This window comes from Bernardetia sp. (genome assembly GCF_020630935.1).
In the GTDB taxonomy this organism is placed as follows: Bacteria; Bacteroidota; Bacteroidia; order Cytophagales; family Bernardetiaceae; genus Bernardetia.
In genome coordinates, this window is sequence record NZ_JAHDIG010000022.1 from 1 (window position 1) to 57,671 (window position 57,671).

The 57,671-nt window shown below is 34.0% G+C and carries 49 protein-coding genes and 1 tRNA gene (1 of these 50 running past the window's edge); 26 read left to right on the top strand and 24 right to left on the bottom strand.

What is annotated here, in order from left to right; translation table 11 throughout:
* Positions 1–153: 153 nt before the first annotated feature.
* Both QZ659_RS07935 and QZ659_RS07940 read right to left on the bottom strand, forming a co-directional pair.
* Complete coding sequence (locus tag QZ659_RS07935) at positions 154–1,185, bottom strand: tetratricopeptide repeat protein (RefSeq protein WP_291724572.1); 1,032 nt, start codon at positions 1,183–1,185, stop codon at positions 154–156.
* A 223-nt stretch (positions 1,186–1,408) separates the two neighbouring features.
* Positions 1,409–2,479, bottom strand: coding sequence for an alanine/ornithine racemase family PLP-dependent enzyme (locus tag QZ659_RS07940; RefSeq protein WP_291724575.1), 1,071 nt, complete (start codon positions 2,477–2,479; stop codon positions 1,409–1,411).
* Positions 2,480–2,734: 255 nt separating this feature from the next.
* Between QZ659_RS07940 and QZ659_RS07945 the strand changes: the two genes are divergently transcribed.
* The 5 genes from QZ659_RS07945 (at position 2,735) to QZ659_RS07965 (ending at position 7,706) form a co-directional block, all read left to right on the top strand.
* Positions 2,735–3,991, top strand: a complete 1,257-nt coding sequence (locus QZ659_RS07945) for a chromate transporter (protein WP_291724577.1) — start codon at positions 2,735–2,737, stop codon at positions 3,989–3,991.
* A 118-nt stretch (positions 3,992–4,109) separates the two neighbouring features.
* The gene (locus tag QZ659_RS07950) at positions 4,110–4,637 is read left to right on the top strand and encodes an acyl-CoA thioesterase (RefSeq protein ID WP_291724579.1); all 528 of its coding nucleotides are present in this window, start codon (positions 4,110–4,112) and stop codon (positions 4,635–4,637) included.
* A gap of 30 nt (positions 4,638–4,667) precedes the next feature.
* Complete coding sequence (locus QZ659_RS07955; protein ID WP_291724581.1) at positions 4,668–5,096, top strand: hypothetical protein; 429 nt, start codon at positions 4,668–4,670, stop codon at positions 5,094–5,096.
* A 244-nt stretch (positions 5,097–5,340) separates the two neighbouring features.
* The gene (locus tag QZ659_RS07960; protein WP_291724583.1) at positions 5,341–6,459 is read left to right on the top strand and encodes an SPOR domain-containing protein; all 1,119 of its coding nucleotides are present in this window, start codon (positions 5,341–5,343) and stop codon (positions 6,457–6,459) included.
* 128 nt (positions 6,460–6,587) lie between these two features.
* Positions 6,588–7,706 carry a hypothetical protein gene (locus QZ659_RS07965; protein WP_291724585.1) on the top strand — a complete coding sequence of 373 codons (1,119 nt, stop codon included), beginning with the start codon at positions 6,588–6,590 and terminating at the stop codon, positions 7,704–7,706.
* Between the two features lie 99 nt (positions 7,707–7,805).
* Here the strand turns inward: QZ659_RS07965 and QZ659_RS07970 are convergent, their stop codons facing one another.
* Complete coding sequence (locus QZ659_RS07970) at positions 7,806–8,267, bottom strand: PepSY-like domain-containing protein (RefSeq protein WP_291724587.1); 462 nt, start codon at positions 8,265–8,267, stop codon at positions 7,806–7,808.
* Positions 8,268–8,803: 536 nt separating this feature from the next.
* On the opposite strand from QZ659_RS07970, the gene QZ659_RS07975 reads away from it, so the two are divergent.
* The 12 genes from QZ659_RS07975 to QZ659_RS08030 all read left to right on the top strand — a co-directional run bounded on the left by QZ659_RS07975 (position 8,804) and on the right by QZ659_RS08030 (position 21,371).
* Complete coding sequence (locus QZ659_RS07975) at positions 8,804–10,396, top strand: NAD(P)/FAD-dependent oxidoreductase (RefSeq protein WP_291724591.1); 1,593 nt, start codon at positions 8,804–8,806, stop codon at positions 10,394–10,396.
* A gap of 534 nt (positions 10,397–10,930) precedes the next feature.
* Entirely contained in the window at positions 10,931–14,104 is a 3,174-nt protein-coding gene (locus tag QZ659_RS07980; protein WP_291724594.1) for a SusC/RagA family TonB-linked outer membrane protein, read from the top strand.
* Between the two features lie 36 nt (positions 14,105–14,140).
* Positions 14,141–15,652 (top strand): SusD/RagB family nutrient-binding outer membrane lipoprotein, encoded by a 1,512-nt coding sequence (locus QZ659_RS07985; RefSeq protein WP_291724597.1) that lies wholly within the window; start codon positions 14,141–14,143, stop codon positions 15,650–15,652.
* Positions 15,653–15,808: 156 nt separating this feature from the next.
* A tRNA-Trp gene (locus QZ659_RS07990) sits at positions 15,809–15,881 on the top strand.
* Positions 15,882–16,063: 182 nt separating this feature from the next.
* A complete protein-coding gene (secE, locus tag QZ659_RS07995) occupies positions 16,064–16,255 on the top strand; it encodes a preprotein translocase subunit SecE (RefSeq protein WP_291724600.1) in 192 nt (63 codons plus the stop codon).
* A gap of 58 nt (positions 16,256–16,313) precedes the next feature.
* Complete coding sequence (nusG, locus tag QZ659_RS08000; RefSeq protein WP_291724603.1) at positions 16,314–16,895, top strand: transcription termination/antitermination protein NusG; 582 nt, start codon at positions 16,314–16,316, stop codon at positions 16,893–16,895.
* A gap of 266 nt (positions 16,896–17,161) precedes the next feature.
* Complete coding sequence (gene rplK / locus QZ659_RS08005) at positions 17,162–17,611, top strand: 50S ribosomal protein L11 (RefSeq protein ID WP_291724607.1); 450 nt, start codon at positions 17,162–17,164, stop codon at positions 17,609–17,611.
* Positions 17,612–17,695: 84 nt separating this feature from the next.
* Positions 17,696–18,394, top strand: a complete 699-nt coding sequence (rplA, locus tag QZ659_RS08010; protein WP_291724611.1) for a 50S ribosomal protein L1 — start codon at positions 17,696–17,698, stop codon at positions 18,392–18,394.
* A 29-nt stretch (positions 18,395–18,423) separates the two neighbouring features.
* Entirely contained in the window at positions 18,424–18,960 is a 537-nt protein-coding gene (rplJ, locus tag QZ659_RS08015) for a 50S ribosomal protein L10 (RefSeq protein WP_291724614.1), read from the top strand.
* Between the two features lie 266 nt (positions 18,961–19,226).
* The gene (gene rplL, locus QZ659_RS08020) at positions 19,227–19,601 is read left to right on the top strand and encodes a 50S ribosomal protein L7/L12 (RefSeq protein WP_291724617.1); all 375 of its coding nucleotides are present in this window, start codon (positions 19,227–19,229) and stop codon (positions 19,599–19,601) included.
* Positions 19,602–19,759: 158 nt separating this feature from the next.
* Positions 19,760–20,482, top strand: a complete 723-nt coding sequence (locus QZ659_RS08025) for a lysoplasmalogenase (RefSeq protein ID WP_291724620.1) — start codon at positions 19,760–19,762, stop codon at positions 20,480–20,482.
* Between the two features lie 73 nt (positions 20,483–20,555).
* Positions 20,556–21,371, top strand: coding sequence for an enoyl-ACP reductase (locus QZ659_RS08030; RefSeq protein WP_291724623.1), 816 nt, complete (start codon positions 20,556–20,558; stop codon positions 21,369–21,371).
* A gap of 78 nt (positions 21,372–21,449) precedes the next feature.
* Here the strand turns inward: QZ659_RS08030 and QZ659_RS08035 are convergent, their stop codons facing one another.
* The 3 genes from QZ659_RS08035 to QZ659_RS08045 form a co-directional block, all read right to left on the bottom strand.
* Positions 21,450–22,133 carry a hypothetical protein gene (locus QZ659_RS08035; RefSeq protein ID WP_291724627.1) on the bottom strand — a complete coding sequence of 228 codons (684 nt, stop codon included), beginning with the start codon at positions 22,131–22,133 and terminating at the stop codon, positions 21,450–21,452.
* A gap of 40 nt (positions 22,134–22,173) precedes the next feature.
* Entirely contained in the window at positions 22,174–24,381 is a 2,208-nt protein-coding gene (locus QZ659_RS08040) for a M48 family metallopeptidase (RefSeq protein WP_291724629.1), read from the bottom strand.
* A 346-nt stretch (positions 24,382–24,727) separates the two neighbouring features.
* Complete coding sequence (locus QZ659_RS08045) at positions 24,728–25,501, bottom strand: ATP-grasp domain-containing protein (protein WP_291724632.1); 774 nt, start codon at positions 25,499–25,501, stop codon at positions 24,728–24,730.
* 182 nt (positions 25,502–25,683) lie between these two features.
* On the opposite strand from QZ659_RS08045, the gene QZ659_RS08050 reads away from it, so the two are divergent.
* Positions 25,684–26,277 carry a peptidylprolyl isomerase gene (locus QZ659_RS08050; protein WP_291724635.1) on the top strand — a complete coding sequence of 198 codons (594 nt, stop codon included), beginning with the start codon at positions 25,684–25,686 and terminating at the stop codon, positions 26,275–26,277.
* Positions 26,278–26,329: 52 nt separating this feature from the next.
* On the opposite strand, the gene QZ659_RS08055 is transcribed toward QZ659_RS08050, so the two are convergent.
* The 5 genes from QZ659_RS08055 to QZ659_RS08075 form a co-directional block, all read right to left on the bottom strand.
* On the bottom strand, positions 26,330–27,577 hold the full coding sequence (locus tag QZ659_RS08055; RefSeq protein ID WP_291724638.1) for a sulfate adenylyltransferase subunit 1: 1,248 nt from the start codon (positions 27,575–27,577) through the stop codon (positions 26,330–26,332).
* Between the two features lie 247 nt (positions 27,578–27,824).
* The gene (locus tag QZ659_RS08060; RefSeq protein WP_291724641.1) at positions 27,825–30,908 is read right to left on the bottom strand and encodes a WD40/YVTN/BNR-like repeat-containing protein; all 3,084 of its coding nucleotides are present in this window, start codon (positions 30,906–30,908) and stop codon (positions 27,825–27,827) included.
* Between the two features lie 102 nt (positions 30,909–31,010).
* Positions 31,011–31,736 (bottom strand): hypothetical protein, encoded by a 726-nt coding sequence (locus QZ659_RS08065; RefSeq protein WP_291724643.1) that lies wholly within the window; start codon positions 31,734–31,736, stop codon positions 31,011–31,013.
* A 123-nt stretch (positions 31,737–31,859) separates the two neighbouring features.
* The gene (locus QZ659_RS08070) at positions 31,860–33,188 is read right to left on the bottom strand and encodes a tetratricopeptide repeat protein (RefSeq protein ID WP_291724646.1); all 1,329 of its coding nucleotides are present in this window, start codon (positions 33,186–33,188) and stop codon (positions 31,860–31,862) included.
* A gap of 386 nt (positions 33,189–33,574) precedes the next feature.
* Positions 33,575–34,234 (bottom strand): hypothetical protein, encoded by a 660-nt coding sequence (locus QZ659_RS08075; RefSeq protein ID WP_291724649.1) that lies wholly within the window; start codon positions 34,232–34,234, stop codon positions 33,575–33,577.
* Between the two features lie 79 nt (positions 34,235–34,313).
* Here QZ659_RS08075 and QZ659_RS08080 point away from each other — a divergent pair, with 79 nt between their 5' ends.
* Complete coding sequence (locus tag QZ659_RS08080; RefSeq protein ID WP_291724652.1) at positions 34,314–35,453, top strand: DUF1573 domain-containing protein; 1,140 nt, start codon at positions 34,314–34,316, stop codon at positions 35,451–35,453.
* A 7-nt stretch (positions 35,454–35,460) separates the two neighbouring features.
* Here the strand turns inward: QZ659_RS08080 and QZ659_RS08085 are convergent, their stop codons facing one another.
* The 3 genes from QZ659_RS08085 to QZ659_RS08095 all read right to left on the bottom strand — a co-directional run bounded on the left by QZ659_RS08085 (position 35,461) and on the right by QZ659_RS08095 (position 36,777).
* Positions 35,461–36,021, bottom strand: coding sequence for an NUDIX hydrolase (locus QZ659_RS08085; protein ID WP_291724654.1), 561 nt, complete (start codon positions 36,019–36,021; stop codon positions 35,461–35,463).
* A gap of 20 nt (positions 36,022–36,041) precedes the next feature.
* The gene (gene smpB, locus QZ659_RS08090) at positions 36,042–36,503 is read right to left on the bottom strand and encodes an SsrA-binding protein SmpB (RefSeq protein ID WP_291724657.1); all 462 of its coding nucleotides are present in this window, start codon (positions 36,501–36,503) and stop codon (positions 36,042–36,044) included.
* Between the two features lie 127 nt (positions 36,504–36,630).
* A complete protein-coding gene (locus QZ659_RS08095; protein ID WP_291724660.1) occupies positions 36,631–36,777 on the bottom strand; it encodes a DUF2256 domain-containing protein in 147 nt (48 codons plus the stop codon).
* 115 nt (positions 36,778–36,892) lie between these two features.
* Between QZ659_RS08095 and QZ659_RS08100 the strand changes: the two genes are divergently transcribed.
* Positions 36,893–37,780, top strand: a complete 888-nt coding sequence (locus tag QZ659_RS08100) for a dienelactone hydrolase family protein (RefSeq protein ID WP_291724662.1) — start codon at positions 36,893–36,895, stop codon at positions 37,778–37,780.
* 76 nt (positions 37,781–37,856) lie between these two features.
* Here the strand turns inward: QZ659_RS08100 and QZ659_RS08105 are convergent, their stop codons facing one another.
* The 3 genes from QZ659_RS08105 to QZ659_RS08115 form a co-directional block, all read right to left on the bottom strand.
* Complete coding sequence (locus QZ659_RS08105; protein ID WP_291724665.1) at positions 37,857–39,287, bottom strand: outer membrane beta-barrel protein; 1,431 nt, start codon at positions 39,285–39,287, stop codon at positions 37,857–37,859.
* Positions 39,268–39,927 carry an RNA polymerase sigma factor gene (locus tag QZ659_RS08110; RefSeq protein WP_291724668.1) on the bottom strand — a complete coding sequence of 220 codons (660 nt, stop codon included), beginning with the start codon at positions 39,925–39,927 and terminating at the stop codon, positions 39,268–39,270. Before QZ659_RS08110 ends, QZ659_RS08105 begins: the two co-directional genes overlap by 20 nt.
* A 538-nt stretch (positions 39,928–40,465) precedes the next feature.
* A complete protein-coding gene (locus QZ659_RS08115) occupies positions 40,466–40,888 on the bottom strand; it encodes a hypothetical protein (protein ID WP_291724671.1) in 423 nt (140 codons plus the stop codon).
* 186 nt (positions 40,889–41,074) lie between these two features.
* On the opposite strand from QZ659_RS08115, the gene QZ659_RS08120 reads away from it, so the two are divergent.
* Together QZ659_RS08120 and QZ659_RS08125 are read left to right on the top strand one after the other, a co-directional pair.
* A complete protein-coding gene (locus QZ659_RS08120; protein WP_291724673.1) occupies positions 41,075–44,140 on the top strand; it encodes a PD-(D/E)XK nuclease family protein in 3,066 nt (1,021 codons plus the stop codon).
* A gap of 150 nt (positions 44,141–44,290) precedes the next feature.
* Positions 44,291–45,394 carry an acyltransferase family protein gene (locus QZ659_RS08125; RefSeq protein WP_291724676.1) on the top strand — a complete coding sequence of 368 codons (1,104 nt, stop codon included), beginning with the start codon at positions 44,291–44,293 and terminating at the stop codon, positions 45,392–45,394.
* A gap of 13 nt (positions 45,395–45,407) precedes the next feature.
* Here the strand turns inward: QZ659_RS08125 and QZ659_RS08130 are convergent, their stop codons facing one another.
* The 7 genes from QZ659_RS08130 to QZ659_RS08160 form a co-directional block, all read right to left on the bottom strand.
* Positions 45,408–46,310: a hypothetical protein gene (locus QZ659_RS08130; protein WP_291724678.1), complete on the bottom strand. Its 903-nt coding sequence runs from the start codon at positions 46,308–46,310 to the stop codon at positions 45,408–45,410.
* A gap of 66 nt (positions 46,311–46,376) precedes the next feature.
* Entirely contained in the window at positions 46,377–47,975 is a 1,599-nt protein-coding gene (locus tag QZ659_RS08135; protein WP_291724681.1) for an AAA family ATPase, read from the bottom strand.
* Positions 47,960–48,232, bottom strand: coding sequence for a hypothetical protein (locus tag QZ659_RS08140; protein WP_291724684.1), 273 nt, complete (start codon positions 48,230–48,232; stop codon positions 47,960–47,962). Before QZ659_RS08140 ends, QZ659_RS08135 begins: the two co-directional genes overlap by 16 nt.
* 55 nt (positions 48,233–48,287) lie before the next feature.
* Positions 48,288–49,367, bottom strand: a complete 1,080-nt coding sequence (locus QZ659_RS08145) for a PDDEXK nuclease domain-containing protein (RefSeq protein WP_291724687.1) — start codon at positions 49,365–49,367, stop codon at positions 48,288–48,290.
* A 496-nt stretch (positions 49,368–49,863) separates the two neighbouring features.
* Positions 49,864–51,096 (bottom strand): M14 family zinc carboxypeptidase, encoded by a 1,233-nt coding sequence (locus QZ659_RS08150; RefSeq protein WP_291724690.1) that lies wholly within the window; start codon positions 51,094–51,096, stop codon positions 49,864–49,866.
* Between the two features lie 73 nt (positions 51,097–51,169).
* Complete coding sequence (locus tag QZ659_RS08155; protein WP_291724692.1) at positions 51,170–51,967, bottom strand: hypothetical protein; 798 nt, start codon at positions 51,965–51,967, stop codon at positions 51,170–51,172.
* A 106-nt stretch (positions 51,968–52,073) separates the two neighbouring features.
* A complete protein-coding gene (locus QZ659_RS08160) occupies positions 52,074–53,948 on the bottom strand; it encodes a TrkH family potassium uptake protein (RefSeq protein ID WP_291724695.1) in 1,875 nt (624 codons plus the stop codon).
* A gap of 326 nt (positions 53,949–54,274) precedes the next feature.
* Between QZ659_RS08160 and asnS the strand changes: the two genes are divergently transcribed.
* From asnS to metG, 4 genes are all read left to right on the top strand, one after another.
* Positions 54,275–55,744 carry an asparagine--tRNA ligase gene (gene asnS / locus QZ659_RS08165; protein WP_291724698.1) on the top strand — a complete coding sequence of 490 codons (1,470 nt, stop codon included), beginning with the start codon at positions 54,275–54,277 and terminating at the stop codon, positions 55,742–55,744.
* 96 nt (positions 55,745–55,840) lie between these two features.
* Positions 55,841–56,269, top strand: a complete 429-nt coding sequence (locus QZ659_RS08170) for a hypothetical protein (RefSeq protein WP_291724701.1) — start codon at positions 55,841–55,843, stop codon at positions 56,267–56,269.
* A 98-nt stretch (positions 56,270–56,367) separates the two neighbouring features.
* Positions 56,368–57,219 (top strand): hypothetical protein, encoded by an 852-nt coding sequence (locus tag QZ659_RS08175; RefSeq protein WP_291724705.1) that lies wholly within the window; start codon positions 56,368–56,370, stop codon positions 57,217–57,219.
* 106 nt (positions 57,220–57,325) lie between these two features.
* Positions 57,326–57,671 carry the start of a methionine--tRNA ligase gene (gene metG / locus QZ659_RS08180; RefSeq protein ID WP_291724708.1) on the top strand. Its footprint extends 1,778 nt past the window's final position, so 346 of the gene's 2,124 nt are visible here — the first part of the coding sequence; the start codon lies at positions 57,326–57,328; its stop codon lies beyond the right edge, outside the window.

Genomic DNA, 57,671 nt, shown 5'->3' on the forward strand with positions numbered 1-57,671 from the left:
GGTATAGGAAACCTAGAACTTGTTTAAGAATGGTTTTCTAGCGCAAGATTCCATCTTGTGCTTACCGTTTCGTCAGCATATGCTGACAAAAAAGTGCGTCCAAGCAGAATGCTTGAACGAGAAATAATAAATAAAATTTACTCTACACTTCATTCAAGCTACTTTTTTCCATTGGCTTCGCCGACTTTCAGGTCTTAAACAACTTCCTAAATTGGCTGCTGTCATTGCATACGTAGGATGATTTTTTCCAAGCGTATTTTGATAGATTTGGAGAGCTTGCAGATAGAGTTTTTCAGCCTTTTCATTTTTTGATTGTATGGAATAAAAATTTCCTAAATTATTGAGGTCGTCTGCATAGATAGGATTTTTCTTACCAAAGATTTTCTTATCGATTTGCATAGCTCTTTTATAGTAAGGTTCTGCCTTTTCATACTTTCTCATATCCGTATAAAGGTTTCCTAAGTTATTACAAATAGAAGCATAACCTTCATCTTGCTGTCCAAACTCATTTTCATAAATACGCATAGCTTCAAAATATAATGTTTCAGCCTTTTCTAGCTCATCTATTTCTGAGTATAAGTTAGCTAAGTCTTCACAAGCCTCTCCATACCAATCGTGATTTTTACCTACACTGTTTTCTTGAATTGATTTTATCTCAACATAAATAGGTTCTGCTTTATCATACAAACTTTGTTCGTAGTACACATTGGCTAAACCTCTCAAAATGACTGCATAAAAGTTATCATTTTGTTTGTTTAGAGCTTCATAGATACTCTTTGCTTGTGCATAAAGAGATTCTGCTTTTGCATATTCGCCACTTTCCAAGTAGAAATAAGCCAGATAATAACAAGCACGAGCATGTTTTTTAGAGTTTTCTCCAGTGACTTTTTTGTAGGTTTCTTTTGCTTCTATAAGCAGAGGCTTGGCTTCTTCCAAGCGAAAATCATCTACATAAATGTATGCTAAATGTATTTGAACTTGTGCATAAAGTGTGTCTGTTTTCCCAAACTTGTTTTCAATCTTAGAAAGTGAAGCCTTAAAATGTTTTTCAGCTTTTTTATACTCTTCTTCATCTAAAAAATATAATCCTATGCTGTCTAACTCTTGATAGGTTAGTTTTTCTAAATTTTGAGCATACGAAACAGAAAAAAAGAACAGGAGTAAAGTAGTTAGTAAGAATTTCATAATTGCTAAATTTTATCAGATTAAACCTCAATGACAAAAGATAAGCAATTTTAATTAAAGATATTTTTAATGAGTGTACGACAAATTTCTCTGTTTGCAAAACATTCAATATTTTGTTGTGTTGCAACTTGTATTTTTATAAAGAAATATCAGCTACATTATATCTAAAAGCTAATAAAAACATAGACAAAGTTGCAGCGCAACGAAATGTAAAAGCTGTTTTTTATTCTACAATTTTCTCTACATAATTGGAGTTCATCAGCGAGAGCGCCCCCATATATTTTAGTTTGAAAGCTACTACATCACCAATTTTATAATTTTGGGGATTAGTTTTTAAATCTATCACAAGCATATCCGAACTTGCTCCTACCAATTCTATTGTCTCGTCTTTTGGAATCAAAAACTCTGGACGGATATCTAGTAAGCCTACATCTATAATACAACGGAAAGATGATTTTCCATAATCTTCTTCTTTAATTTGAAAAACTTCTCCACTAGGGTTTTCTGCCAAAACACCAGTTGGAATGAGTGGTTTTTCTGTGATTTCCACGATTTCAGCAAAAAACTCCAATACGTCTGTTTTCATGCCTTCGATATAGCCGTTGGTAAAAATATCGTTTCCCCAATAAAGAGCCTCTCCAATTCTGAAATGATTTACACCTTGAGGAAGTTGTTTTCTCAAGAGAAGTGGCATCGTAACTGTTGTTCCTGCCGAAACCCAAGGAATTTCTCTTCCAAAGGTAAGTTCAATGATTTTTTTATACAGCGAGAGTTGAATAAGTTTGTCTTCTGAAGGCAAGACACCATGCAAGCAGTTGAGATTTGTTCCTAAGCCAATTACACGAATATTGGGAAGTTTAAAAATTTGGGAATAAAAATCGACAACATCATCTGGCATTACGCCTTCACGAAGGTCTCCCATTTCTATCATAATAATAATTCCGTGGAGTTTATCTTGTCGTTGAGCTTCTTTGGAAAGCATTTCGATAGTGTCAAATTCAGTATTGAGGCTCACATCTGCATACGAAATTATATCTTTTATACTTCTTTTGGCAGCAGGCTTAATATAAACCGTCTGAATATCTGGCTTTATTTCCTTGAGTTTTTTGAGGTTACTAATCCTAGAATCGTGTACTTCCATTACACCCAAATCCACTATCTCTCTTAAATATTTTTCTGTTCCACAGAAAAGTTTTGTTACTACGCCCCACTCTATTTTTTCTTTTTTAAATAAATCGTCTAAAAATTTGTAGTTATGTTTTAATTTGTCTCTGTAAAGTTTTACGTAAGCCATAATGTAGTTTTTTCTCAATGTATGAGCTTAAAAAAAACTCATATTATTTCAATATTAAATACAAGATATGTATCCTTATTTATAAAGATAAGTAAAAAGTTAAACTAAAACGAGAGGCTAATGTTTTTTTGAATTCTGCCAAGTCCTTCTCAAATAAGGTTTGGCAGAGTGTGTAAAAGATTATAAACCAAAACATGTATTTTTGTAATAAGGCTAGATTATTTCTTGCTACTATATCTGCAAACGCAATCAGACGTGAAAAAACTACGCTATTATATTTTTTTGAAGGATATTTTACTTCTAGCCCTAACTGCTTTTGGAGGTCCACAGGCGCATATAGCTATGTTTTTAGATATTCTGGTAGTAAAAAGAGGATATCTGACAGAAGCCGAACTTATCGAACTCAATGCGTTGTGTCAGATTTTGCCTGGTCCCACTTCTACACAAACCTTAATGGCTGTGGGTTATAAGCGTGGAGGAACATACCTTGCTTTTTGGACGCTTCTTGTTTGGATTTTGCCAGCTACGCTACTTATGACTACGGCTGCCATCGGATTAGCTTACATTCAAAAACAACAAATCTCATTAGATTTTACTCGTTTTATTCAGCCTATGGCAATCGGATTTGTTTCTTTTGCAGCTCTTCGAATTTCTCGTAAAGTAGTCCAGACCAAAACAGCTTTCATAATAATGATGGTAGCAGGGATTGTTTCTTATTTTTATCGAACACCTTGGGTTTTTCCTCTAATTTTAATTTTTGGAGGAGTAGTAACTGCTATCAAATTTGATAAAGAAGAAAAAGAAGAGAAGCAAAAGTTTGATATTCAGTGGCGCTTCTTGATTTTGTATGGTCTTGTCTTTGTTGGTGTAGCAATTATAGGAAATGCCACAAAAGGAGTTTTGTTGCTTATTTTTGAAAATTTTTATAGAAATGGAAGTCTCATTTTTGGAGGAGGACAGGTCTTGATTCCAATACTTTACACCGAGTTTGTAACCTTTAAAAATTTCTTGACTGCTGATGAGTTTTTGTCTGGATACGCACTTGTGCAAGCTGTTCCTGGTCCTGTGTTTTCTTTTGCAGCCTTTGTAGGTGCGCTCACTATGTATAAACGACTTTCTTGGTTGCAGACTTCTTTTTTAGCTAGTTCAGGATATTTTGGTAGCTTTTTTAGTGGAGCTTTTGGCAGTGCAATTGGTGGAGTCTTAGGCGGTTTATTAGGTGGTTTTACAGCTTCAATAGCTGTTTTTCTTCCTGGGATGTTCTTAATTTTCTTCGTTATTCGATTTTGGGAACAACTAAAAAAATATCGTCCCATAAAAGCATCTTTAGAAGGAATCAATGGCGCAAGTGCAGGTCTTGTGATTGCTGGAGCATTTTTACTCTTAGAACCTATCGAAAAAACGCCTCTCAATATGCTAATTATGCTTGTTACCTTCCTAATTCTTCAATTTACGAAAGTTCCTGCACCTCTACTTATTTTACTCGGACTTTTGATAGGCTTTATTTTTTAGATTTTTTAAACACAACAGTTTGCTTGATTTTGGGTAATTTTGAATTTTATCATTCCTTTGTCAAAGACAAGTCTTTGCCCTACATTTATCATTTATAACTTATCATTCATCACTTTCTATGCAACTTCCTCAACCCAAACACGATATAAACCCACTTTCAAAAACAGAAATGTTAGTTCGTTTTCAAGATTGTGACCCTTACGGACATCTTAACAACGGACGATATATAGATTATTTTTTGGATGGCAGAGATAACCAAGTTACTTACGATTATGGTTGGAGATTGGTAGATTTTATAAATGAAGAAAAAAAAGGGTGGGTAGTTCAGAAACAAGAGCTAGGTTACTTTCGTCCAGCCATTTATGGAGAGGAAATTGTGATTAGAACAGCAACTGTATTCTTCGATGATTCTAATTTGATGATTGAGTGTAGAATGCTAAATAAAGACGAAACACAGCTTAAATCTCTTCTTTGGATGAAACTTGTATTTATAAATCTTGCTAATGGAAGGAGAACACAACATACTGAAAATATCAAAGAATTTTTTACAAAAGTTAGGCTAAATGAATTTGATGCTACAAAAATAACTTTTGATGAGCGTGCAAAGGAATTGATTGCTTTTTATAAAAGTCGCAGAAATAAGTAAATAAAATTATAAATCATAAATTCGAATATCATGAACACTAAGAATTATTTGCCTCTTTTTCTTTTTTCGTTTTGTTTATTATTCAGTTCATTTTCTACACCTCATCAAATAGATATTTGGGAAGACTTAGAAGTTTTCCACCAAGCGATTGCCCTTACATTTCATCCTGCTGAAGATGGCGATTTTAAGCCTATTAGAAATGACTCTGATGAGCTTTTGGAAGCAGCTAAACGTCTTTCAGAAACAAAGCTGCCAGCTTATTTTGAGAAAAAAGAAAATGCTGCACTCAAAGAAGAGGTATTGAAAAATATCAAGATGCTTCTTGAGCAAAGTGAAGAACTGCATAACTTAGCGCAAAATAAAAATACCACTGACACTACTCTTTTTACATCCTTAAAAAAGCTACACGATACCTACCATCATATTGAGGTACTAAATAAGAAGTCAAGGCAAAAATAAAAATGAATAGATTGCTACTCACTTGTAATCTTTTTTCTGTTTTTTATATTTTTAGCTAAATTTATAACCCTATAAAGAACCAAAAATACAATGATACGTATTTTTGGTTCGTATTTTGGAATATGTTTCTTGATTAGACAAGCTAATAACTGTTTTCTAATCCATTTTTTAGTATTTGATTTACTTTTGTTTTATAATTTTGGCTTTCATTTGATTTTATATATTGCCTTTTAGTACCTGTATTATGAAAAAATATACTCTATTCTTATTATTTTCTGCTTTTGTTTTTCTTGCTTTTACGCAAATAGCCTATTCACAAGCAATCTACAACTTTCCAATGCTTGTGCAAGAACAAGTAGAAGTAAAATCTCATCCTTTGCCTTCTGGTTTTGATGAAAAAGGAGATACTACTCTTACAGTTTATTCTGGAATGTATGGAGATTTTGCAGTTTATTTTGTCAATGGACCTCAATATCATCATATTCTGAATCCTAACCCAACAGGGCTTATTATCAATGGTAAAGCATATGATTTTTATTGTGATTCTGAAAGAGGAACAAAGAAAAATATTTCCAACTTTTTAGATATTTATGAATTTGAATATTTAGGTAGAAAATACATTTGCTTCTTTAGTTTTAGAGAAGACTGTCTCCATAAAGGCTGTCTCTATCGTTGTTATAACTTATTTGATGTAACAGATAGAAATAATGTAACAGCCAACTCATTTGCTAGTGTGTATGGCGAAACATTTACTTTTGGAGACTACAATAGCGATGGCGTAATGGATTTTATTCGTGTGGCATCACAGCTTCCTCCAAACATTGAAGAAGACAAAATCCCAACAGAAGATAAGTCGCTTTATGGTTTGGTAACTGTATTTTCATTTGATAAAGATGGCAAAGCAACAGATATTAAACACGATGGAAATAGCTACTATTTATTTATCAAAGGAACAGATGAAGAGTTTTCTGGCTTTGAAGTCGTTCAGAATGATTGGTTTATTCCTCTTAAAGACCAATCGGGTAAAATTGCTCCCATAACACCTTATTTTGCGCCTTATGTTTCCTTTGACCCTAAAGAACCTTTTCTCTATGATGCCAAAGGCTACCGAGTAGCACAAAATGTTTGGGCAATACAAGTTGCTGAGTTTGATGAGATTGAAGGTGCATTAGATTATTGTGAATATCTAAAAGAAGGAGGATTAGAAGAAGTTTTTGTATATATCGACCAATATAATAGAGATTTGCATTTTTTGGTATTGGCAGGTAATTATATGGATAAAGGAAAAATACAACAATTACAAACCGATTTAAGACAAGCTGGCATAAATGGTAAAGTAATAAACATGAGGACAGAATTTTGACAGATTGTTTCTTTTGTTGAAATAACTTTTAGTATATTCTAGCGTTCTAAATGAAAGAAGAAAATAGAAAAATATCCTCATCCTATATTGTATCTACTTTACATAACAGAAATGAAAAAATGTAGTTTATGAAAAATATAAAAATACTTATTTTATTTGTCAGTTCATTCTTACTGTTTAGCTCTTTGAGCTTGGCACAAGACTATCAAATAGCACAACTTAGTCAAGAGCTGATAAATATCACAACACGTCCAAATCCTTCGCTTCCTAGGGAGAAAAAAGATACAAGTTTTACAGATTATGAAGGCTCAAGTATTCCTATTTCACTGTATGTTTTGAATGGAGCACAATATCACCCTATCATTAACCCTGCTCCAACAGGCGTTTACATCAACGGACAACATTTTAGGTTCTATTGTAGTATTGAGCGTTCTTTGGTACAGTATCTAAGTATTTTCTTAGACGTTTATGAGTTTGATTTTCTAGGAAGAAAATATTTATGTTTTTATACACTAAGTGAAGAGTGTATGACAAAAGGGTGTCGTTTCAAATGTTACAATCTTTTTGATATTACAGACCCCAACAAAATAGTTGCTTATGCTTTCAATAGCATATTACCAGGGACAGAATCCTTTGGAGATTTTAATTTTGATGGAAAAATGGATGTGATTACAGCATTTCCAAAAGCTCCTGAAAGTTTTGTAGAGTCAGCAGAAGATGATAGAGCTTCTAACGTTTTGATAACAGTCTATACACCAACACCTAATGGCGACCTTGCCAGAATGGAAAAAGAGGAAGATGGAAACCCATATTATATTTATGTAAAACCAGTAGATGAAGACGTACAGTCTTTTGGAGTTTTGCAGTACGACTGGTTTATGCCTTTCAAGAAAGATAATCAAGTATTAGAAATCAAAACATTTTATCCTCCTTATCAGCCCTTTGACCCTAAAAATGATTTTATGTACGATTATAAAGGACATAGAATTGATAAAAGAAGATGGGTTATTCACCTAACAGATTTTCCAGAACAAGAAGGAGCGCAAGAATTTTGTGAAATGCTCATTGAAGAAGGATATAGAGAAGCCTATATAAAAGTCGACCATTATGGACCTGACTTTACCTTCAAAATACTTTATGGAAATTATTGGAGCAAGAAAAAAGCAGAGCAGATACAACACATGTTAGTTGAAAAAGGAGTGGTGGACAGACACCAACCAGGTAAAGTAATTCCTTTAGATAGATAAATACAAACAACTATAAAGACATAGAAAAAGCCATACATTATAAATTATTGTATGGCTTTTTATGGTTGTATAAAGTTTTGGAGAAAAAACTAAAACATATTATTTTATTGTACTTAGTGCAGCTTCATCAATAGAACTCACATCTTCTTCCTTAGTCATATTGCCGTCTTTATCAAAACGAATAGCTTTTGTTTCGCTAATAAAGGCTAAAAAAGTAGTACCCTGTGCGTTTTCGATTCTTCTGATATGTCCGTTTTTTCCTGCATGGTTTGAGGCAATATATTCTTCAATTTTGGAAGGGGCAGTTCCAGGGTTTAGAGAAATAATAGTATCAATCCATTTTCCACTAGCATCAAAACGAGCTGATTTTACTTCGTTTTCCTGTTGAAAGATAACGTTATGCTCTCCATTGATTTCGTGATAACTAATTACTTTAGCTCCTGTAAATTTTTGCTCAAATGTTGGCTGTACTGATGAAGGTAGGTCTTGAGCTACTGCAAAAGCATTAAGACTGCCAAGAAAAATGAAAACAAATGAGAGGGAAGAAATAAATTTTAACATAATTAGTATAAGATAAAAGGTATTAGGATTTATGGATAGTATTTTTTTGTTTTCCCATGATTGGGACAATTATCGTGCAAAATAGTCTAACTATTTTAATCTTTTAGGAATTGAAGCGTATTCTAATCTAAACTATGATGTAATGATAAAACCATATTAGAATAAAGTAAATGACTATTTCTTTTAAATCAAAGTATGCTCAAAATTTTCTTAAAAGAGAAAGATATTAGGATTCAGATGAGTTAAGACTAAATTTAAGTAAAATAAGTTACACAAAAACATTAAATATCACAACTTTTTTGTGATAAAAAATAGCGTAAGACTTTCTACTACTCTTTAGTTACTTTTAACTAAGCAAGGCTTATTCTAAATTTTAGAAATTACTCTATACTACAAAAATAACATAATTTATTGATAATCAAATAATTGCGAGTATGTTTTGATTGAAAATTAAGGAATAGAGAATTTTTTCAATATTAGTTTCTGTATTTTTGTAGAGATAAAAATTAAAAAGTAGTAGATAAATTAAATATCAAATGAAAAAAGAGCTTTCCTTAGTTTTGCCTCCAGAGATTGCTTTCGAAAAAGAAGCCTTTGAAAGGTTTATTTATAAGAAACTAAATATTTCGCAGAATACAGAAGATGTAACCATCCGACAAACTCGTCGCTCTTTAGATGCTCGTCAGAGAGACTTGAAAGTTAATGTATGGGCAGAAGTATTTATAGGAGAGAAAGCAACACCAGTTATTTCTTATAAAAGAGAATATCCAAATGTGAGAAATGCTCCACAAGCTGTTGTGGTGGGTGCTGGACCTGCAGGAATGTTTGCAGCACTTCGTTTGGTAGAGTTAGGAATCAAGCCTATTTTATTAGAAAGAGGTAAAGATGTGAAAAAACGAGTGTCAGATATTGCAGCTATTAGTCGTCGTCACATTGTCAATCCAGATTCAAATTATTGTTTCGGAGAAGGAGGTGCAGGCACATATTCCGATGGGAAACTTTATACAAGAGCCAAAAAAAGGGGCGATTGGCGAAGAATACTAGAAATTTTTGTAGCACATGGAGCAAATCAAGATATTCTTATAGATAACCATCCTCATATTGGAACTAATAAGTTACCTAGAATAGTAGCTGAAATGAGACAAAGTATTTTAGATGCAGGAGGAGAGGTTCTCTTTGAAACAAAAGTAACAGATTTTATCATCAAAAAAGGAAAAGAAGAGGAGCTAAAGGGTGTCGTTTTGGAAAATGGAGATAAAATAGAAGGCATAGGTGTTATTTTGGCAACAGGACACTCAGCTAGAGATATTTTTGAGCTTTTAGACAGAAAAAAAATACTCATTGAAGCCAAGCCTTTTGCTATTGGAGTGCGAGTAGAACACCAGCAAAAACTGATAGATAAAATTCAGTACAAGAGAGAAGAACGACAAAAATATTTACCTGCTGCCTCGTATTCATTGGTTCAGCAAGTTCCTTATGATAATTTAGAAAAAGGAGTTTTTTCATTTTGTATGTGTCCAGGAGGGTTTATTGTGCCTGCTGCTACTACAGAAGGTGAGGTAGTAGTAAATGGAATGTCCCCTTCTAAAAGAAACTCAAAATATGCTAACTCTGGAATTGTAGTAGCCATAGATGAACGAGAGTGGAATAAAAAATATTTTAAAAAGGGAGCTTTAGCTGGGCTTTATTACCAAGAAGAAATTGAAAAGAGAGCTTGTCAGGTTGCAGGTAATACACAAGTAGCTCCTGCTCAACGACTACAAGACTTTACACAAAAACGTATTTCTTCATCTCTTTTAGATACTTCATATCAACCAGGACTTATCTCTATTGAGATGGCAAAAGTATTGCCTCCAGAAATTGTGGAGCGTTTAAGGTTAGGTTTCCAAGCCTTTGATAAGAAAATGAAAGGGTTTCTTACTAATGAAGCTCAAATTGTAGGAGTAGAGAGTCGTACATCTTCTCCTGTAAGGATACCAAGAGAAAGAGAAACAAGAGAGCATCCTATTTTAAAACGCTTATTCCCTTGTGGAGAAGGTGCAGGCTATGCAGGAGGAATTGCCTCAGCTGCTATAGATGGAGAGCGTTGTGCTGAGAAACTGGCAGAGTTGTATGATAAAAAACGATGACTTTTTGATAATTAATACAAATTGTGACTAAATATTTTATCTCATTAAGATAGCTTATAAGTAAATTAGTATTATTGTGTTTTTTTTATGTAAAATGCGATTTTTTTTGTAAAAATAATTTAAAGGTGTTGCTCTTAGATACTCTTTTTAAACTCATTCTAAATTAGAAGGCGTGGTTACAAAAATATTAGTATTTGTTTTGGATTATTAACAGATATGATATACTTTTATGGCTAGATAAAAAATGGATTTTTGCTTTTTCATACTTCTTTATTTGGATTTTTATTCAAAAAACAAATAATTATTTTTAGAACAAGACAAAATCAATTATTTCTAAATGAAGAAATATCATATTTATCATCTCTTTTTTTACACAGATTAGAAAATATTTCAAACTTCAGATTTGAAAGTTTTTTAAGTAAATTAATGTATAAGCAAATTGTTTATGCTTAATTAACAGTCATGTAATAAAGAAACCTTTCCGAAAATCAAATTTTGACTAATTATTTATTCAATCTAACATCAATTAATCTCATGAAGAGAAAATTATTATTAAGTACGCTAATGGCGTTTATGCTGATAAGTTCAGCATGGGCGCAGCGAACAATTACAGGTACAGTCATAGATGACTTGCAACAGGGATTACCTGGAGCAACTGTACAAGTAAAAGGCACAACGACAGGTACAACAACAGATTTAGAAGGTAAATACTCTATCATAGTGCCAGATGGAAGCGATACACTCGTATTCCGTTTTGTAGGGTTTGCAACTCAAGAAATCAAAGTAGGCACTCGTACTTCTATTGATGTACAGCTTTCAGAAGACTCTGAGCTTTCAGAAGTAGTTGTTACAGCATTTGGTGTATCAAGAGAAAAGCAATCATTAGGATATGCAACTCAAGAAATCAAAGGTGATAACCTAGTTAAAGCTAGAGAAATGAACGTAGTAAACTCCTTGAACGGTAAAGTTGCTGGTGTTCAGATTACAGGCTCAAACTCTATCGGTGGTTCTTCTCGTGTAGTAATTAGAGGTAATAGCTCTATTACAGGTGAAAACCAACCATTATTTGTTGTAGATGGTGTGCCTATCGATAATTCAAACTTTACTACAGATAACCAACGTAGTGGTGGTGGTGGTATTGACTATGGTAATGCTGCTCAAGACATCAACCCTAATGATATCGAATCTGTAAACATATTGAAAGGTGCTGTTGCAAGTGCACTGTACGGTTCTCGTGGACAAAATGGTGTAATCCTTATTACTACAAAAAAAGGAACTAAGCGCAAAGGTATAGGTGTTACTTTCAATTCTGGTGTTCAGTTCCAAGACGTATATGTATTACCTGATTATCAAAACCGATATGGTGCTGCTGGATTAACAGACTCTGATGGAAATCTTGTAACAGATGAAAATGGCAATGTGATTCTTAACTACGGATTAGATGGTAGCTGGGGACTTCCATTAGATGGCTCTATCACAGCTCGTCATTGGGATAGTTTTAATCCAGAAGATACTGAAAATTTTGGTAAAGGTCGTGCTTTGTTGCCAAGCGAGGATAATGTGAAAGATTTCTTTGAAAGAGGAACAATGTTTAGTAATAGCTTATCGCTTTCAGGTGGTAGTGAAAAGGCTACTTTTAGATTGGCTTATACAAATGTTGATCAGCAAGGTACTTTCCCTGGATCAGAGTTAAAACGTAATACACTTAGTTTCAATGGTTCAGCAAAACTTTCTGAAAAATTGAGAACTTCGTTAGGTGTAAACTATGTAAACCAAAGAGGTAAAGGTCGTCCTCAAACAGGCTATAGTGCAGGTATTATGTCAATGTTTAATCAGTGGTATCAACGTCAATTAGACACAGAACGTTTACGTAACAACTACATGGCTAGTGATGGAACACAAATTACTTGGAATAGAAAAGGTGTAGATGATGGTTCTGCAAACTACTTTGATAATCCTTTCTATACGGCATTTGTAAATTACCCAGAAGACCAAAGAGATAGAATTTTTGGTAATGCTGCTGTTACTTATCAGTTCTTACCTTGGCTGAGTGCTACAGGGCGTGCCTTAATTGATACTTATACAGATCGCAGACAGGAAAGAATGGCTATCAGTTCAGTAGAGGTTCCTTACTATAGAGAAGATGTTCGTTCTGTTACAGATAATAACTATGACTTTATTGTTAATATAAATCGTAATCTAACAGATGATTTGAATTTGGTTGCTATGGTAGGTGCAAATAGTCGTGTTAGGTCATACAGAAGAAATTTTGCAGGTACACAAGATGGATTAAACGTTCCTAACTATTTTAATGTAGAAAACTCTGCAGGTTCTTTTCAAGTAATAGACGATGGAGAAAGAAAAGTAGTAAATTCGTTATTTGCTAGTGCATCATTCGGTTATCAATCTACATTCTACTTAGACGTTACAGGGAGAAATGATTGGTCATCTACACTTCCTCAAGGAAATAATTCATACTTCTACCCATCTATTACAGGTAGCTTTGTTTTCTCAGAAAAAATAGATGCTGACTGGCTTTCTTTTGGTAAGCTACGTGCTGGTTATGGACAGGTAGGTAATGATACTGACCCTTACCGTATCTTCACAACTTATGAAGTTAATCAAAACTTTGGAAGCAATGGTAATATGACTGTTCCTGATGAAAGAAATAACCCTAACTTACGCCCAGAAAGAACAAATGCTTGGGAAATTGGAACAACTGTGAACCTTTTCAGAAATAGAGTAGGACTTGATGTAACATATTACAACTCTGTAACTAAAGACCAAATATTTGGTGTACCTGTTTCGCCAACTACTGGTTATACAGAGACTGTTGTTAATGCAGGTTCTGTTGCTAACAAAGGTATTGAAGCAATGTTAAACTTGAAAGTTCTTAATGTAGGTGGTTTTACTTGGGATGCAACAATCAACTGGGCAAGAAACAGAAATGAAATAGTTGAGCTTGCTGAGGGTGTAACTACACTTCGTTTAGCTTCACTATTTAGTGTCTTTTTAGAAGCTCGTGAAGGACAACCTTATGGCGTATTTGTAGGACCTACGATAGCTAAACACACAGATGGAAGCTATATTGTAGATGCAAGTGGACGTTACGTATTAGAACCTTCAAATGGTGTTGGACCTTCAATTATGGCTGACTGGACAGGTGGTATCAATAACACTTTTGGTTATAAAAACTTTAGACTTAGTTTCTTAATTGATGGACAAAAAGGTGGTAGTGTATATTCTGCAAGTCACATGTTTGGACATTATAGTGGGGTATTGGAAGAAACTGCTGTTGGCTCAATGCGTGAAGATGGTGTAGTTATTGATGCAGTAGTACAGACAGGAGTAAACGAAGATGGTTATCCTATCTCTGATGGTACTGCAAATACAACAGCAATAGATGCTCAACGCTGGGGAGGAGATTACTATAGTCGTGGTCGTGCTTCATTGAATGTTTTTGATGCTAGTTATATCAAATTCCGTGAGATTCAGTTTGGTTACAATTTACCTAATAGTCTTCTTGGGAAAACACCATTCCAAACAGCATCTTTATCGTTTGTAGCTAGAAATGTAGCCATTTTATTCCGTAATGCTCCACATATAGACCCACAAGATGGTGTTAGTGCAAGCAATATCCAAGGCTTTGAAGGTGGTCAGCTTCCAGGAGAACGTAGCTGGGGATTCAACTTGAATCTTTCTTTCTAAAGAAATACATAACATTATAAAAATTGTAATTTAAAAATGATAAATATAATAAAAAAATATAAGCATACTCTAGTAGCAGCATCTTTAGCTACTTTCATGTTTAGTTGTAATCCATCAGAAGATATCAATATTGACCCTGATGAGCCAAGTACAGCATTTCCTTCTTTCTTGCTAACTTCTGCTCAGAAGGAGTTGACTGACAATATTTGGGATGAGTGGGCTAACGGACGTAGAGGAATGCAACTTTCTCAATACTGGGCATCTAATCAATATTCAGATGAAAGTCGTTATGCTTTCCGTACATCAGTTACAAATAATCTTTGGTCATTCTATTATGCAGATATTATTGCTGATTTGAACGAGATTATTCGTTTGAATACTGAAAATCCTGATGATTATGTAGGATTTGGAGACCCTGCAAACCAAATTGCTGTGGCAAAGATTACTCGTGCTTACATGTATCAAATCATTACTGATACATGGGGAGCAATTCCTTATTCTCAAGCAGGAAATCCAGATGAGTTCTTATATCCTGCATACGATTCTCAAGAGGAAGTTTATAATGGAATTATCAATGACCTAAATGATGCTATTGCTTCTATCAATACAGGAGGAACAAGCGTTTCAGGTGATGTGATATATAACGGAGACATGAGCAAATGGCTTTTGTTTGCTAACTCTTTAAAATTAAGAGTAGGAATGAGAATAGCTGACGTAGCACCTTCTCTAGCTCAACAAACAGTTTCTGCTGCTGTCAATAGTGGTGTTTTCCAAAGTAATGCAGATAATGCTCTATATAATTACTTATCTGCTGCACCTAATAACAACCCGTTGAACGAAGACCGTAAAACTCGTGGTGATTTTGCAATGAGTAACGTGTTTATAGATAAGTTATTAGATTTAGGTGACCCAAGACTTGAATTCTACGCAGCTCCAGCTGTATCTAGTTCACCTAGCGATCCTATGGATGTTAAATATGTAGGTGAAGTATATGGACTCGCTGAAAGTGATGCTGCCAATACAGCTGATCAAAACATCTCCCAACCTTCTAGTCAAGTGCTTGAAGCTACTGCGCCAGGTATTTGGATGACTTATGCAGAAGTTCAGTTCTTACTAGCCGAAGGAGTAGAAAGAGGATTTGTTTCTGGATCTGCTGCCGACTATTACAACGAAGGTATTACAGCATCTATGAATTACTGGAGTGGAGGAAGCCTCTCTAGCTCAGATATTTCTTCTTATATTGCACAGCCTAATGTTAGTTATAATGCATTAAAATCTAGTGGAATGGAATGGAATGAAATCATAGGACAGCAAAAATGGATAGCTCTTTATATGCAAGGCTTGGAAGCATGGGCTGAATATCGTCGTCTTGATTTTGGTGTTCTTCAAGCACCTGCTGCTGGAGCATTGGAAGGAGACGGAAGTGTTCCTGCTCGTATGTTGTACCCACTAAATGAGCAAACTTCAAATGGTGAAAGTTACACTGCTGCTGTTGCTGCACAGGGAGCTGACCTATTAAGTACAAAGCTTTGGTGGGATGTTAAGTAAAATGATGTAGTTTGATAGTATATTTTAAAGCCTAGACGAACTATTTGTCTAGGCTTTATTGTTATTTTTATAAAATTGATTGAATTATTAAATTAATTTTTTGTAATTCCAAAAATAAGTTGTAGTTTTGCAACTCATTAAGGATAAACGATATACACGAGTGTAGCTCAGTTGGCAGAGCAGCGGTCTCCAAAACCGCAGGTCGGGGGTTCGAGCCCCTCCGCTCGTGCAATAATAACCTGATTTAGAATGGATTATTATCTTTTTCTAAATGTTTGATAAAGTGAGTTTGATAGTGCGTTTTTTTATTGAAGCGTAATACTTATCAAACTCACTTTTTTTAGAGTTATAAATAGTTTTGGACTCTAAAAACAAAGTCTAATATTACGACAAGAGAAATTATATTCAGATATGAAAAAAGTAATCGAATTTTTGCAAGAATCTCGTGATGAGATGACCGAACACGTAACTTGGTCTTCATTTAAAAGTCTTCAACAGACTTCTATTGTTGTCCTTGTGGCTTCGCTTATCTTTGCACTTATTGTTTTTGCAATGGATCAAGCCTTCCAATTCGGTCTAGGTGAGATTTATAAGTCATTCTAAATAAGAAGGAATCACACAATAAAAAATACCAACAACTTACAACTCATTCCTAAAAAATATGGGCGAACTCAAATGGTACATCTTGCGTGTTGTTTCTGGAAAAGAACGCAGCGTAAAAGAATATCTTGAAAAAGATATAGTTATCAACAATCTACAAGAATATTTCGGACAAATTATTAACCCTACTGAAAAAGTTTTCCAAATTCGTAAGATGAAGGATGGAAAAACTAAGAAAGTTGCTGTTGAGCGTAACTACCTACCTGGTTATGTACTTGTCAATGTAGATTTAGATTCGCCAAACAGTGGAGAGCTTATTCACCAACTTATCAATCTTCCGAATGTAATTGGTTTTTTGAGAGTAGATGGACAGCCTCTAACAGACAAGCCAATTCCTATGAGAGATTCTGAAGTGGCTCGTATTCTAGGAAAAGTAGAATCTACTGACCAAGATGAAGTAAGAGAAGAAGCTCAGTTTATGGTGGGAGAGTCCATAAAGGTAATGGAAGGACCTTTTGCTGGCTTTAGTGGTACGATTGAAGAGCATCACGAAGACAAAAAGAAATTGAGTGTAATCGTAAAGATTTTTGGTAGAAGTACACCAGTAGAATTAAATTATTCTCAAGTACAGAAAGAAGGATAAAATATAGAACACTTTTGAGAGTGTTTTCAAAGATATTTAAAATATAAATCTACATAACGAGAGCTACAACTTGTTTATAGGTTTGTCTCCAAAAAAATTTGATAGTGTTGAAATAATAATTTTTAGATATGAAGCTTCCACGATTATCTCAAAAATTTTGACCTATTGAATTATCAGTATTGTAGCATTTGTTAATTAAAAAGTAGTTGGTTGAGATGAACTTTCATTTTAATCAAATACATCACAAGAACAACCGTTTCACAATCATGGCAAAGGAAATAAGTGCAAAACTTAAAGTCATTGTAAAAGGTGGTCAAGCCAATCCAGCTCCTCCAGTAGGACCTGCTCTTGGTGCGAAGGGTGTCAATATTATGGAATTTTGTAAGCGTTTTAATGCGCAAACTCAAGACCGTATGGGACAAACTTTGCCAGTAGAGATTACAGTTTATGGAGACCGTTCTTTTGACTTTATCGTCAAAACTCCTCCTGCTGCTGCTCTCTTAATTGAGGCTTCAAAAGTGAAAAAAGGATCAGGTGTTCCGAATCGTGAAAAAGTAGGTAAAGTAACTTGGGAACAAGTACAAACTATTGCAGAAACGAAAATGCCAGACCTTAATGCCTTTACTGTACATTCTGCTATGAAAATGGTAGCTGGTACGGCTAGAAGTATGGGACTGACAGTTACAGGAACTGCTCCTTGGGACGCTGCTGAATAAGTAGTAGAGGAAAAAGAATATTTTTATTCACAAAATTAAACGTAGGAGATTAATTCAGTTTAATCGTTAGACTACAACAACGTTATGGCAAAATTAACTAAAAAACGTAAGGAAGCCCTTTCAAAATACGATGCACAAGCAGAGTATGCTTTAGATAAAGCAAGTGAACTTATTAAAGAAATCAATCTTGCTAAATTTGATGCTTCTGTTGATATCGATGTTCGTTTGGGTGTTGATCCACGTAAAGCAGACCAAATGGTTCGTGGTGTGGTTACACTTCCTCACGGAACAGGTAAACAAGTACGTGTACTTGCTCTTGTTACTCCAGATAAAGAAGCCGAAGCCAAAGAAGCTGGTGCTGACATGGTAGGTTTAGACGATTACATCGCTAAAATTGAAGGTGGCTGGACAGATATGGACGTAATCATTACTATGCCAACCGTAATGGCTAAAGTTGGTCGTTTGGGTAGAGTATTAGGTCCTCGTGGTCTTATGCCAAATCCAAAGGCTGGTACAGTTACAATGGATGTAGCTAAAGCTGTTACAGATGTAAAGGCTGGTAAAATTGATTTCCGTGTTGACAAAACAGGTATTATTCATACAAGTATCGGTAAATCTTCATTTACACCAGAGCAAATCAAAGAAAATGCGAGTGAATTGCTTTCTACTTTGATTCGTTTAAAGCCTGCTACGGCTAAAGGTACTTATATGAAAAGTGTACACCTTTCAACAACGATGAGTCCGTCTATCAAGATTGATAAGTCGTCTATCAAAGGTCTATAATTTATTCCACCACAAAACTCAATTATACTATGAATCGTGATCAAAAAACACAAGTAGTGAAGGATTTGGTGGAGAAGTTTTCTAATTCTGCGAACTTCTATGTAACTGATTCTTCAGGAATGAGTGTTGAGCAAACTAATGCGTTTCGCCGTGCTTGTTTCGAAAAAGGCATAGAATACCGTGTAGCTAAAAATACACTTATTCGTAAAGCGTTAGAGCAAGTAGAAGGAGATTTCGAACCATTGACAGACAAAGGAGCTTTGAAAGGCTTCTCTGCAATTATGTTCTCTCCAGAAACTGCAAAACTTCCAGCGCAAATCATTAAAGATTTTCGTAAAAAGAACAAATCACAAAAACCAGTATTTAAAGCTGCTTCTGTAGAAACAGCACTATTTTTTGGAGAGAAACAGCTAGAAATGCTTAGCGAAATCAAATCCAAAGATGAAGTATTGGGTGATGTTATTATGCTTCTTCAATCTCCTGCACGCACAGTTACTGCTGCTATCCTTAGTGGTGGAGGTCGTGTTGCAGCGATGGTTAAAGGAATTGCTGAAAAAGGCGAATAATAACTATCTGTTTGTAGATTTTTACTAAAGTCTCTAAACAAAGACAACTCAAATCATAACTGGAGTTAGTAGTTGTATAATTTTTATACAAAATGGCAACTAAGGAAGAAACTACTTTATCTCTCCGATTATGAATTTTAAAATACTGCTTCCAAGTTGTATTTCTTTTATACAAACGAACAGACGATGTTTGTTCAACCTTTTTATATTCATTGAGTCTTTATAAAAAGACTTTTATTTACGAACCTCATTAAATAGTTAATATAATGGCAGATTTGAAAGCAATCGCAGAACAACTTGTTGGTCTTACAGTAAAAGAAGCTAACGAGCTTGCAGACATTTTGAAAGAAGATTACGGTATTGAGCCTGCTGGTGGTGGTGCTGTAATGATGGCAGGTCCTGCTGCTAGTGCTGAAGAAGCAGAAGAAAAAACAGAATTCGACGTAATTTTGAAATCTGCTGGTAGCTCTAAATTAGCAGTTGTAAAATTAGTTCGTGAGCTTACAGGTCTTGGCTTGAAAGAAGCGAAAGAATTGGTAGATACAGCTCCTAAGCCAATCAAAGAAGCAGCTCCTAAAGCAGAAGCTGATGATATGGCGAAAAGACTTCAAGAAGCTGGTGCTGAAGTAGAGGTAAAGTAATCTGAACCCCTAACGAACTTTAGCTTAACAAAATAGCTTTAAGATTCTAATAAAAACCTAAGATTTCTATTTTTGTAGATAGTCTTAGGTTTTTTTTATGGAAAAAAGAGTATTTTTGAACTCTAAATTATTGAATAATAAAACTGTGAATCTTTTCTATGAAATACTTCAAATCAAAACATAACTGGCTTCTTTTTGTCTTAGCCTTTTTCACAGTCTTGAATCTATATGCCAATTACAAATATGATTTTGTATTAGAACTTGCTTCAAAGCCATTTCTGATTCCAACTTTAGGACTGTATTTCTTCCTCAACACAAGAAAAGTTGTGAACTCGTATAAAAAAGGTCTTGTTAAGTTTGTTCTTATTGCCCTTTTTCTCGCTTGGTTAGGCGATACATTTCTTCTTTTTCAAAATCAGAATCCATTATTTTTTATACTTGGTTTGGGAAGTTTCTTGGTTTCTCATATTTTATATATTCTTACCTTCAAAAAATCTTTGAATAATCAAGAGCTAGGCGAGCCAAAAACATTGCTTATTCGTGCCATTCCTTTTATTGGTACAGCTATTTTGATGCTGACTTACTTGTACAAGTGGCTTACTGGTGCAATGATAGTGGCAGTTCCTTTATATGTCTTAGTAATTGTTGTGATGGCTTTTATGGCAATGGAACGCTCTGGAAAAGTCTTGAAGGCAAGTGCAGAGTATGTTTTTTTTGGTGCATTTTTATTTATGGTTTCAGATTCGTTACTTGCCATTGATATTTTTGTGAGGAGTCTGACTATTCCGTATGCACCAGTCTTTGTTATGGCAACATATATTGCTGCACAGACACTCATTGTCTATGGAATGATGATTCAGATAAAATCTAGTTTAAATTAATTCAATATTTCAACCGTCGTTGAGGTTAGAACCGTCAACGAGGATTATGAAGCAAACACAAATAAAAAATTACATGTATAATTTACTTAAAGGAAAAGTAGGTATTATTTCAGGAGCTTTAGACGAAAACTCTATTGCTTGGAAAATTGCAGAGACAGCACACGCAGAAGGTGCAAAATTTGTCTTGACGAATGCTCCTGTTGCCCTTCGAATGGGAACTATTCAACAGCTGGCTGAAAAGTGTGAAACTATTGTAATCCCTGCTGATGCTACTTCTATTGAAGATTGGGAAAATCTTTACACAAAAGCAACAGAACATTTGGGAGGTAAACTGGATTTTGCTTTACACTCTATCGGAATGAGTCCGAATGTTCGTAAGAAAAAAGATTATGGAGATTTGAATCATGCTTGGACACTTCAAGCTATTGATATTTCAGGACTTTCATTTCACAAAATGCTTCAAGTGGCTGAAAAAATGGATATTCTAAATGAAGAGGCTTCTGTCGTAGCTCTTTCTTATATTGCAGCACAACGCACTTTTCCAGATTATAGTGATATGGCACATGCAAAAGCTGTTTTAGAATCTATTGCTCGTAGTTATGGTTATCGTTTGGGAAGATCTAAAAAGGTAAGAATCAACACTGTTTCGCAGTCTCCAACAGCTACAACGGCTGGAACAGGTGTAGGAGGTTTTGATGCCTTTATGAATTATGCTGAGAAAATGTCTCCTCTAGGAAATGCTTCTGCTCAAGAATGTGCAGATTTTGTTATTTCTCTTTTCTCTGACTTTACAAAAAAAGTAACGATGCAAAATCTATATCACGATGGAGGTTTTTCTGCTATGGGGGTTTCGGAAGAAGTAATGGAAATGTTTGGAGAAGAAAAATAACTTTCAAAACATCTAAGAAAAAAGGTTAGCAAAACAGCTTTGCTAACCTTTTTTTAGTTATGAGTTTTTTAAAAAATACTAGAGACTCCAAGATAAACTTAGTGTTGGAGTAGGGTTTGGATTCAATAGGTTTGTACGGACAGATTTGAAGCCTAATCCAGAAGGCATAAAATCATTTTTAGTAACAACAGGAGTGGAAAACTGACCTACTTTTTTATTGTGGTAACGAATAGTTTTTTTTAATTTATCTTGTGCTTTGATATTTAGGTAATATCCTCCTCCTACCATTAGAATTCCAATTCCAACAGGAAGAGTGTTTCTTAGTGTTACTCCTTCTCCATAAGTAGAACCTAATAGAGGAGGTAGTCCTGTTGCAACAATAACAAATCCTCCTGCACCCATGAGTCCAAAAGAACCAATACGCATGTTGCGACTTTTTGATAAATCATCAGCTCCTTGATTGTTTCCAACATGTTTCATAAAAGCAATAGTTTCAGAAAATCTCATGGCTTTTTTTGCTCTCTTTACATAAAAAAGTCTTGTTTTTTTGTCAAATGAAAGTTTTTGACCCAAAAAAGATTCATCTTTTTTATTAACTATTTCGTATTTTTTATTACCTATGGTAGCATAGTAACTTCTGATTTTAGTCCTTGAAATTTCTAGTCCTTCATAACGACGCTCTTTGAAGTAGTCTTGTGCGTATGATGGTAACGTGAGGGAAAGAAATAATCCCAAAAAAGTCAAAATAACTATATTTTTCATTGTAGTATATTAAGTATTAAATATTTTGAAGTTGATTTAATTATTTCCTCTTACGTTTGATTTGATTGAGGTGAGAGTGAGTTAATTTAGATAGCTTACCCTTCTTGATAGAGCTTCCTGACTTAGTGCCTTGTATCATTTTAATTTGTCCAGTATTTACATCATGCATCATTGTAATGATTATAGAATTGTGTGATGTAAATGCTTTATATAAAGCGTATGGTAAAATAGGATACATGATTATTCCATAGAGAATATAATCGCCTTGAACTTTTTCTTTTTCATCTACGATAAGCATTCTAGTAAAATAAGGAGTGCCATACTTTTTTGATACTTTCATCAAAGCATCATAATTACTTGTAATCATATCAACTTCTGTTTCTCCCATTTCTCTATACCATGCATTTATTATAGCCAAATCATTGAAGGTTTCTATGCTATTTCCTTCAAATGAAGAAGGAGTTATCATTATTGCATCTAGGTTTAGGCTTTGGCTTTCTTTGATAATAGCTTCATTTAATGACTTTTGTCGTTCTTCACTAGCAAATATATCTAAAGGTTGTTTTTTTCTTTCATTTAAGCGAATATACATTGGGTTTATTATCAACGTTTTGTCAATTCCTAAAGCATAGCCTTTTCGTCTTTCTTTTTGTATTCTTATAGCATCAGAATAAGAAGGTATTTGTTCTCTTTGCTTTTTTTCTGAATACATTTTATCTCCTTGCTTGCGTAGCTCTTCAAATTGAGCATGAGTTTGTATTTTTTGCCAAGCTGGATAGAGTAAATCTTCTGTATAATTGACTTTATTTTTCTTCTTACCTACAGTTTTTCCTTTGCTAAAGTCATTGTAGTATGACTTCATATCCATTAAAAGACTCGGAATAGCTTGTTTCAAATAGGCTTCATTTGGATATTTGTCAAATGTCTCAAAACAATGTGCTAGAGCCAAAACAGTAAGCTGATAGTCATCCAGTTCTTCTAAGGCAAAGTACCAATTTCTCCCATTCCAATCCATTCTGCTGTAAAGCTGGTCTAAGTAAATACGAGCTTTTGCATTGTCATATTTTGCAATTCCATAAAGTGCTTTTGTAAGAGACATTTGGACATACTTACTGTCTCCATATTGCTCTTGAAGTAATAGAGTATGATAAAGTGCATCGATATATTTAGCATCAGAAAGATATAACTGACAAAGCTCAAAACGAGCTATTTTTTGTACCAATTCAAATTTTTCCTTAGAAATAATATAATCTTTGCCTTTATTGGTCGCATTTGCTTTTCCTATACGTTCTAAAGCTAATTTTTGTCTTTCTTCTGCACTTGGGTGCGTACTGAAAGCTAAAAGTGCTTCCATTTCAGCAGAATCTAATTCTTCACGTTCAACAATATGAAGTGTATCAATATAGTATGTGCTGTCTGGTAGCTGAACGTAAGAGTTATTTAAAAATTTACTTTCAAAAACAAGTGTGTCAAACGGACGACGGGTATTTTGAAGCATATCAAAAGTCTTTGCTGTCTCTGAAAGGTCATATTTTGTGTTTTTAAAAATTTCCCAACCATAATCATCTGCTTCTATTTCGTGTTCTTTAGAATAGTTGCTTTGTGCAAGACGTTTGGCATAAAGCTCATCTGATTTATTGCCAAGGCGAAAGACGTTTTTATTTTTTTTGTCGTTAATTTCCTTTCCAAAAAGAAACTGGTTTATACTGTGTTGCTTTACGTAGTGTGTAATTTCATGAGCTAAAATATAAGCGAGTTGGGCTTCATTTTCAGCACGAGCAACCAAGCCCAAATTGATAAAAATAGCTCCATCTGGATTGGCAAAAGCATTTGGAACAGGTGATTTTACCACATAAAAGCGAACTTTATTGCGTAATTCTTCATCATTTTTTAGTAACTCTGAAGCAATCTCGTTCAGATACTGACTGACTTCATCTCCAAAAAGAACATTTCCACTCCAAAGCAATTGCTTGAGTGAGAAGCTACTTTGAAGATTGAACTGATCAATATTTTTAGCTGTTTTTTTATCTATATCCTCTCCAATGTTTTCATTCTTAGATACATAACGTTCGCTAACTGAAAGCAAGAAATCTTCTGGAACTGTTCCTTTTGATTGTAGAGGTTGATAATCTTCAAAAGTAATAGCATCTTGAGCATAGATACTTTCTGTAGATACAAAATAAGTGAGTAGAAGTACAATTATACTCATATTGGTAATGTACTTTCTAATAGATGTAGAGTAATTCATCAATGAATGAAGTTTAAAGTAAATACTATCACGATTGTTCACCTATATATCATATTGGATTTGGTATAGAGGGCTAAAAAACTTCATAGCTGATTGATAATGAAGTATTTTCTTCAAAGTTAAATCGTGATATATGACGATTTATAAAAGAAATGCAAATGTAAGAATTTTTATTGAAAAAAATAAAGTAGGCGTGAAAATAAATGATGTGTTTTCCAGTTGCTTTGAATGTTACTTCTGATTTTATTTTTTATTGGATTTTTTTAGGCTAACCTGTAAAGGTTTATCAAATGCTGAAAATAGATTGGTCTTTTAAAAATTCTATTTCTAATACTTATAACTGTATTCAAAATTTAAAATAATCTTTACACTCTACCAATTCACTCCAACGTGTATAGTTAAGTTTAGCATATTTCAGAAAATTCAGACCGTAGTCTCCCAAAGAGAAACCGTCATTTACTTCTAAAAGTAGTGTTTTTCTTTCTTTCGTAACACAGAAATCTATTCCATACGCTCTTGGTGCAGATCTGAAATCACGAATACAGTTTTGAATAACTTTGTAATCTGGATTTACAGTATAGTCTCCATTATATTGCCTAACGTCCAATATTTCATTGTATCTCACAAAAACTCTAAATTCTGCTATGGGATGAATAAGTTCTGAACACCAAACTTCATAATTTTCTCCTTGTATGCCTTTTCCGATGAGGTCTTTTGATGAGTTTATGACCAGTCCAGTAAAAAATTTTTGTTTGATTTCGTCTTTGGGTTTAATGAAAATATTAGGGAGTGTCTGACTTACTTCATCAATTGTCGAAGTCCAAATTTCTCTGCCTAAGTAGTTTCTAAGTTCTTTTGGATAATCAAAACCTGTTTGTAGCTTATGAAGATAGCCTAAATATTCTAGCCTACTTTTTACAAATCCAATTCCACCAACAGCAATATTTTCCTTGTTGTCAAAATCAGTTTCTTTACTATTTTTTAAGGCTTTCATTTCTGCAATGCTATCTACTAACATATTTTTTGCCCCCATAAACTCAAAGCCTTTCATAGCCGTAAAAGCTCCTAACTGTGGACGGTTGGCAACATTAATCGGATTCAAGACATAGACATCAATCATTTTGAATAGAAATTTTAATGAAACTGTTTTTAATGGTAAATTTGTCTGATGATAAATAAACTACACAACTCATTTTAGAAAAGTTCTTAAAGCAAAACAATATTTACACAAATTATTTTAACACAATGAAAAATAACAATTTAATACGTTTACTATTTTCATTTATCTTAATTTCATTCCTTATGAGCAGTTCTTGCAACACAGAAAAAGACCAAGTAATCACACTTTCTACTAAATTTGGCGATATGAAAATGATTCTTTTTGATGACACACCCCAACACAAAGAGAACTTTATCAAATTAGTAAAAGATGGCACTTATGATGGCACAATCTTCCACCGAGTAATCAAAGGTTTTATGATTCAAGGTGGCGACCCATACACAAAAGATTCATCTAAAGACCCTAGAGAATACGGAACTGGAGGACCAGGTTATACTGTTCCAGCCGAAATCAAATCTAACCACCCACATCGTAGAGGTGCAGTAGCAGCAGCAAGATTAGGTGATGGAGTGAATCCTGAAAGAAAGTCTAGTGGCTCGCAGTTTTATATTGTAGAGAAAGACAACGGAGCTAATCACTTAGACGGACAATATACCGTTTTCGGACAGGTTATCGATGGCTTTGATGTAATTGATAAAGTGGCTGAACAAAAAACGCAATACCCAGACCGTCCAGTAGAAAAGATTGTTGTGAATTTCAGTATAGACGAAGTTTCTAAAGAGAAAATCACAGAAAAATATGGTTATTCTTATCCTGAAGTAAAAACAGAGAAGTAATCATAACTAAAAAAATGGTCAATGAAAAATGAATTTCATTGACCATTTTTGTTTAAATAATCATTCCAGCAGCTACTGTGGCATTGGTTTGTAAGTCTATCAAAATAAGACTTCCTGTGCGTTTGTTTTTAGAATAACTATCATAAAAAATGGGTTTGGCTGTTCTGATTCTGACTCTTCCAATATCATTTAATCCTATTTCTAAGTCATTTTCTTTTCTGTGAAGCGTATTGATGTCTATTTTATAGACGACTTCCTTCAAAATGGCTTTTGTCTCTTGAGTGGTATGTCTAAGTAAATATTTTCCATTGGGTTGGAGTTTTTGCTCGTTTAGCCAGCAAAGCATCAGTTCCAAATCTTGTCCTATGTTGGGTTTGTTGTCTGGCTTAACAAGCATATCTCCCCTGCTAATGTCTATATCGTCTTCTAAAAGCATCGTAATATTTTGAGGTGGAAATGCTTTTTCTTGTTCGCCATCAAAGGCATCTAGTTTTTTAATGGTTGTAGAAAAACCAGAAGGCAGAACAGTAACTTTATCACCTTTTTTAAAGACTCCTCCCAAAACTTCGCCAGCATACCCTCTATAATCATGTAGATTTTTATCTTCTGATTGTGGACGGATAACATGCTGAACAGCAAAACGAGAATTAATAAAATCCCACGTATTTCCGATATAAGCATTTTCCAGATGATATAAAAAACTTGTTCCTTTATACCATTCCATATTCTCTGATTTTTCAACCACATTATCTCCTTTGAGCGCACTAATCGGAATAAAACTCACTTCCGAAATGCGTGTTTTTTTGACAAAACTCAAATATTCTGATTTTATTTTTTTGAAAACTTCCTCATCATATTCTACCAAATCCATTTTATTGACACAAACTACCAAGTGCTTAATGCCTAAAAGCTCTGCAATGAACGTATGTCGTCGTGTTTGTTCTACAATTCCTTGTCTTGCATCAATCAGAATGACTAAAAGTTGAGCCGTCGAAGCTCCCGTAACCATATTACGAGTGTACTGAATATGACCAGGGCAATCTGCCAAAATAAATTTGCGTGTTGGTGTAGCAAAATAACGATACGCTACGTCAATTGTAATGCCTTGTTCTCGCTCTGCACGCAAACCATCTGTCAAGAGGGCAAGGTTTACCTGTTCTTCTCCTCGCCTTTTACTTGCTGTTTCTATGGCTGTGAGTTGGTCTTCAAAAATACTTTTGGTATCATAGAGAAGTCTGCCAATAAGTGTACTTTTTCCATCATCTACACTGCCTGCTGTAGCAAAACGCAATAAATCCATTTGGTTATTCTTAATTTTTTATTGTCTAAATTAATCAGAACAAAGGTAGAAAAAAGAGGTGGATAAAGTATATTTTTAGTTATTAGTATGAACGTAGTTGTAAAAAATCAATTCATATCTTGAGTTCTTATGTTTTTATTTATTGGAGGTAATTTTTTCAACCACATAGGAACATAGTATTTTTCTATGTGCCTATGTGATTAATAAAGTTTTGAGCTAAATGATATTTTCACTTTTAAACTAGAAACTACTCCCCCACACTAATTGCAGGAATATTTTTCTCTGCCACCAGTTTATTAAAAGCTGGAATATCTGTTTTCAAGATGTTGTAATACATTTTGAGTTGCTCGTCTATTTTTTCTGTGATGTCTTTCTTGACCTCTTTTGCACCTTCTGTTGGTGGAAAGTTTCCATAACCCACTGTTGTAGCTAAGGCACTCAATTTGTTATTCAGACGAACAGGGAAATTCAATGGGTCTTGTCCACTTCGGTTTTGCGTTTGATAAAGAGTCTCTTCAATTTTTGTGAGTTCTTTGATGATTTTATCTGCTGATTCTGCCACTTCCTTCCACTCCTTGTTTTCTTTTGCTTTAGCTTTCCAATCATTCAAATCTGAACGCATTTTTCGGATATTGATAATGGCTTCGTGTGTTTCAGTAAGTTTGTCTCTGATTTCCTTTAAAAACTTAAAACGTTCTTTCAAATCTGCGTCCGAAACGCTCCAACGTGGGTCTTTCAAAAGTTTGAAATCTACTTCTTGCGTTTTGCCTCTGAAAGTAACCTTTACTTTATAGTCGTCTGGCATTGCTTCCACGCCTTGTGTTCCACCAAACCAAAGAATCATTCCCTCAAATTTCTTAGCATCTGGGTAACGCATGTTCCATTTGAAGGTATTTGCTCCTTTTTCTGCTTTAAGAGATTTTATTTCTGAATCTTTGTCTTTAGTAGCTTTAGCATCAGAGGAATATTTTTGAATGAGATTTCCATTTTTATCTAAAATTTCAATTTCTAAAATCTTTGATGTATCTGGTTTTTCATTCAAATAAAAATACATTTCCATATTCCTATCACTCAAATACGTGTCACTTGGTGCAAAAGCAAGGAAATTATCCGTTTTGAGCTTTTCTACTTTCTGATTATCAAAGTTTCTAATGGGGTTTAAATCATCAAAAATCCAAAAACTTCTGCCCTGCGTGGAAACAATCAAATCATTTTCTTTTACCTGCATATCTGTAATCGGAACGATAGGCAAATTGTAACGCATCGGCTGCCAGTTTTGTCCGTCGTCGAAGGAAATATAAACGCTGCTTTCCGTTCCTGCGTACAAAAGTCCGTCACGAACTGGGTCAAGACGTAAAACTCTTGTAAAATCATCTTTTGGAATGCCGTTCGTTATTTTTGTCCACGTTTTGCCGTAGTCTTTCGTTTTGTAGAGATAGGGAGTAAAATCGTCAGACTTGTAGCGAGTGGCAGCAACGTAAGCCACGCCTTTTTTTGTAGGATGTAAATCAATAGAATTTATCATTGCCCACTCTGGGAGATTTGTAGGTGTGATGTTTTCCCAGTTCTTGCCTCCATCTTTTGTGATATGGATAAGTCCGTCGTCAGAGCCTGTCCAAATTACGCCTTTTTCAGCTGGAGATTCGGCTGCTGCGAAAATTGTTCCGTAATATTCTACACTTGTGTTGTCTTTTGTAATTTCTCCTCCTGAAGATTGCATTTTTGTTTTGTCATTTCTTGTCAAATCTGGACTGATAGCTTCCCAATTTTGCCCTTCATTGGTAGTTTTGAAAAGTACATTGGCTGCCGTGTAAAGTATATTTTCATCATTTGGCGAGAAGAAAATAGGGAAATTCCACTGAAAACGATATTTTAGTTCTGCTGCTCCCCAACCCATTGGATTATCTGGGTAAACATCTACCAAACGAGTTTCGCCAGTTTTGTGATTGTAACGCATCAAAAATCCGTCATACGAACCTCCATACACAATGTCATTATTTTTTGGGTCGGCTACAATATGTCCACTTTCCCCTCCTGCTGTTGGTTCCCATTCTGATTGGTCTTGTGAAGAAATACGAAGTGAAGAATTGTCTTGCTGCCCTGCGTACAGTCTGTATGGAAAATGATTATCCGTACTGACACGATAAAACTGTGCTGTTGGCTGATTGAGATAGGTAGAAAAACTCTTCCCTGCATTTTTAGAAATTTGCGCCCCACCATCGTCTCCAATAATCATTCGTTCTGGGTTTTGAGGGTCTAACCACAGGTCGTGATGGTCGCCGTGTGGAGTTTCTATTCTTTCATAACTCTTTCCTCCATCAGACGAGAAATGAAAATTCACATTCAAGACATAAACTCCTTCTGGATTTGTTGGATGTGCATAAATGCGAGTATAATACCATGCTCTTTGACGAAGTTTTCTCTCATCGTTTACTTTTGCCCACGTTTCGCCACCATTTTCAGAACGAAAAACACCACCGTCTTTGGCTTCAATAATTGCCCAAACTCTATCTTTTTTGGCTGGAGAAACCGTAACACCCATAATTCCTAATGTTCCTTTTGGAAGTCCAGATGATTCTTTTGAAAGGTTTTTCCATGTATCGCCACCGTCTGTACTTTTCCAAAGTGCAGAGCCTTCTCCACCACTTTCTAAACTGTAAGGTGTTCTACGTATTTTCCACGTGCTAGCATAAATTACCCTTGGATTGGTTGGGTCAAGAATTAAATCTATTGCCCCTGCATCTTTGCTTGAGAATAAAATTCTTTCCCACGTTTTGCCTCCATCTTTGCTACGATAAACACCTCTTTCTTCATTTGAGCCAAATAAATGACCCAAAACGGCAGCATAAACCAAGTCTGGATTTTTAGGATGTATTCTGATACGTGTGATATGACGAGAATCTTCTAAGCCTATTTTTTTCCACGTTTTGCCAGCATCAAGGCTTTTCCACATTCCGTTTCCGTGAGAGACGTTTCCACGAACGGTTTTTTCACCTCCTCCTACATAAATTACGTTGTTGTCGTATTCACTTACAGCCACAGCACCAATAGAACCGCCAAAATCTGGGTCAGAAATATTTTCCCAACTCATACCCCCATCTTCAGTGCGCCAAACTCCACCACCAGTAGCTCCAAAATAAAAAAGGTCTGGGTTTCCAGTTACACCTGTTACAGCTGCCGAACGCCCACCACGATACGGGCTGACTTGTCGCCATTTGGAAGCTGAAAAGTAGGTAGTGTCGGGTTTGAAGGGAGTTTGTGCTTGAGTAAATGTAGCTGTGCTTATTAGAAGCAGTAGCGTAAAGAAATAGCTTTCTATCTTGTGTATCATTGTTGTTTTTTATTTGTGTAAAGGGTTTTCGTATAACAGTCTTTCAGACTGGTTTTTAAATTTTACTTTTCCGTCAGACTGGAAGTCTGACCTACATATATTTTAAGGAATATCATTATGTAAAGTCTGACCAATAACTTTTCCGTTTTTAAAAAAAATACTTACTTGGTGTCCGTAGTTATTTTTGGCTAATGGTATTCCATTTAGATCTGTTTTTCTGTCATAGAGAATATCTCCAACAAATTCCCAAGTTAGTATTTCTATTCCTTCATTGTTTTCTTCCTTATGAGGTGTACCATAAATTTCTATAACTTCCTCCTTCTCTAAGCCTATTTTTATTCCTTTGTTAGAGATAAATTTTTTAAAGTTAGCAGGTTTTAATTTTGAAATAAATTTTTGAAGGTGTTTCTGTTCGCCATTTAATATATCTCGTTCTATCTTATCTAAAATATTATCTATCTCATCAACTTTAAAATGGCATGTTAGAAGTCTGTGATAGTCTGTGTATAGGTTAAATACTAGAAGTTCCGTTTTATCATTACTAATAATGAACTCAAACTCAGAACCCCAACCATTCTTTATCATTTCCTTTAGCATTTTTTTCCTGTTCTCTTCAAGCATTTGATTCGTAATAGGATAATCATCGACTATAAAAGTACCTTCTATGGGTTGGAGAGTATCAATCTGAATAAGTTCTTTTTTCTGGGGTTTCTCTAAAGTCGTTTGTACTGTATCTGTTGATTCTATTTTTGTAGATTGAGTGGAATTTTCCTTAGTAGTACAACTCAATAATAAGAAGCAAATGGCAATGCTAAATATGAATTTCATTATTAGATTTATTTCTAAAAGTAAAAATTAGTTTTGCTAAGATAACCATTAAAAAAAGCCATTTCAACATAAAGTTAAAATGACTTTTAGAAAGTAAGATAAAGTAGTAAGTGAAGCGTATTTTTATTCTGTTTCTTCTATATTTTCTGCTTGATTAATAAGTTTTGTTTCATTGGTAGCAGCAATTTTGAAGGGCTGTGCCTGTATATTGGCAAATGCTCGGCGAGCAAGGTCTAGTTTTCCTCCATTGCGATACGCTAAACCTAACAAAAACATGCAACGAGAATGCTCTATAGGGTCTCTCATCTGTGCTAGTGCTTTTTGAAGAGCTTCGGCAGCTTCTTGGTTTTTATGCAAGTGAAAAAGAGCTAGTCCATTCAAATAAAGTAAGTTTTTATTACCTGAATTAAAAGTCAAACCGTTTTCTGTGGCTTTAAGTGCATTTTCAAAATTATTTTTAGAAAGTTCTAAGCTGGCAATCTCTTCATAAATTTGAGTGCTACGCTTCAAATCTTTTTCAAACTTTGCTGATTTGTAATAAAGTTCTAAAGTTTTATCTACGTCCGATTTTGCTTTATTGTTTTGTAAATTAGCTAGTGTGAAATATGCACTCGCATTATTAGGGTCTATTTTTAGAGCCTTTTGAGCATAAGCCTGTGCTTCATTGTACTGACGGACTTCTGTGTAAGCCTCTGCTAAATATGCATAACGAGCAGGAGAAAACTCTTCTATCTTGCTTTTGAAGTTTCCATACTTTGCCTTTGACCACGTTTTGAAGGCTTCCTCAAAATTATCTAAGTGATAGTAAGCATACCCTTTCTGATAATAGTAACGAGCATTTTCACTAGGGTGTAATGATGAGATTACTGGCTCAATGGTTTCAATGGCTTTTACTGCCTCTGCATATTTACCTAAGTAATTGGCTACTTGTGATTCTAAATAATAGAGTTCAAGGTTTTTTGGAAATTCAGTTTTAGTAAGTTTTATCTTCTCAAAAGCTGTTGCCCAGTTTTTTTCTGCTAAGTTTTGTTTGATAACAAAAAAGCGATAAAATTGTCTCTTTTCTTTCTCACTTTCATAGCGAGCTGCAATATCATAGAGTTGCGCTGCTTTTTTATTGTCATTTTGGTCTGCATAAATCTTGGCAAGAAGAGCATAAGCTGGCGAATAGCTACTGTTGAGACGAATAACATAACTCAATGAATTAGCAGCTTCTTTTGGTCTTTTCAGTTGGTACTCACATTGTGCCTTCGAAAAAAGATAAAGGTGATTACGTGGTTCTCTCTGAACAGCCTTATCATATTCTTGAAGAGCTAAGTCGTAGCGAGCTTGTTGTTTGTGACGTTCGCCATTAGCAAACCAGTCTAAACCTTCGTGTTGAGCGTATGCAAATTGGGCAAAGCTAAAGACGCTACCTAATAAGATGCACGCAAAGTAAATCGTCTTTTTCATATTTATTGGTTTTAATTGGTAGTTGTATTTTATATAGATGAAATTTTGGTTGAACAGAAGTTAAAAGTCTTTACATTGTTAAACGAATGTCAATAGGCTAAAGGTTGCTTTGAAAAGGTGTTTTTCGATAAGAATGCAAACTATTCCTACGAATTTTAGAAATCATTTTTTCTTGACTTAAAATTATTTTATAAAAACTTAAAATAGTATAATTCAAGTGCTTTTGAGGGTTGTTTTTAAAGCTAATTATGATGTGTAAAGGCTTATATTAGAGTATCTTACACTTAGAATCAATTCAATGTTGAGCAAAAAAAATATGTACTATTTTTAGGTAGTACATAAAAGTTATAAGTTTTGAGGAGCAATTTCTTAAAGCATCAGTAGCATTATAGATTGTCCAATTCTTCTCTAATGTTTTCTCTCGCCTGTTCTTCTAAATGTTCTTTAAAATAATTGGTCTGATAAATAGTTTCTTTTTCTAAAAAACTTTTCAAAACGAGTTTTCTACCTCTTTTGTAGAGAAAGTTGGGAACATAACCAAATTCTTCTCTCACTTGACTAGAATATCTCTGATATACTTTTTTAGATTGTCCTAAAATAGCTAAATCTAAATCCAATAAAACTCTTAAATCTGCATCGGTTGTTTTTGCATGGTTTTTAGTGGCTTCAATATACTTCATTACTTTTCGGACTCTTTCTGATGGTAGGTGCTTTGATAACTGTCCTTGAAAAAACTTTGCACTTCTACTCTCGTTATCTTTTCTGAGTGGCACATAAATGGCATCATGAAACCAAATAGCGAGTTCGACAGATAACCTATCGTTTATTTCTTCTGAATAATCGTCTAAGCCTCGTAGCATAGATTTTATATGTTCCCAATTGTGGTAATGGCGTGTAGTTTCTTTATACTGAATACCAAGCAGTGTAAATATTTCTATACCTGTATCTTCTGGAAGGGAAAAACTTGCTGTCAAATCTCGCCAACTGACCAATAAAAAATTCGCTCCTTCAAAATTGTTTTTTACTATTTTTGTAGTTGAATCCATAATTTTAATTCGAAAAGAAATAGATTTTTCTAATTTCCTACTCACTTCATAATAAATACAAGTTAATAAGTAATCAGTTATGTACAAAATACAGCTTGCGCTCAAAAAAATATTTGCTTCCCCTGTTTTATTTGTTTTTCTGTTTGTTTGCTTCTCCAAAGTAGCTTATACTCAAAACTCAACACTAGAATTTGCAGAAAAAGAATTTGACTTTGGGCAAATAGAATTCCAAGATACGCTCTCTCATAAATTCTATTTTAAGAACAGTTCGGAAGAAGAAATTAAGATACTAGATATTACAACAGACTGTGCTTGTACATTTTCTAAAGAAAACAGTGATAATCAAACAGTCTTAAAGGGAGATAGTTCCTTTGTAGAATTAATGTTTTTACCTTACAGTTATGGAAGTTTTGTCAAAATATTTACAGTAAAGACAGATAAAGCAGGCACACAAACTTTAATGTTGAAGGGAGAGCTTCGCCCTGCTCTAGACAAAGAGAGAGATTTTAAGTATAGCCTTCAAACTATGCCAGAGGTTCGTACCAAGACAAAATATCTACATTTTGGAAATGTTTTGAATAGAGTTCCCATTACCAAGAAATTTGAGTTTTATAATGCAAGTAAAGAAGATTTAATTTTTACAGGCAAAATGGAAACTCCAAAACATATACAAGTGCGTTTTGACTCCAGTCATATTTTAAAAGCAGGAGAGCTAGGAGCAATTTATGTTATTTATGACCCACTTTTGAAAAATGATTTTGGCTATTTGGAAGATTCTGTCATTCTTTTTGGTACACAAGCCAAACAGCCCAACAAAATAAGTTTTAAAGTTACTTCTAATATTGAAGAGTATTTTCCAACCTTGAATGTAGAGATGTTGGAAGCCTATCCAGAGTTGAAAATAGAAGATGACTATGCCAGTTTGGGAAGCCATTATTTGAAAAACTTAGAGGGAAAAGATTCCTTAGAAGCAACTTTTGTCTTGAAAAACACAAGTAATATGCCTCTAAGAGTGCATAGAATAATAGAAGGATATGGTTGTAAGCTCGTTACAGAAAAAACGGAATGGAACGAAATTTTACCTCATAGCAATGCTATTATAAAAGTAGTTTTTCAGACACCAGAAGACCGTGGAAATTATGTTCGTTCGCTTACCTTAATCTGTAATGACCCTAGAAAACCCATACGAACTTTAAAAATAAAAGCTGATTTTAGATAACTTGGAATTAGATGTTTTTCATTTTATTTATCATTCTTTTCATAGAGGCATCTATCAAAATATCTGTTTCTGATGGGTTTTCCATTTCAGATACAAAGTACCATTTGACATCCAAAACTTCTTCATTTTGAGCAAGTAGAGTATCATTTTCATCAGCTTCTACTACCAGTCGAATATCGAAATGAAGATGCTCTGCTACTTCTTTTTTTTGAGGAATAGTATGAACATCAAGGTCGTAGATAGAAGAAGAAAGTAGTTTTAAATTTTTTAGTCCACTTTCTTCTGTTACTTCTCTAAGAATGGTTTGCTCAATAGTTTGATCATCAGTTTCTATGTGTCCACCAATTTGTAGCCATCTATTTAGCTTTTTATGGTGAATGAGCAATACTTTGGTTCGTTCACTGTTTACTACCCACGCAGAGCCTGTAAGTTGTCCTGTTAGGTTAGAACGTAGAGCAAAATCATCATTTTGTTCTATGAAATCAATGATTTCTTTTTGGAATTTTTTTTCTTCTGAAAATATTGGCTGATAGTTTTCTAGTAGCTTTAAAATGTCTTGTTTGTCCATTATCAAGTTTAAGTTTTCCATTAATAACGTTCTATTTCTCGTTTGGCATCTTTTGCCTTCAAATCTTGGCGTTTGTCGTAGAGTTTTTTACCTTTTGCAAGTGCAATTTCCACTTTTGCTAAACCTCTAGCATTGATATATACTCTTGTTGGAACAATAGTTAGTCCTACATCTTGTGCATCGTATTGAAGTTTGCGAAGTTCTTTTCGCTTCAAGAGAAGTTTTCGGTCTGCTTTTTCTTCGTGGTTGTGAATATTTCCATTATCATAATGTGAAATATGAAGATTACGCAAAAAAAGTTCGTCTCCAATAAAAAGACAAAACGCATCACTCATAGTAACCTTTCCCATTCGGATAGATTTGATTTCTGTGCCCTGCAAGACAATTCCTGCTTGGTAGGTGTCTATGAAGTGATATTCATGAGAAGCCTTACGATTTTTTATACTGACCGATTTCTGAATTTCTTTTTTCTTACCTGACATAATTGTTTTTATTGTTAGTGATGATATTTTCTTGTAACTTTTTTCTAAAAGTATAAGTTCGTTTTATCTTCTCTATGGGTTTGTAACATATTTTTCTATACAAATTTACAAATTTAAAAATAGAACTTTATTTGGTTTTGTTCCTTCTACACCTTTCACTACAATATCTTACCTCTTCCCAAACTTTTTCCCATTTCTTGCGCCATGTAAATGGCTTCTGACAAACTACACATATTTTTTGAGGTAAATCATCTTTTTTTATGTGCTTCCCCATTTTGTTTTATTTTTTTTGATGGAATTTTATTTGAAAACAACTTACCCTAATTTTTTGTTCGGAATACGTGTTTTTCAAAATCCTTTATTTTTTTCAATTTAAAATCTACTACAAAATGATGCTTTCAAAAAATTATCTCTTTCTATCTATTATTGCTGTTTTTACAGGAATAGGATCATATTTTTTGTTTTTTACAGAATCAGAAAATACAGCGTGTTGTTCAGTTGATGAGTTTGCTAAATTTACTACTGATAAAGAATTTGTAAACAAACATCCCAATCCGATTGCTTTCGATTTTACACCTCAATATGGCGAAATGTCTAAATTAGAGGTAGCAGGTGGAGAAGATGCTAATGTTTTTATGGTAAAATCTAAAAAGCCGACAGGCAAATATTTATTTGTGTTTCATGAATGGTGGGGATTGAATGACTATGTAAAAAAAGAAGCTGAAAAATATTACAAAGATTTTAGCTGTAAGGTCAATGTGATAGCCATTGATTTGTATGATGGAAAAGTTGCCACGACAAGAGAAGATGCTCAAAAATATATGCAGGGAATGGACAACGAGCGTGCAAAATCAATTATTGAAGCTGTAACCAAACAGGCAAAAGAGAAGGCAATGGAAGAAGTTAGTCAGCCTTTACAGATTGCTACTATTGGTTGGTGTTTTGGTGGTGGTTGGTCTCTTCAAAGTTCTATTATTTCAAATGATTACGCTAAGGCAACTGTAATGTATTATGGAATGCCAGAAAAGGAAATGGAGCGTATAAAGATGATAAAATCGCCTGTTTTGGGAATTTATGCAACGAAAGACAAATGGATTACGCCAAAAGTGATGAAGGATTTTGAAAAGTCTATGAAAGAAGCTGACAAGACCATCACTATTCTAGGCTATGACGCTGACCACGCTTTTGCTAACCCAAGTTCACCAGCATACAATGAAACAGCAGCAAAAGAAGCTCGCAAAAAAACGATTCAGTTTTTGAAAAAGAATTGGTATTAATAATTGAAATAAAATTTGACAATGATAATTATATCACAAAAAACGGTTCAAATTACTATTTGAACCGTTTTTTAATTTATTTTTTCTTAGAACTAAAGACTGTAAATCGTGTTCCGACTTGCCAGCCATATGCTTGTGAAGAAAACGTAACACCATCTTCATTGATAAGCGAAGAAAGTGAAGATTTGTATGTTCCTCCAGCCCAAATAGCCCAACGATTTGTAACATGATAATTAATTCCTACTTGTGTCCAAACGTTTGTATTTATGATTCTGTGAGTTCCTAAAGCATACGTAAAATCTGGGTCTGCACTTGTATAAGAATAACTGTTCAAATATTCAATGGCAGTTCCAAGTTGTGCAAAACCACTAAATTTTTTAGCTCTTGTTTCGCCAAACTGATAACCCACTGCTATCGGAACTTGTAGCCATTCATAATTTACTTCTACTTGGTTATTTGGAATTTCACGTAAGTTCAAAGTATCTGTCAAATCTGCATTTATACGAACATAGTTTGTAGAACCAAACGAATAAGTTGCTTTTCCTGTCGCTAACCCTGTATTTAAGCTCCAACGTCTATTTTTTCCAAATTGCAATGCTACATCAAAGCCCATTTGTGAGTAAGTTCCACTAATATTTGTTTGTGGGAGCGTATCAGCAAGGTTATTACTATATGTTCCAATAACTGATAAGCCATTATAGAGCGAATCCCTTCTAAAACTAGGCTGATAAATTCCCTGTGTATAGTTTGCGCCTAGAGTTATAGCAATTCCAGAAGTTTTTTTAGTTTCTTCATTTGGAAGAGTAGTATCTGCAACAGCATTTTCAGCAGTAGAATCTTCTTCTATGAAAATATCCATTTCAAAAAGTGGATTTGCAAAAGGAACAAACTCATCTAAAGGATATTCTTTAAGAGCAAGAACAGTAAAAGAGTTAATCTCTGTATTTGTCTCTACTTCATCAGACAGATTTGTATCAGTAACATTGTCTTTCTTTTTATCTCTAACAATAACTGAAACAGCTATGTCAGAAGTATTATTTTTGTCGGAAGTGGAATTTGTATCAGTATAAGTAGAGTTTGACTTTGTGTTTTTTACAATTTTATCGTTTTGTTTGTGTTCTTTATGGATTGGATGAGTTTCTGGATTTGATTCTGTAATAGAATTTTCTTCTAATACTTTATCAGTATTGACAATATTTTTATCAGTAACTATTTTTTCAGAATGCTGTATGCTATTTTCTATATTATCTTTGTCTGTAATAATAGTATTTGAAGGCTTATCATTATTTTCATACACCAAAGTAAACCAAAACATAACCACTAGAAGAAGTGCTGCCACAAGTCCAGAAGTCCAATAAAATAAAGGGCGTTTGTACCAAGGCTTTTCGTCTAAAGCTGCATCTATTTGTTCCCATAAATGAGCAGGAGGAATAAATTGAGCATTTTCAAATTTGCTTCTAAACTGTTCTTCCAACTGCTTTCGGTTTTTATTTCCGAAGTTGTTCATAACTTTCGTCTTCTTTCAAGAGCATTTCTTGTAATTGCGCTCTTGCTCGTGCATACTGTGATTTTGATGTTCCTACGCTGATTTCTAGCATTTCAGCAATTTCTTTGTGTTTATAACCTTCTATGGCATAGAGGTTAAAGATTTGCTGAAAGCCTTCTGGCAACCTACGAATGATTTGTAAAAGCTCTTCTAGTTCGAAGTGGTCTAAAATTAGGTTCTCTTCTGAGTTGTAATTTATATCACTTACTTCTTCTTTAGAGGCTTTATCAAATTTGTTTCTTCCTGTTTTGAGTGCCTGATTAATGACAATTCTACGAATCCAAAATTCTATTGGACAATCTCTTGCAAAAGTATTTATGTGTTTGAACACATTGATAAAAGACTCCTGCAAAATATCATCTGCTTCTAGGGTTGTTTTGGCATAACGCATCGCAATAGCATACATCTTGGGTGCAAATTGTTCGTACAATGTACGCTGCGCCTGACGTTTGCCCTTGATGCAATCATTGATAAGCTGAGACTCTTCAGAAGATGGAGTATATGAAATACGTTCTGTCGTATATTCATTATCTGTTTCTTCTTCTTGGTCTTTGACCTTTTCAATAGATTGACTTCCGTTATGTGCAGAAAAATTTGACATAATAGGAAATTCACTCATATAGAAGACCCACAATAGGTATAAAAGGGTTGCACAAAGATTCGAAATAAATAAAATAAATTAGCTTTCTTAACTGAAAGTAGTCTTTACTTAATTGAATAGTTATGATATGAGCAATGATTATTTAGTAGATGTTTATTACAATGGTTATAATATAATTTTTCTATTTCTTGATATTCCCATTAACAAGAAGGTATGAGAAATAGTTTGTTGTAAGGACGCACGTAGCCTTTAAAATGCAGCAAAAAATTATAATTTTTACAAATTGATTGTAGGATAAAAAGAAGATGTTTTTTGTAGTAGCAATTTGCAAATTTATGCAAAAAAAGTTAGGATAGACACAAATAAAAATGAAGTTTTATAAAAAAATGAATAAACCATTTTCATAGAAGTTGTTTAAGACTTGAAAGCGAGCGAAGTTAATATGTTTTTTAACCGTAAACGAGGTTTCTAACCATCGTTTAGGATAATTATTCCCTCGTTTACGGCTATTTTTTCATTCTTTAAACAACTTTTTTGTTTATTCTGTAACTTCAAATGAAATAGAAACAATTTCTACCCCTTTGCTGTCAGTGGTGTGCATACGAAAATCGTATTTCCCAGCTTTAGTAGGTGCTGTAAAATCTAATGTTCCACTCTCTTGATTGTCAAAATACTTGTAAGAAACATCATGAGCATCGTTTTTACCTTCATCACCGTGTTCTATTTCAGAAGGAATAATGCCAATCCAAGGGTTTCCTGTAAGTTTTTTATCTACTGTAAACGAAACTTTTAGAGCTTCATTTACTTTGACACTGGTTTTGTCTAAGGTAAGTGTTCCCGTAACTCCATCTGCTGTGCCTGTAGCAGAGTTATTATTAGCTTCTTTTTCACCTCCACAAGAAGCAAAAGTAAAAAGCATAAAAAGAGCAAATACTAATGATTTTAACGAAAGAGTATTCATAATGAATAAGTTATGATGATAAAATAAATTTGATGTAGGTTGTTAAGCCTTCCTAAAAGTAAGAATTTATTTTGTAAAACTCCTTTTTGCTAAATTTTATTTGTAGTATCTAAAATAATTAGAGCAGACTAGAAAAATATGCGTAATTTGTAGCTCATTGTTTATTTTTAATTGTTCATTTGCAATATGTCTTTCCTCCAAAAAGTAGCCACCGAATTATACCAAGAATACAAAACGGATATTTCCAGTTTGCATATTATCCTGCCCACACGAAGGGCTTGTCTGTATTTCAAAACGTTTCTGTCTGAAATAGCCGAAGAAACTATTTTTTCTCCTAAGGTCGTCTCTTTAGAAGATTTTATTGTGAATGCTTCTGGACTAGAACTTGAAGATACAAGTGCGCTTGTGTTCGAATTGTATGATTCTTACAAAGAGTTTGACAAGGGAGTTGCTGGTTCTTTGGAGCGTTTTGCACCAATGGCAATTACGATGCTTTCCGATTTTAATTTGATAGATAGGAATTTGGTCAAGTCGCACGAACTTTTTGAGTATTTGGATGAGGTTAAAACCTTAGAACGCTGGGGCGAAATGTACGGAGAAGAGGGAAAAGAAGAAGCTATAAGCTCACTTAGCAGAATTACAGAATATTATCTTTTTTGGAAAAATGTAGAACAGACCTACAATCATTTTAGAGAAAAACTAGAAAGTTCTGGACGTGCATACGGTGGGTTGGCATTTCGTTGGGTATATGAAAATTTAGAACAAGTGGTAGAAGAGCAGCGCATCAAATGTGCTGTTTTTATTGGGTTTAATCAGCTTTATAAGGCAGAAGAAATGATTATTAGAGGATTTCAAAAGATGAATAAAGCCAAAATCTTTTGGGATATGGATACATTTTATTTGGATGCAAGTTGGCACGAAGCAGGAAAGTATTTCAAAAAATTTCGTCAAAGTGGATTTATTAAAGGCAAAAAAGATGAAATCAGTTTTGTAGAAAATCTCATCCAAACACAAAAAAAGGAAATTGAAGTCATTAGTGTAGTCAATACAATTACGCAAGCCAAAACAGCAGGGCATCTGTTGAATGAAATGATTGAAAGGCTGATTTCTAAAAATGAGTTTTTTAAATTTTCTACAGCTAGGAATCATACAGCCGTTTTGTTGCCAGACGAAACAATGCTTTTACCAATGCTTTACTCACTTCCAAAAAGTACGGAAGGTGTAAATATTCAAAAACTCGTCAATATTACGATGGGGGTGTCGCTGCGAAATACGCCACTTTTTTCCCTTATCAAAAATCTTTTTCAAGCCCAAGAAAATATGTTGCGTGATGAAGAGCAGCCACTAAGTGTCTATCACAAAGATTTACAACGAATTTTACAACATCCCTATATTCGTCCTATTAATGAAGACGAAAATCCTCCTTTACAGCGAATGCACGAGGAAAATTTGATTTATTTTTCGGTAAAAGAACTCTCTGATTATAAAATAAATGGTTGGCTTTATGCTATACTCTTCGAAGACTGGGGCGTAAGTTCAAAAAAAGATGATGCAAATGGTGCAGGAAACATTCATAAGGCTATGCGTTCTTTTTTCAAACTGATTGAAGCTCTAGCACACCGATTTACACAAGAAGAATTTTCACTAGAAAGTGAGTATTTGTTTGAGTTTTATAAACTCTTGAAGCAAATTGAAAGAATGATAATTGCCTTTGCGCCAGACAGAGAAACGCATATTGGAAATTCTATTTTTGGAGAAATAGATGAAGAATTAGATAAAAAAATAAATAAAAATAAATCTGAAAATCAAAGTAAAAAGGCAAAACTCAAAATTCCTTTAAAGATAGAATCCTTTGAAAGGTTACTTTTGGAGTTGATGCGTGATAGAAAAATTCCATTTACTGGAGAGCCAATTGCACCAATTCAGATTATGGGTATGCTAGAAAGTCGTGCCTTAGATTTTGAAAATGTAATTATTATTTCTGCTAATGAAGGTGTTTTTCCTCATGGAAAAGTCTTGACATCCAGTATTCCGTTTGATATTCGTTTACAGTTCGGACTTCCCACTCACACAGAAGACGATGCAGCTTATTCTTACAATTTTTATAGACTTTTGCAGCGAAGTAAGAAGATTACACTCATTTATGCTTCCGATATGGAGGGAATGCGTGGAGGTGAGCCGAGCCGTTATGTACATCAAATTAAAAGTGAACTTGCACCTTTGGAAAATATCAGTTTCTATGAATCAAGACTGAATTTGCCTCTACCAACCTTTGATAATAAGATAAGAAGTGTCGAAAAAACGCCAGCTATCATTGAAAGATTAGAAAAGTATCTGACTGATGAAGGTTTATCGCCAAGTTATATCAGTCGTTATTTGGAAGAACCAATGCGATTTTATGAGCAGAAAGTGTTGCAGCTAGAAGAACCTCCACTAATGGAAGAAGATTTGTTCCAACACACCTACGGACAAGTAATGCACGAAGCATTGGAAGAACTTTTTGCGCCACTTGTAGGCAAAGAAATTACTGAAGAATGGTTAGACAAGACACGAAATGACAAAGAAAATCTAAAACTTTTGGTAGAAAGGCTCATTACCAAAATTGCAGGTGGAGTGATTCACGATACAGGGAAAAATTACTTGTTGAAAGAAGTTACACAGTCTTTAATTCCAGAGTTTTTGCGTTTGCAGAAAGAAGAAGCTCCTATTCGCTTGATTGCTTTAGAACAAAACCTAGTACACAAAATTACTTTTGATATTGGCATAGATGGAAAAATCAAAAAAATACCTCTAAAACTCAAAGGAACAGCAGACCGAATTGATATTATCACAACAAAAGAGGGCATCAAAAGGCTGCAAGTTATTGATTACAAGACAGGAAAGCTAGATGCAGCAGCCTTAAAAGCCGATACTTTCGAACAGCTTTTGAGCGATGAGAAAGCCAAAATTATTCAGCTTGTTTTGTATAAATATCTGTTTATCAAAGCCTATCAAGCAAATAAAATAAAACATTTACCCACAGACTTTAGCCTAGAAGAGTATGAAATTTCGTCTGGGTTTTGGTTTTTTAGAAAGCTAAGTTCCAACTTTACACCTTACGCTCTAAAAGCTGAAAAAGATTTGACCTTAGATGGTTTTTTGGCAGAGGTAGAAACCTTTTTACAAAAAGTAGTGGAAAACATGTTAGATGCCAGCATTCCGTTTTCTGATGTAATTGATGTAGATTTGTGGGAAGAAGAAGAAGTAGAGTAAAAAATAAATTACTGGACATGAGATAAAAGTTGTTGGTGTCGCTATGCTAAAACGCCAATGAACGATATTTCTTCCCTGTTCTGTGGCTCACAGAACAGTAAATATTTGTTCATGTCCAATACTTTAAGTAAAAAACTATTACGTATAGGAATGGAAAAAACGAATAAGTTTATATGGTTTGATTTTTTTAGAGGCGTGGCTGCATTGATGGTGCTTATATCTCATCTGAGAGCTCTCATTTTTACAGATTTTGAACCAACAAGTTCAATTTTTAAAAAGTTATTTTACTTTATAACAGGTTTTGGACATCAAGCTGTAATTATTTTTTTTGTGCTGAGTGGCTTCTTTATTATTCGAAGTATTGAACGTTCAGTCAAAGCAGATAGGTGGAGTTATAAAGAATATGGCATCAATCGTATGACCAGACTTTGGATAGTGCTTATTCCATCGCTTTTTATGTCTCTATTGTTAGATAATATTGGTCTATTTTATTTTCAACATGCTTACACATATTCAGGACAAATCTCTTCTCTGCCTAATATGAATCCCACAGGACAACTGGGTATCTCTGTTTTCTTAGGCAATCTTTTTTTTACACAAAAAATCTTGACAACTACCTACGGTACGAACGGTCCTTTATGGAGTTTGGCGTATGAGTTTTGGTATTATGTACTTTTTCCATTGGCATATTTTACTCTCATTAAATATTATAACCTAAAAGTTAAGATTGTATCAGCTATTTTATTTCTTTTGGTGCTGTTTTTTATAGGCAAAGCCATAGCCGTTTATTTTATTGTGTGGCTATTTGGTGGTGTAGCTTATTTGGTGGTAGAAAAGGAGATTTTCCTCAAAAAATTTATCACTATAAAAGTAGCTATCGTTACAATCGTTTTTCTCGCTTTTCTAAGTAGTATTCGTTTTGCGATATATCCTGTTTTGTTCAATGACTTTTCACTAGGAATAGTAACAGCTTGCTTGTTGTGTGTATTTGCACAAGTGGAGATGAAAAGTAGCCTTTTAGTAAGAATAACCAACTTCTTTTCTGAAATTTCTTATACGTTATACCTTACTCATTTTTCTTTTGCCATATTGTTAGTTACCATTTTTCAGAAGCAGCGTATTGAGTTTAGTTACGCCAATTTTGGAATCTACGTGATTTATCTTTTAGTTATTTTGCTGTATAGTTCTTCGTTATGGTTTTTGTTTGAAAGAAATACGAACAAGATTAAAAAGTGGGTAAAAAGTAAAGTGTAGATTTTTAGAAATATTAATCCAACAACCCCAATTCTTTAGCAATATCGTGAGTGAGTTTGGAGAGAGGGCGAAGATGGAAATTTTCTTCTTCCATAATTCCACTAGAAAGATGGCGAATTACGTCTTCTCTGTTTCTAAAAAAAGTCCCTTCATATTTTTGGAAAAGCTCATCAATGTACGAATCTGGATAAGTGATTTGTTTTTGGATAAGTTCTAAGATTTGGTCTTTGTGTGAATTATATAACGATTGTAAAGAAAAGCATTTTAAGTTAGCTTTAATGACTTCATGTTTTGGAGAAATTCTGATGTCAATACTGTTTTGGTCATAATAAAATTTAGAATCCTTAATTTTTAAATGAAATTTCAAAACTTCTTTATTCCAGTATCTTTCATCATAAGGATTCAAGTCAATTTTTTTAGACGATTTTATATGATTACATACTTTGCAACTTGGAATCAAATTATAAAATGAAATAGCTAAAAAAGGATATTTTTCTTTAGGATAAAAGTGGTCTATTTCAGAAGTTCTTTTTTTAGTTTTCTCATCAATGTTGTAGATATAATTTCTATTACAATAAGGACAAACATCGATTCCTAATTCTTTAACCAAATGGTAAGCATTGTAGGGTTTATCTTTTGTTCCATATTGAGTTGTGGCTTTTGCAAAATCTGCGTACAAATCCTTTAACTTTTCAATTTCAGAAGAATACTTATCTTCTTTTAACTGAATAGCGTATTTTTCTAATTCTTTAGGTTTTGCCTTAACAATAGCCTCAAATTCTACATTTCTATCCCTGCACCACTTTAAAACATTTGTATAGTTTTTTTTTGAAAAATCAGTAATGTCTCTTTTGGATATTAATTCCCAATGCCTTTGCGCTAGTTTTTCTAAATCTCGGTGTTGTATTGGAATCATTTGAGAGTGGTATTTGGTTATTTTGTCGGTCTGACCTTCGGTACTGACCTAAGCAAACAAATAAGGTCAGACCGATAGGTCAGTACCGTTGTTATTTTTGTTTTCTAGCTCTTCTATTCTTTTGCGTAGCTTTTCAATCTCATCACTATTTGTATCCACTTTTCGTAGCCTTTTGCTATCCAATAGCTTTTGAAGCATATTTTTTACAATCGGCTCACCCATCATAGAAATAATCATTTCACACTTTTCTAAATCTTCTTTCTTTGGCTCGCTTTCATTCAGAATATCAATCGCTTCATCAATTTTGCTTTGTGCAAATTCCCCTACCAAACCTCCTTTCATAAAAAACGAATCGGTCAAGAGCGTATGGATATTTGCGCCAAAGGTTTCTTTCATACTCTCTAGCTTAGATACTCTACACTCGCCTGTGGGGTGGTCTTTTTCTAAGAAAATAACATTTTCTTTCGGCAGGTCAGACACCAAAAAAGGAGAATGAGAAGTAAGAATAAGCTGAATTTCTTTGTTGGGAAATATTTTCGGTATCGTTTCAAGCAAGATTTTTAAATACTGCTTTTGCCATTGAGGATGTAAGCCTAGTTCGCCTTCGTCTATGAGAATTATAGTTTTCTTTTCTCTATGAAAATGAGGAACAGCATAAAATCTACCTAGCAAGTTTAATAAGAGCTTTTCACCTGTACTCATATCTCGCCATTGAAATTCTAGATAATCATCATAGTTTCCCATCGTAATAACATAGTTTTCTATTAGAGATTGTACTAAGTTATCAAATTGTTTTATGTCTTCAATAACAAGGTACTCTTTTTCAGATAGAGAAGTTGTAGGTTGTGGTTGTATATAATTATTTGCTATTCCTTCCTCAAAAACACTAATTAATTTTATTATAGTATCATCTTGGTACTGTATATGATGATTGATTATCAAATCTTCAAAACAATCTAATATATTTTTATACTGATTATCCTTGTATTTGGAAAAATATAGTTCCACATATTTTTCTGTTTCTCTACTAATATTTTTACTACACCACTCGTAGAATAAGCTAATAATAAGCTCTTTTGAAAAAGGTAATGACCTATAAAATCCTTTTGCATTGACATGTGCTTTTCTAATTTCTTCTATTAGAGTTTTTCTAAAGTAATCAGAGAATGAATTTTCACTGTTAAAAAGTCTTTCAAAGTCCAAGTAGCTTCGTACGATACAAGAAATATTTAATCTATTAGGTATTGATATGTTTTGACTAATGTCTATATCGCTTTGTATAAGGTTTATTTGATTATAAATGTCTTTCGAACGTAAATATCTAGCATTGTTTTCAGACAAAAAAAAGTTAGAAGACACAGAAGTCTGTTCTCTATCTACTCTGAAATGCTTTTCTCTTTTGCCATCAAAAATTCCAGAGTAATATATTATAGGAACGTATGTATTAATTGTTCTTTTGTTTATTGGAAACAATATATTGAAAGATGAATCTTTTCTGTATTCAATTGGTCTATGATTTAAATAATCTAAATGAATAAACCGAGTTGATGATATGAGTTTATCATAAGCATGTAAATATATTTCTTCGTTATATTTTGTAATTGTGATAACATTTTTATTACGGTTATTCAGAGAATAGCAAAATGCATCTAATATAAACTCCAAAACCGAACTCTTCCCAGCCCCATTTTCCCCACAATAGCCGTAACGTTGTTTATTCCTTCTCCAAAAAAGTCTTTGTGAAATTTTTCCTTATTCTTTCGCTCTTCCTTATCCATTTTGTCTATCAAAGTTCCACCAGTTACTTTTCCATCTTTATCAAAGCTGGTAGGTTTAAATTCAAAATCATACAAAGGACTAAAATTAAAACCTTGTTGTTTGATGTTTTTGTAGTCTTCAATCCAGAGGTAGAGGAGTTGCATAGGGTGGGTGTGTTGTGGTAGAAAAGAAAACAAAATATAATGAAAAAAATAGTTATTATCTTTTTTTGAGTTCCTTCAAAATAAAATTCTGTAACTCTTCTTCAGTAGGTAGTTGTACTTTGTATTTTGAGATGAAAAGGTCGTTGTTTTGGGTAGGCATTGCATAACGTACAAGAGCCTCGTTTTTGTCAGTAACTAGCAATATACCAATAGGAGGATTGTCGTTTTCTTCTTTTATTTCCTCTTGATAATAATTGAGGTAGGTTTGAAGTTGTGCGATATGTCCGACTTGCATTTTATCTACTTTCAGTTCTATTAAAATGTGGCATTTGAGCAAACGATGATAAAATACCAAATCTATAAAAAAATAATCATCGCCTATCAAAATACGCTTTTGTCTTGCTTCAAAACAAAAACCATTGCCGAGTTCTAAAATAAATTCTTGTAGATGAGCAATTAAGGCACTTTCCAAATCATTCTCATCAAAAATCTGTTGCGAACTTAATCCCAAAAACTCAAAAACATACATATCTCTAACAGCATCTTGTGGCGATTGTACGGCTATGGCTTGTTTTATTTTCTCAAAACTCAAGTTTTTGTCCGTAGATAATCCCAAACGCTCATAGGAAAGTGTATTGATTTGTCGCTGCAACTCTCTTACCGAAGGAGTAGTTTTTAGCGTAAGTATTTCGTAATAACGGCGTTTTTTTGCATCTTCTATGGTCATCAGAACGGAAAGATGAGAGTAGGACATTTTTTTCAATAGCAATCTTGTAAGTCCAATCTCTTCATTTTCATTGGTTTTCAATTCGACGGACAGTGTCTGTCGAATTGAGGCAGGTAAAATATTTTCTCCTATCACAAGGCTAAATAAAGGATATGTAAGATAAAATCTCCTACACCTTTTTAGTTCTGTACTCCTCAATCCTTTTATAGACTTTAGTTGCTTGGCTAGATTACCAAAAAGTTTAGAGCCATATTTTGCTCTATCGTTACCGTTTTGTTCATATTCTACAATGTATGCACCAATGCACCAGTTCCGAATCGTCAGAAATTGGTTTACACTTTGTGTTGCCTTTGCTTGTAGTGTGGCATGTGTTGTAGTAATGCTTTTTAGTAAGTCTTCAAATTTCATGGAGATAAATTTTAGTAATGATAGACAAGAAACTAAAATACAAAAAAATACCCTTTCCAAACGAAAAGGGATTTTCTAACTTACTCTTATTTAAAAAGCGTTATCAAAACAGTTTAAAAATGAGTAGCTGCAAAAAATGGTTATCCGAATGATAAAACAAGCTACTGACTGTTTCGTAGTTACTTTTTAAGGCGACTCCAAAAAATAAAGTTTCTGTGAAAAATTTTTGCTTCTAAGCCTACTACCTCTTATCGGCAAATCAGAACCTTTGAGAATCTACTACTTACTTTACTTATCTACTTACTTGCTCTATATATTTCAATCCGTTTGCCAAAACGAAAAAATAGTAAGAAATAGTTGTAAATTTATTAAAATCGCTCTATACAGCTCAAAAAAGGCTGTTTTATTTTTTCTGACAAAAACTAGAGTATGCTATTTTTTTCAAACTGAAAAGGTCATTTTGTCAGAATGATAGAACAAGGAACATTGCAAAGAATTAAATCAACCCAGAAACAACACCATTGACGACTACAAAACGTTTGTTCGGATTCTGTTTGTTCTCAAAAACTAAGTTAGGGTTTTTATCTAAGTCTATTTTCTCACTTTGCATAATGATTTTATAGTCTTCAAAATTATGTTCTTCGTGTCCGTAAAAAGTAGATAAGTCTCCCAAATCTACAATCTGACTTTTATAAAGATATTGATGCTCCTTTACATCAAATTTTGTCTCTCTCTCAAAAGCTATATCCATTTTAGCAGTTACAAACTGTGGATATTCTACTTCTACGTTTCTAAGAATGACATCATAAAACTGTGTTCCATTGAAAGGAAGTTCGTCGTAAGCCGTTATGGATTTATCTTTTTCTAGTCCATTAGCAACAGACAATAACGCATTCAGAATTGCAGCATAATTATACTTTCTAACTTCCTGTTTTTCCCAATCATTTGGGTAGTGTCCAGATTCTATCAGAATTGTTCCATAGCCTAGTTTTTGAAAATTATCTCCAAAGGCACGAACTTCAAAAGCATCATCATATTTTGCCATCTTATCTCCTAGTTCTTTTTCCAAACCTTCCACCATCAGTGAAATGACTTGCATTGCCTCCCTTCGTCGCATTCCTTCCTTATCAATGGTTGTTTCTATATCAAAAGCTGGAGCAAGAAAAGCAAGCGTGGTGGGAATAGGTGTTTTTCCAACAGAATATTTTGAGCGTTGGTCATGAAGGTTAAAGCTAAATTGAGGTTGTACTTTTTCAGCTAAATCAATGAGCAGATTTGCTTCTGGCGTTTGGCGTTGCAGAAAATCTCTGTTCATATCAATTCCCTGTGCTGTTCGGCGAGTATAGAGAGCCGTTCCATCTGGATTCAGAACAGGAACAAAGTGCAATGTAAAATGATTCTTTAACGTCTCAACCAACTTCTTATCTTCTTCTGTAAATGGATTTTCCAAAAAATGAAAAATATCTAAAAGTGCCATTGTGGCTGTTGGCTCGTTGCCGTGCATCTGCGACCAAAGCAATACAGGTGTCTTACCATTTCCAAATTGCAAATGATAGATAGGTCTTTTCTGTGCAGAATCGCCTAGTTTTTTTAACTCAAAATTAGAGTTCTGCTTTTTGATACAATCAAATAATACTTTATTAAACTCTTCTGGTTGAAAGTGTCTATAAACAAGAAGTTTTTCTTTATAGAGCAAATAGTTTTCTAAAAGTTGCGACGTGAAATTCATTACACTGATTTTATGTAGAATAAGGTTAAAATATAGGGTATGAAATTACGCATAAATGGATTGCATCACAACTTTATTTCTGATTCAAAACAGGTAAATGATATGGTAAATCCTCTAAAAACTGACTCCATTGAGGGATTTGGTTATTGTGTAGAAAAGTATAAAGTCTTGTTTTTTTATATTCTTTCGTCATTATTTCCAAACTTACAGATTGCTGTAAATACTGTCCACATTCACTAAAAGGAATATAGTCTATGTAGTATTTTATATGTTTGATATCATCAAATGGAATACTGATTTTTTTATTTTTTCTCATATACTCAACAGTCTGATTTTTCATATTGACAGCCAACTGAAACCCTTTTTTTGCTGTAATTTTTGAAAATTTTCTTTTACCTCTGTAATAAGGTTGGATAATTTCATTAATAAGATAACCAGATACACCAATGAAAGCCCAGCCTACTGGCCATGCAAAAATGCTCCCTAAAAAAACAGCTATTGTAATTACCAAAGGAACAGTAACGATTGCTCCCAAAATCAGTAACAGTGTAATAGCAGCAAAGCCAGTATCACTCCCATCTCCTCTATCTAAAATATATTGTCCTTTTTTAAAATAGAATGGCAAATACTCTAAAGGCTTTGCCATCAGTTGTAATGATTTTCGAACTGGAATTTCGGAGAGTGTATCTGTTTGGTTGCAATGCGTTTCGCCTAAATATTCCCAACTTTCTACGAAAAAAGCCGATTTGCAGGCAGCACAAATCACAATTGTATGTCCTTCTTCAATTTTTTCTCCTGTGATGGGGTCTATTCTTCCTTGTTTTAGAAAATCTGAATGAGTTTCTTGTTTTAGATGATGAGTATGAGGCATTTATTAAAAATACAGTAAGTAATGAGTAAATAAATCTACTACTTCTAACGATTTCCTATATTTTGGGTTGTGTTGTCTTGTTTTATGAAATCAAATTCATTGATTATTATCCTACCATTACGTGAGCATTCGGGTGGCGATAAGAGTTGGTAACTACAGCATTACTCAGTGCAAGCGCAAGCGTAAGCGTACCGACACGTCCCAAATACATCGACATAATAATAATAACCTTTCCCCAAAATGAAAGTTCACCTGTGAGGTTCATACTAATTCCGACCGTAGCGAAGGCAGAGACCTGTTCGAATATAATTTTGAGAATAAATTTTGTGTCGTTGGGTGAGGAGGGTTCTTGTACTAAAAGAAGAAGAAAAATAGCCATTATATTATAGGCTATAGCAAAAATAAAGATAGAAAATGCTTTTCTGATAAGTTCATCTGGAATAGTACGATTGGCAATTACGATACGTTCTTGTCTTCTGATATTTGCCACAGCAGCTACAAAAACCAATACAAAAGTAGTAATCTTGATTCCTCCAGCCGTTGAGCCAGAAGCAGCTCCAATAAACATTAAAACCAAACACATAATTATGGTAGCAGGATTGAGAGCCTCAAAATCCATAGTGTTAAAGCCTGCCGTTCGTGTGGTCATAGACTGAAAAAGAGCCGTTACGAAGGCTTGAATAATAGTTCGGTCAGTTAGTTTTTCTATTTCTAACAAAAGAAACCCTATTGTGCCGATAGCTAAGAGCGTAAAGGTCGTATAAACATTGATTTTGGTAACTACATTCCACTGCTTCCAAGGCTTTACAAAACGTTCTTTGATACTATTAAATGAAAAAATATCTTCAATCGTAGTGTAGCCAAGTCCACCCAAAACAACAATCCAAATAATTATAAAATGGAGGTTATACATTCTATCAATTTTGAAATTTGTATCTGCCATTCCTCCTGAAAACAAGCTAAAGCCACCATTACAAAATGCTGAAACTGAATGGAAAAAAGAGAAAAATATTTTTTCTCCTATACTTTCAAACTGTTGGCTTTGTTCCCAAAGTTCTTCGTCCCAAGCATAATAAATACCTATTGTTCCCAAAATCTCAATAAAAAGGGTTATCAAAACAACTTTTCGAAGAAGTTTGGTAGCCGAAACAAGCGACTCACTACTCAAATAATCTTGAATAATGGACTGGTGCTTGATGCCTACACCTTGTGTCAAGAAGCTGGCAAAAAATGTCGCAAAAGAAACCATTCCGATTCCTCCAAGCTGTATCAAAACCAAAATTACTATCTGTCCCTTGAGTGTAAAGGCTGTCGCTGTATCTACCACGATAAGTCCAGTTACACAAGAAGCACTCGTAGAGGTAAAAAGAGCATCAATCAAATCCATACTTTCCTTTCCTGGTGTCATGGTAGGAAGCATCAGAAGTCCTGCACCTATCAAAATCAAGAGAACGAAACTAAGTAGGAATGTAGTAGCTGGTTTATAGTTGATTTCTGAAAGAAGCGTCGTAATGCGTGTCAAATCTAGTCCTATCATAAGGAGCATATAGATAGACAAAAAATGCTGATTGGAAAGCTCTGGGTTTGAAAAGCCTAATAATTCAAAGTAATAATAGGTTATTCTGAAATTGAGGATATAATTAATTGTTCCACAGAAGAGAATAAAAGCAATCAGCAGAGCTTCTACCCAATTTTTCCGTAAGAAATCTATCCAATGCGCATCATAGACAACCCGAAAAACAAAAAATATAGCAAAGGCAAGAAAAACAACATCTAAGGTTTTGAAGATAACACGTTCGATAGGAGCATCTACATAAAACCCATAGCGATATACCAACAAAACAAGCGCAATTGCCGAACAGATTACTGAAAGTGTTTTTATCAGCAATAATATTCTGTCTCGGCTTTCAAACACATGGTTTTGAAATCTATCCCGAAGAGTATTTCGATACGTAGAAAATTGTGTTTTAAAATTCTTCAATCTTGCTCTATTATTTTAATAACTGTCAAAACAGGCTTACATAATTACAAGGTTCAGTAAATTTTATACGAACACAAGCCAAATTTTAGTTCAAAGAAACAAATTTTTTTGGCAAAAAAATAATTCAAGAAAGTAGAAAATCAAGCCTTTAAAAGAAGTTTTGTCAAAAAATGAACCCTAGAGCAACAATTTTGTGTTTCTATTTTACATTTCAATAAAAATCATGTTGTTTTGCACTATCAAAATTAGCTATCTCATTGATAGCAACGACAATTACTAAGATTTCAATTCAAATAATAACACATCAAAACGTGTTTGACTATTTTATGAAAAGACAAGATATAAAAGACCTTTTAGTGTCTAAAGAATTTGACAAGCCAGTTTATACAAAAGGCTGGATTCGTGGAGAGCGTGGCAATGCGTATGTTCGATTTTTAGGTTTGAACGATGGTTCAAGTATTGAGAATATTCAAGTAGTGGCTGATGCTGAAAAATTTGATGAAAATCTTAGAAAACGTTTTAATGTAGGAGCTGCTGTTTCTGTCAAAGGAAATTTAGTAGAATCTAAAGGAAAAGGACAAAGTGTAGAGATTGTAGCCGAAGAAATAGAAATTTTGGGAGATGCTGATGCTGAAAAATATCCGATTCAACCCAAAGCTCATTCTATGGAGTTTTTAAGAGAAAATGCTCACCTTAGAAGTCGTACTACTACTTTTGGTGCAATTTTCCGTTTGCGCCATGCGCTTTCGTATGCTGTTCACAAATATTTCAACGACCGTCGTTTTTATTACTGGCATTCTCCTATCCTTACAGCGTCTGATGCAGAGGGTGCAGGTGAAACGTTTAGAGTAACCAATTTTGATATTGATAATTACGATGCCATTCCAAAAATTGCAGAAGGCGAACAGAAAGGTAAAATAGACAACAAAGAAGATTTTTTTGGAAAAGTAACTAACCTTACTGTTTCTGGACAGCTAGAGGCAGAACTTGGTGCATTGGCACTAGGTAGAGTTTATACATTTGGTCCTACATTTAGAGCCGAAAACTCAAACACAGCACGACATCTAGCAGAATTTTGGATGATAGAACCCGAGATGGCGTTTTATGATTTGAAAGACAATATGGATTTGGTAGAAGACTTCTTAAAATATCTTATCCGTTATGCCTTAGAAAATTATAGAGCTGATATTGAGTTTTTGGATGCAAAATTTGTAAAAGAAAACTCAATGAAGAAAAAAGAAGAGCGTGCTGAAATGGGACTTATTGAAAAACTAGAGTTTGTCTTGGCAAATGATTTCAAACGAGTTACCTACACAGAAGCAATAGATATTTTAGTAAACTCTAAGCACTACAAAAAAGGAAAATTTCAGTTTGATGTAAAGTGGGGAACTGATTTACAATCCGAACACGAACGTTTCTTAGTAGAAAAGCACTTCAAAACGCCAGTTATTTTGTATAACTACCCAAAAGACATCAAAGCATTTTATATGCGCCAAAACGATGGAGAAGAAGTAGGAAAAGAAACCGTTGCAGCAATGGATGTTCTCTTCCCCGGAATTGGAGAAATTGTAGGAGGTTCGCAGCGTGAGGAGCGTTTGGACAGACTTCAAGCACGTACCGACGAAATGGGAATAACCGAAGAACTTTGGTGGTACTTAGATACTCGTAAGTTTGGAACGGTAGAGCATTCTGGTTTTGGTCTTGGCTTTGAGCGTCTGATTCTTTTCATTACTGGAATGGGAAATATTAGAGATGTAATTCCTTTCCCTAGAACGCCTAAAAATGCAGAGTTTTAAGAAGTGTTTTAAATCAAATTGAACTATAAAGTAGATTAAAAGTCTTTTCTAATCAAATTAGAGAAGACTTTTATATTTCATAGATACAAATATAAAATGCGTGAAATCACAATAGAAATTGATTCTAATGAAGAAATTTGGAGATATATTGACGAAAAATTGAATCATATTTATATCAGTAATTTTAGACCAAAATCTTCGTTTTCTTGGTGGAAAACAGATTTGAAGATTTCAGAAAGTCAAACTTTTGAAAATATTTCTGTCCGAAATATGAGTTTAGACTTACAAGTAGATTTGACTACTCTCAGAAAACTAATTGAATTGAACACTCAAAGTTTAATAATCTATCAGTTTGATAAACCTATTCCAGATACTCTTTTAGTAGCTGAACTAATGGAACAATCAAAAGAAAATATTTTGTTTCAAAATGGCTTAAAACACTCTTTTTTTATCAATTTTGAATTTTTGACTGTGAAATCATTTGACGAAAATTTTATTGAGGATCTTCAGAAAAATAAGAGATAACAATAAAAGTTATTTTTCTATTTATCAGAAATACTAGAAAAAAATAAGCAAATTCCCTATATTGAGAATACAAAATATCAAAACTTACTACAAGGCTTATGGAACAGATTACTCCCCTTCTCATTACAGGACTTTTAGCCATCTTGGGAACTGTGATTGGAAATATCATCAATGGTTATTGGTCGACGCAGCTTGCCAAAAAAAATGCACAATCTGCACTCATTCAGAAAGCAATGGAATCTCCAGATCCAAAAGTGAGAGCCAAATCATTAGAGTTTCTGATAAAGGTAAACCTAATTGATGATAAGAAAATACAGTATGGTGTCAATGAAATTCTAAAATCTAAAGAATTGGATTTATTACCTCAATTCAATGCTTCCAATATCGTCCAAACCGATAAAACTGGCGTAACAGAAATGAAGAGTGCAAAAAGTCAGTTGGTAGGAAAAGAAAAAGCAGAGGGTAATCCGATTGAGCAAGACAACTTCTTAGCCTTGACTGGTTTTGTAGTGCGTAGTGGAGATATTATTGACGGTTTTACGCCTATTTTTAGTGAAATTGGTACAGAAGATAAGCTCTTCAAATCCAAACGCACAGGCAAACACTTTGGAGGAGACGGAGGCAGTCCAACAGAAATTTATAAAGAAGGGTATCTCATTACAGGCATTGAACTGATTAGAGGATATTATTTCGGACGTGAGGAAGTTATTCACATGCAGGTTACATGGAATAAACTCACTCCAAATGGAATAGATTACAACGATAAAGTAATTTCTGAAAAAATTGGAAGTGGAAACTTTGCTGAATTTAATGAAAATACGCCTTCAAAAGTTTTTCAAGCCAAACAAAATCATTTCATTACAGATTTTTCTGCTCAACAATCGTATCATTCCGACGGCAGTACATTTATCCACGATATGACTATCAAGGAAGAGATTTTACCTGCTTAGTTTTGAGTAGAACATTTTTGAACTAAAAAACGCACAACTAAATTTATTATAGTGGTGCGTTTTTTCTATTTTTGCAACTCAATTCATTTTTACAGAAAAATACTTTATGTCGACTTCTATCAAAACATCTCAAGATTTCAAAAGAACAACCGTAACGGCAGCCCTTCCTTATGCCAACGGTGGACTTCATATCGGACACATTGCAGGCGCATATCTGCCAGCAGATACGTATGTGCGCTATCTTCGAATGAAAAATCACGATGTTGTTTTTGTCTGTGGAAGCGACGAACACGGTGCAGCCATAACTTTAAGAGCTAAAAAAGAAGGCATCACACCAAAAGAAATTATTGATAAATACGATGATATTCTTAAAAATTCTTTTAAAGATTTCGGAATTGAATTTGATATTTATCATCGTACTTCAACCGATTTACACAAAGAAACAGCACAAG

Excerpts from the sequence above, each read along its gene's own strand:
- QZ659_RS08175 (WP_291724705.1), top strand. The coding sequence starts at position 56,368 with ATGGAACAGATTACTCCCCTTCTCATTACAGGACTTTTAGCCATCTTG.
- QZ659_RS08150 (WP_291724690.1), bottom strand. The coding sequence starts at position 51,096 with ATGAATTTCACGTCGCAACTTTTAGAAAACTATTTGCTCTATAAAGAA.
- QZ659_RS07935 (WP_291724572.1), bottom strand. The coding sequence starts at position 1,185 with ATGAAATTCTTACTAACTACTTTACTCCTGTTCTTTTTTTCTGTTTCG.
- QZ659_RS08065 (WP_291724643.1), bottom strand. The coding sequence starts at position 31,736 with ATGAAATTCATATTTAGCATTGCCATTTGCTTCTTATTATTGAGTTGT.
- QZ659_RS08030 (WP_291724623.1), top strand. The coding sequence starts at position 20,556 with ATGTATAATTTACTTAAAGGAAAAGTAGGTATTATTTCAGGAGCTTTA.
- QZ659_RS08105 (WP_291724665.1), bottom strand. The coding sequence starts at position 39,287 with ATGAACAACTTCGGAAATAAAAACCGAAAGCAGTTGGAAGAACAGTTT.
- QZ659_RS08170 (WP_291724701.1), top strand. The coding sequence starts at position 55,841 with ATGCGTGAAATCACAATAGAAATTGATTCTAATGAAGAAATTTGGAGA.
- QZ659_RS08070 (WP_291724646.1), bottom strand. The coding sequence starts at position 33,188 with ATGAAAAAGACGATTTACTTTGCGTGCATCTTATTAGGTAGCGTCTTT.
- QZ659_RS07940 (WP_291724575.1), bottom strand. The coding sequence starts at position 2,479 with ATGGCTTACGTAAAACTTTACAGAGACAAATTAAAACATAACTACAAA.
- QZ659_RS08115 (WP_291724671.1), bottom strand. The coding sequence starts at position 40,888 with ATGAATACTCTTTCGTTAAAATCATTAGTATTTGCTCTTTTTATGCTT.
- QZ659_RS07985 (WP_291724597.1), top strand. The coding sequence starts at position 14,141 with ATGATAAATATAATAAAAAAATATAAGCATACTCTAGTAGCAGCATCT.
- QZ659_RS07975 (WP_291724591.1), top strand. The coding sequence starts at position 8,804 with ATGAAAAAAGAGCTTTCCTTAGTTTTGCCTCCAGAGATTGCTTTCGAA.
- secE (WP_291724600.1), top strand. The coding sequence starts at position 16,064 with ATGAAAAAAGTAATCGAATTTTTGCAAGAATCTCGTGATGAGATGACC.
- QZ659_RS08025 (WP_291724620.1), top strand. The coding sequence starts at position 19,760 with ATGAAATACTTCAAATCAAAACATAACTGGCTTCTTTTTGTCTTAGCC.
- QZ659_RS08080 (WP_291724652.1), top strand. The coding sequence starts at position 34,314 with ATGTACAAAATACAGCTTGCGCTCAAAAAAATATTTGCTTCCCCTGTT.
- QZ659_RS08120 (WP_291724673.1), top strand. The coding sequence starts at position 41,075 with ATGTCTTTCCTCCAAAAAGTAGCCACCGAATTATACCAAGAATACAAA.
- QZ659_RS08155 (WP_291724692.1), bottom strand. The coding sequence starts at position 51,967 with ATGCCTCATACTCATCATCTAAAACAAGAAACTCATTCAGATTTTCTA.
- QZ659_RS07970 (WP_291724587.1), bottom strand. The coding sequence starts at position 8,267 with ATGTTAAAATTTATTTCTTCCCTCTCATTTGTTTTCATTTTTCTTGGC.
- rplJ (WP_291724614.1), top strand. The coding sequence starts at position 18,424 with ATGAATCGTGATCAAAAAACACAAGTAGTGAAGGATTTGGTGGAGAAG.
- QZ659_RS08045 (WP_291724632.1), bottom strand. The coding sequence starts at position 25,501 with ATGATTGATGTCTATGTCTTGAATCCGATTAATGTTGCCAACCGTCCA.
- QZ659_RS08055 (WP_291724638.1), bottom strand. The coding sequence starts at position 27,577 with ATGGATTTATTGCGTTTTGCTACAGCAGGCAGTGTAGATGATGGAAAA.
- rplA (WP_291724611.1), top strand. The coding sequence starts at position 17,696 with ATGGCAAAATTAACTAAAAAACGTAAGGAAGCCCTTTCAAAATACGAT.
- QZ659_RS08125 (WP_291724676.1), top strand. The coding sequence starts at position 44,291 with ATGGAAAAAACGAATAAGTTTATATGGTTTGATTTTTTTAGAGGCGTG.
- asnS (WP_291724698.1), top strand. The coding sequence starts at position 54,275 with ATGAAAAGACAAGATATAAAAGACCTTTTAGTGTCTAAAGAATTTGAC.
- QZ659_RS08040 (WP_291724629.1), bottom strand. The coding sequence starts at position 24,381 with ATGAATTACTCTACATCTATTAGAAAGTACATTACCAATATGAGTATA.
- QZ659_RS07965 (WP_291724585.1), top strand. The coding sequence starts at position 6,588 with ATGAAAAATATAAAAATACTTATTTTATTTGTCAGTTCATTCTTACTG.
- QZ659_RS07960 (WP_291724583.1), top strand. The coding sequence starts at position 5,341 with ATGAAAAAATATACTCTATTCTTATTATTTTCTGCTTTTGTTTTTCTT.
- QZ659_RS08145 (WP_291724687.1), bottom strand. The coding sequence starts at position 49,367 with ATGAAATTTGAAGACTTACTAAAAAGCATTACTACAACACATGCCACA.
- rplL (WP_291724617.1), top strand. The coding sequence starts at position 19,227 with ATGGCAGATTTGAAAGCAATCGCAGAACAACTTGTTGGTCTTACAGTA.
- QZ659_RS08100 (WP_291724662.1), top strand. The coding sequence starts at position 36,893 with ATGATGCTTTCAAAAAATTATCTCTTTCTATCTATTATTGCTGTTTTT.
- QZ659_RS08035 (WP_291724627.1), bottom strand. The coding sequence starts at position 22,133 with ATGAAAAATATAGTTATTTTGACTTTTTTGGGATTATTTCTTTCCCTC.
- QZ659_RS07980 (WP_291724594.1), top strand. The coding sequence starts at position 10,931 with ATGAAGAGAAAATTATTATTAAGTACGCTAATGGCGTTTATGCTGATA.
- QZ659_RS08075 (WP_291724649.1), bottom strand. The coding sequence starts at position 34,234 with ATGGATTCAACTACAAAAATAGTAAAAAACAATTTTGAAGGAGCGAAT.
- QZ659_RS07950 (WP_291724579.1), top strand. The coding sequence starts at position 4,110 with ATGCAACTTCCTCAACCCAAACACGATATAAACCCACTTTCAAAAACA.
- QZ659_RS08140 (WP_291724684.1), bottom strand. The coding sequence starts at position 48,232 with ATGCAACTCCTCTACCTCTGGATTGAAGACTACAAAAACATCAAACAA.
- QZ659_RS08130 (WP_291724678.1), bottom strand. The coding sequence starts at position 46,310 with ATGATTCCAATACAACACCGAGATTTAGAAAAACTAGCGCAAAGGCAT.
- QZ659_RS08085 (WP_291724654.1), bottom strand. The coding sequence starts at position 36,021 with ATGGACAAACAAGACATTTTAAAGCTACTAGAAAACTATCAGCCAATA.
- QZ659_RS08095 (WP_291724660.1), bottom strand. The coding sequence starts at position 36,777 with ATGGGGAAGCACATAAAAAAAGATGATTTACCTCAAAAAATATGTGTA.
- QZ659_RS08060 (WP_291724641.1), bottom strand. The coding sequence starts at position 30,908 with ATGATACACAAGATAGAAAGCTATTTCTTTACGCTACTGCTTCTAATA.
- smpB (WP_291724657.1), bottom strand. The coding sequence starts at position 36,503 with ATGTCAGGTAAGAAAAAAGAAATTCAGAAATCGGTCAGTATAAAAAAT.
- rplK (WP_291724607.1), top strand. The coding sequence starts at position 17,162 with ATGGCAAAGGAAATAAGTGCAAAACTTAAAGTCATTGTAAAAGGTGGT.
- nusG (WP_291724603.1), top strand. The coding sequence starts at position 16,314 with ATGGGCGAACTCAAATGGTACATCTTGCGTGTTGTTTCTGGAAAAGAA.
- QZ659_RS08110 (WP_291724668.1), bottom strand. The coding sequence starts at position 39,927 with ATGTCAAATTTTTCTGCACATAACGGAAGTCAATCTATTGAAAAGGTC.
- QZ659_RS08050 (WP_291724635.1), top strand. The coding sequence starts at position 25,684 with ATGAGCAGTTCTTGCAACACAGAAAAAGACCAAGTAATCACACTTTCT.
- QZ659_RS07955 (WP_291724581.1), top strand. The coding sequence starts at position 4,668 with ATGAACACTAAGAATTATTTGCCTCTTTTTCTTTTTTCGTTTTGTTTA.